This is a genomic window from Embleya scabrispora (assembly GCF_002024165.1).
GTDB classification, from domain to species: Bacteria; Actinomycetota; Actinomycetes; order Streptomycetales; family Streptomycetaceae; genus Embleya; species Embleya scabrispora_A.
This window is the reverse complement of the sequence record NZ_MWQN01000006.1, coordinates 57,672-114,450: the sequence shown is the minus strand read 5'-3', so window position 1 is coordinate 114,450 and position 56,779 is coordinate 57,672. Positions and strand designations below refer to the sequence as shown.

General features: G+C 70.3%; 55 protein-coding genes and 5 pseudogenes (2 of these 60 only partly in view). 31 read left to right on the top strand and 29 right to left on the bottom strand.

Annotated features, from left to right (window positions below; all coding sequences use genetic code 11):
- A protein-coding gene (locus B4N89_RS46800; RefSeq protein ID WP_078982799.1) for an FAD-dependent oxidoreductase crosses the window boundary here: on the bottom strand, window positions 1–976 show its 5' portion. 149 nt of this gene lie to the left of the window's left edge; the window shows 976 of its 1,125 coding nt (coding positions 1–976); the start codon lies at window positions 974–976; its stop codon lies beyond the left edge, outside the window.
- A gap of 104 nt (window positions 977–1,080) precedes the next feature.
- Between B4N89_RS46800 and B4N89_RS46795 the strand changes: the two genes are divergently transcribed.
- The 3 genes from B4N89_RS46795 (at window position 1,081) to B4N89_RS46785 (ending at window position 3,793) form a co-directional block, all read left to right on the top strand.
- Window positions 1,081–1,806, top strand: coding sequence for a TetR/AcrR family transcriptional regulator (locus B4N89_RS46795; protein WP_201261215.1), 726 nt, complete (start codon window positions 1,081–1,083; stop codon window positions 1,804–1,806).
- A gap of 501 nt (window positions 1,807–2,307) precedes the next feature.
- Entirely contained in the window at window positions 2,308–3,126 is an 819-nt protein-coding gene (locus tag B4N89_RS46790; RefSeq protein ID WP_143658479.1) for a trypsin-like serine peptidase, read from the top strand.
- Window positions 3,127–3,286: 160 nt separating this feature from the next.
- Window positions 3,287–3,793: a hypothetical protein gene (locus B4N89_RS46785; RefSeq protein ID WP_078982796.1), complete on the top strand. Its 507-nt coding sequence runs from the start codon at window positions 3,287–3,289 to the stop codon at window positions 3,791–3,793.
- Between the two features lie 1,131 nt (window positions 3,794–4,924).
- Here the strand turns inward: B4N89_RS46785 and B4N89_RS46780 are convergent.
- The gene (locus B4N89_RS46780) at window positions 4,925–5,578 is read right to left on the bottom strand and encodes a TetR/AcrR family transcriptional regulator (protein ID WP_078982795.1); all 654 of its coding nucleotides are present in this window, start codon (window positions 5,576–5,578) and stop codon (window positions 4,925–4,927) included.
- 94 nt (window positions 5,579–5,672) lie between these two features.
- Here B4N89_RS46780 and B4N89_RS46775 point away from each other — a divergent pair.
- From B4N89_RS46775 to B4N89_RS46765, 3 genes and pseudogenes are all read left to right on the top strand, one after another.
- Window positions 5,673–6,637: pseudogene (locus tag B4N89_RS46775) on the top strand (alpha/beta hydrolase).
- 42 nt (window positions 6,638–6,679) lie between these two features.
- The gene (locus B4N89_RS51080; RefSeq protein WP_201261214.1) at window positions 6,680–7,144 is read left to right on the top strand and encodes a hypothetical protein; all 465 of its coding nucleotides are present in this window, start codon (window positions 6,680–6,682) and stop codon (window positions 7,142–7,144) included.
- Window positions 7,145–7,164: 20 nt separating this feature from the next.
- Entirely contained in the window at window positions 7,165–7,944 is a 780-nt protein-coding gene (locus B4N89_RS46765) for an NAD(P)-binding domain-containing protein (protein ID WP_078982794.1), read from the top strand.
- Window positions 7,945–8,019: 75 nt separating this feature from the next.
- On the opposite strand, the gene B4N89_RS53235 is transcribed toward B4N89_RS46765, so the two are convergent.
- The 4 genes from B4N89_RS53235 to B4N89_RS46750 form a co-directional block, all read right to left on the bottom strand.
- A complete protein-coding gene (locus tag B4N89_RS53235; RefSeq protein WP_321170768.1) occupies window positions 8,020–8,178 on the bottom strand; it encodes a hypothetical protein in 159 nt (52 codons plus the stop codon).
- Window positions 8,150–8,701, bottom strand: a complete 552-nt coding sequence (locus B4N89_RS46760) for a hypothetical protein (protein WP_321170767.1) — start codon at window positions 8,699–8,701, stop codon at window positions 8,150–8,152. The genes B4N89_RS53235 and B4N89_RS46760 overlap by 29 nt, the downstream gene beginning before the upstream one ends.
- 286 nt (window positions 8,702–8,987) lie before the next feature.
- Window positions 8,988–9,239: a hypothetical protein gene (locus B4N89_RS46755; RefSeq protein WP_143658477.1), complete on the bottom strand. Its 252-nt coding sequence runs from the start codon at window positions 9,237–9,239 to the stop codon at window positions 8,988–8,990.
- Window positions 9,240–9,971: 732 nt separating this feature from the next.
- Entirely contained in the window at window positions 9,972–10,901 is a 930-nt protein-coding gene (locus B4N89_RS46750) for a hypothetical protein (RefSeq protein ID WP_143658476.1), read from the bottom strand.
- Here B4N89_RS46750 and B4N89_RS50530 point away from each other — a divergent pair.
- Entirely contained in the window at window positions 10,900–11,058 is a 159-nt protein-coding gene (locus B4N89_RS50530) for a hypothetical protein (protein WP_161501081.1), read from the top strand. The two genes, B4N89_RS46750 and B4N89_RS50530, sit on opposite strands and share 2 nt — an antisense overlap.
- Window positions 11,059–11,269: 211 nt before the next feature.
- Here B4N89_RS50530 and B4N89_RS46745 read toward each other — a convergent pair whose 3' ends face one another.
- A complete protein-coding gene (locus B4N89_RS46745; RefSeq protein WP_078982791.1) occupies window positions 11,270–12,166 on the bottom strand; it encodes a LysR family transcriptional regulator in 897 nt (298 codons plus the stop codon).
- A gap of 164 nt (window positions 12,167–12,330) precedes the next feature.
- On the opposite strand from B4N89_RS46745, the gene B4N89_RS46740 reads away from it, so the two are divergent.
- From B4N89_RS46740 to B4N89_RS46730, 3 genes are all read left to right on the top strand, one after another.
- Window positions 12,331–13,218 (top strand): oxidoreductase, encoded by an 888-nt coding sequence (locus B4N89_RS46740; RefSeq protein WP_078982790.1) that lies wholly within the window; start codon window positions 12,331–12,333, stop codon window positions 13,216–13,218.
- Between the two features lie 246 nt (window positions 13,219–13,464).
- Complete coding sequence (locus tag B4N89_RS46735) at window positions 13,465–14,898, top strand: MFS transporter (protein WP_235619400.1); 1,434 nt, start codon at window positions 13,465–13,467, stop codon at window positions 14,896–14,898.
- Between the two features lie 57 nt (window positions 14,899–14,955).
- Complete coding sequence (locus B4N89_RS46730; protein ID WP_078982789.1) at window positions 14,956–15,156, top strand: hypothetical protein; 201 nt, start codon at window positions 14,956–14,958, stop codon at window positions 15,154–15,156.
- 23 nt (window positions 15,157–15,179) lie between these two features.
- Here the strand turns inward: B4N89_RS46730 and B4N89_RS53230 are convergent, their stop codons facing one another.
- On the bottom strand, window positions 15,180–15,491 hold the full coding sequence (locus B4N89_RS53230) for a PfkB family carbohydrate kinase (RefSeq protein WP_321170769.1): 312 nt from the start codon (window positions 15,489–15,491) through the stop codon (window positions 15,180–15,182).
- Between B4N89_RS53230 and B4N89_RS53720 the strand changes: the two are divergent.
- Window positions 15,485–16,603, top strand: a pseudogene (locus tag B4N89_RS53720) (arginase family protein); the annotation flags it as partial. The gene B4N89_RS53230 and the pseudogene B4N89_RS53720 sit on opposite strands and share 7 nt — an antisense overlap.
- Window positions 16,525–16,962, top strand: coding sequence for an arginase family protein (locus B4N89_RS53715; RefSeq protein ID WP_078982788.1), 438 nt, complete (start codon window positions 16,525–16,527; stop codon window positions 16,960–16,962). The pseudogene B4N89_RS53720 and the gene B4N89_RS53715, both read left to right, overlap by 79 nt.
- A gap of 392 nt (window positions 16,963–17,354) precedes the next feature.
- Here B4N89_RS53715 and B4N89_RS53710 read toward each other — a convergent pair whose 3' ends face one another.
- Window positions 17,355–17,654, bottom strand: a complete 300-nt coding sequence (locus B4N89_RS53710; protein WP_201261212.1) for a helix-turn-helix domain-containing protein — start codon at window positions 17,652–17,654, stop codon at window positions 17,355–17,357.
- 118 nt (window positions 17,655–17,772) lie between these two features.
- Between B4N89_RS53710 and B4N89_RS46705 the strand changes: the two genes are divergently transcribed.
- The 5 genes from B4N89_RS46705 to B4N89_RS46680 all read left to right on the top strand — a co-directional run bounded on the left by B4N89_RS46705 (window position 17,773) and on the right by B4N89_RS46680 (window position 25,431).
- Window positions 17,773–18,774 carry a PhnD/SsuA/transferrin family substrate-binding protein gene (locus tag B4N89_RS46705; RefSeq protein ID WP_078982787.1) on the top strand — a complete coding sequence of 334 codons (1,002 nt, stop codon included), beginning with the start codon at window positions 17,773–17,775 and terminating at the stop codon, window positions 18,772–18,774.
- Between the two features lie 57 nt (window positions 18,775–18,831).
- Window positions 18,832–19,530, top strand: a complete 699-nt coding sequence (locus tag B4N89_RS46700) for a TetR/AcrR family transcriptional regulator (protein ID WP_078982786.1) — start codon at window positions 18,832–18,834, stop codon at window positions 19,528–19,530.
- Window positions 19,531–19,602: 72 nt separating this feature from the next.
- Window positions 19,603–21,126: an FAD-dependent monooxygenase gene (locus tag B4N89_RS46695; protein ID WP_078982785.1), complete on the top strand. Its 1,524-nt coding sequence runs from the start codon at window positions 19,603–19,605 to the stop codon at window positions 21,124–21,126.
- Window positions 21,127–21,276: 150 nt separating this feature from the next.
- Window positions 21,277–22,485 (top strand): GDSL-type esterase/lipase family protein, encoded by a 1,209-nt coding sequence (locus B4N89_RS46690; RefSeq protein WP_078982784.1) that lies wholly within the window; start codon window positions 21,277–21,279, stop codon window positions 22,483–22,485.
- Between the two features lie 1,125 nt (window positions 22,486–23,610).
- On the top strand, window positions 23,611–25,431 hold the full coding sequence (locus tag B4N89_RS46680; protein ID WP_078982782.1) for a hypothetical protein: 1,821 nt from the start codon (window positions 23,611–23,613) through the stop codon (window positions 25,429–25,431).
- A 167-nt stretch (window positions 25,432–25,598) separates the two neighbouring features.
- Here the strand turns inward: B4N89_RS46680 and B4N89_RS46675 are convergent, their stop codons facing one another.
- Window positions 25,599–26,777: an FAD-dependent oxidoreductase gene (locus B4N89_RS46675; RefSeq protein WP_078982865.1), complete on the bottom strand. Its 1,179-nt coding sequence runs from the start codon at window positions 26,775–26,777 to the stop codon at window positions 25,599–25,601.
- Between the two features lie 107 nt (window positions 26,778–26,884).
- Here B4N89_RS46675 and B4N89_RS46670 point away from each other — a divergent pair, with 107 nt between their 5' ends.
- On the top strand, window positions 26,885–27,508 hold the full coding sequence (locus B4N89_RS46670) for a TetR/AcrR family transcriptional regulator (RefSeq protein ID WP_078982781.1): 624 nt from the start codon (window positions 26,885–26,887) through the stop codon (window positions 27,506–27,508).
- A gap of 687 nt (window positions 27,509–28,195) precedes the next feature.
- Here B4N89_RS46670 and B4N89_RS52450 read toward each other — a convergent pair.
- Window positions 28,196–29,469, bottom strand: a pseudogene (locus B4N89_RS52450) (ISL3 family transposase); the annotation flags it as partial.
- Between the two features lie 97 nt (window positions 29,470–29,566).
- Here B4N89_RS52450 and B4N89_RS53705 point away from each other — a divergent pair.
- The 4 genes and pseudogenes from B4N89_RS53705 to B4N89_RS46655 form a co-directional block, all read left to right on the top strand.
- A pseudogene (locus B4N89_RS53705) lies at window positions 29,567–29,914 on the top strand (transposase); the annotation flags it as partial.
- A gap of 211 nt (window positions 29,915–30,125) precedes the next feature.
- Window positions 30,126–31,013 carry a transposase gene (locus B4N89_RS52445; protein WP_161501079.1) on the top strand — a complete coding sequence of 296 codons (888 nt, stop codon included), beginning with the start codon at window positions 30,126–30,128 and terminating at the stop codon, window positions 31,011–31,013.
- Window positions 30,941–31,333: a transposase gene (locus tag B4N89_RS53700; protein WP_161501078.1), complete on the top strand. Its 393-nt coding sequence runs from the start codon at window positions 30,941–30,943 to the stop codon at window positions 31,331–31,333. The genes B4N89_RS52445 and B4N89_RS53700 overlap by 73 nt, the downstream gene beginning before the upstream one ends.
- Window positions 31,334–31,491: 158 nt before the next feature.
- Window positions 31,492–31,695 carry a hypothetical protein gene (locus B4N89_RS46655; RefSeq protein WP_078982780.1) on the top strand — a complete coding sequence of 68 codons (204 nt, stop codon included), beginning with the start codon at window positions 31,492–31,494 and terminating at the stop codon, window positions 31,693–31,695.
- 351 nt (window positions 31,696–32,046) lie between these two features.
- Here B4N89_RS46655 and B4N89_RS53695 read toward each other — a convergent pair whose 3' ends face one another.
- Entirely contained in the window at window positions 32,047–32,304 is a 258-nt protein-coding gene (locus B4N89_RS53695) for a restriction endonuclease (RefSeq protein ID WP_235619399.1), read from the bottom strand.
- Between the two features lie 22 nt (window positions 32,305–32,326).
- The gene (locus B4N89_RS46640; protein ID WP_078982779.1) at window positions 32,327–32,761 is read right to left on the bottom strand and encodes a hypothetical protein; all 435 of its coding nucleotides are present in this window, start codon (window positions 32,759–32,761) and stop codon (window positions 32,327–32,329) included.
- Between the two features lie 168 nt (window positions 32,762–32,929).
- Here B4N89_RS46640 and B4N89_RS46635 point away from each other — a divergent pair, with 168 nt between their 5' ends.
- The gene (locus tag B4N89_RS46635) at window positions 32,930–33,862 is read left to right on the top strand and encodes a hypothetical protein (protein WP_235619398.1); all 933 of its coding nucleotides are present in this window, start codon (window positions 32,930–32,932) and stop codon (window positions 33,860–33,862) included.
- Window positions 33,863–34,728: 866 nt separating this feature from the next.
- Here B4N89_RS46635 and B4N89_RS46630 read toward each other — a convergent pair.
- Window positions 34,729–34,935 (bottom strand): hypothetical protein, encoded by a 207-nt coding sequence (locus B4N89_RS46630; protein WP_143658474.1) that lies wholly within the window; start codon window positions 34,933–34,935, stop codon window positions 34,729–34,731.
- Window positions 34,936–35,405: 470 nt separating this feature from the next.
- Between B4N89_RS46630 and B4N89_RS46625 the strand changes: the two genes are divergently transcribed.
- Window positions 35,406–36,347 (top strand): S8 family peptidase, encoded by a 942-nt coding sequence (locus B4N89_RS46625; RefSeq protein WP_143658471.1) that lies wholly within the window; start codon window positions 35,406–35,408, stop codon window positions 36,345–36,347.
- 22 nt (window positions 36,348–36,369) lie between these two features.
- Here B4N89_RS46625 and B4N89_RS53690 read toward each other — a convergent pair whose 3' ends face one another.
- A complete protein-coding gene (locus B4N89_RS53690; protein WP_414646493.1) occupies window positions 36,370–36,681 on the bottom strand; it encodes a helicase associated domain-containing protein in 312 nt (103 codons plus the stop codon).
- A gap of 171 nt (window positions 36,682–36,852) precedes the next feature.
- Window positions 36,853–37,299 (bottom strand): annotated as a pseudogene (locus B4N89_RS46620) (phosphotransferase); the annotation flags it as partial.
- Window positions 37,300–37,678: 379 nt separating this feature from the next.
- Here B4N89_RS46620 and B4N89_RS46615 point away from each other — a divergent pair.
- Both B4N89_RS46615 and B4N89_RS46610 read left to right on the top strand, forming a co-directional pair.
- Window positions 37,679–37,924, top strand: coding sequence for a hypothetical protein (locus tag B4N89_RS46615; RefSeq protein ID WP_078982776.1), 246 nt, complete (start codon window positions 37,679–37,681; stop codon window positions 37,922–37,924).
- A gap of 3 nt (window positions 37,925–37,927) precedes the next feature.
- Window positions 37,928–38,764, top strand: a complete 837-nt coding sequence (locus tag B4N89_RS46610; RefSeq protein ID WP_078982775.1) for a protein kinase domain-containing protein — start codon at window positions 37,928–37,930, stop codon at window positions 38,762–38,764.
- A 195-nt stretch (window positions 38,765–38,959) separates the two neighbouring features.
- Here B4N89_RS46610 and B4N89_RS46605 read toward each other — a convergent pair whose 3' ends face one another.
- The gene (locus B4N89_RS46605; RefSeq protein WP_078982774.1) at window positions 38,960–39,265 is read right to left on the bottom strand and encodes a hypothetical protein; all 306 of its coding nucleotides are present in this window, start codon (window positions 39,263–39,265) and stop codon (window positions 38,960–38,962) included.
- 359 nt (window positions 39,266–39,624) lie between these two features.
- On the opposite strand from B4N89_RS46605, the gene B4N89_RS46595 reads away from it, so the two are divergent.
- Window positions 39,625–40,170 carry a SigE family RNA polymerase sigma factor gene (locus tag B4N89_RS46595; RefSeq protein ID WP_078982773.1) on the top strand — a complete coding sequence of 182 codons (546 nt, stop codon included), beginning with the start codon at window positions 39,625–39,627 and terminating at the stop codon, window positions 40,168–40,170.
- Window positions 40,171–41,177: 1,007 nt separating this feature from the next.
- The gene (locus B4N89_RS49460; protein WP_143658469.1) at window positions 41,178–41,675 is read left to right on the top strand and encodes a hypothetical protein; all 498 of its coding nucleotides are present in this window, start codon (window positions 41,178–41,180) and stop codon (window positions 41,673–41,675) included.
- Between the two features lie 611 nt (window positions 41,676–42,286).
- Here B4N89_RS49460 and B4N89_RS46585 read toward each other — a convergent pair.
- The 7 genes from B4N89_RS46585 to B4N89_RS46560 all read right to left on the bottom strand — a co-directional run bounded on the left by B4N89_RS46585 (window position 42,287) and on the right by B4N89_RS46560 (window position 46,574).
- A complete protein-coding gene (locus B4N89_RS46585; protein WP_078982772.1) occupies window positions 42,287–42,973 on the bottom strand; it encodes a dTMP kinase in 687 nt (228 codons plus the stop codon).
- Window positions 42,970–43,773 carry a hypothetical protein gene (locus B4N89_RS46580; RefSeq protein ID WP_078982771.1) on the bottom strand — a complete coding sequence of 268 codons (804 nt, stop codon included), beginning with the start codon at window positions 43,771–43,773 and terminating at the stop codon, window positions 42,970–42,972. The genes B4N89_RS46585 and B4N89_RS46580 overlap by 4 nt, the downstream gene beginning before the upstream one ends.
- Window positions 43,770–44,390, bottom strand: coding sequence for a nucleotidyltransferase domain-containing protein (locus B4N89_RS46575; RefSeq protein WP_235619397.1), 621 nt, complete (start codon window positions 44,388–44,390; stop codon window positions 43,770–43,772). The genes B4N89_RS46580 and B4N89_RS46575 overlap by 4 nt, the downstream gene beginning before the upstream one ends.
- A gap of 66 nt (window positions 44,391–44,456) precedes the next feature.
- Window positions 44,457–44,579 carry a hypothetical protein gene (locus B4N89_RS52910; protein ID WP_268812621.1) on the bottom strand — a complete coding sequence of 41 codons (123 nt, stop codon included), beginning with the start codon at window positions 44,577–44,579 and terminating at the stop codon, window positions 44,457–44,459.
- Window positions 44,580–45,129: 550 nt separating this feature from the next.
- The gene (locus B4N89_RS46570) at window positions 45,130–45,447 is read right to left on the bottom strand and encodes a hypothetical protein (protein WP_101897615.1); all 318 of its coding nucleotides are present in this window, start codon (window positions 45,445–45,447) and stop codon (window positions 45,130–45,132) included.
- Between the two features lie 501 nt (window positions 45,448–45,948).
- A complete protein-coding gene (locus B4N89_RS46565) occupies window positions 45,949–46,314 on the bottom strand; it encodes a hypothetical protein (protein WP_078982770.1) in 366 nt (121 codons plus the stop codon).
- A complete protein-coding gene (locus B4N89_RS46560) occupies window positions 46,311–46,574 on the bottom strand; it encodes a hypothetical protein (protein ID WP_201261211.1) in 264 nt (87 codons plus the stop codon). The genes B4N89_RS46565 and B4N89_RS46560 overlap by 4 nt, the downstream gene beginning before the upstream one ends.
- Window positions 46,575–47,358: 784 nt before the next feature.
- Between B4N89_RS46560 and B4N89_RS46555 the strand changes: the two genes are divergently transcribed.
- The 3 genes from B4N89_RS46555 to B4N89_RS46540 all read left to right on the top strand — a co-directional run bounded on the left by B4N89_RS46555 (window position 47,359) and on the right by B4N89_RS46540 (window position 48,763).
- Window positions 47,359–47,610: a hypothetical protein gene (locus tag B4N89_RS46555; protein WP_235619396.1), complete on the top strand. Its 252-nt coding sequence runs from the start codon at window positions 47,359–47,361 to the stop codon at window positions 47,608–47,610.
- Between the two features lie 335 nt (window positions 47,611–47,945).
- Entirely contained in the window at window positions 47,946–48,377 is a 432-nt protein-coding gene (locus B4N89_RS46545) for a hypothetical protein (RefSeq protein ID WP_078982768.1), read from the top strand.
- Between the two features lie 101 nt (window positions 48,378–48,478).
- Window positions 48,479–48,763 carry a hypothetical protein gene (locus tag B4N89_RS46540; RefSeq protein ID WP_235619395.1) on the top strand — a complete coding sequence of 95 codons (285 nt, stop codon included), beginning with the start codon at window positions 48,479–48,481 and terminating at the stop codon, window positions 48,761–48,763.
- Between the two features lie 424 nt (window positions 48,764–49,187).
- Here B4N89_RS46540 and B4N89_RS46530 read toward each other — a convergent pair whose 3' ends face one another.
- From B4N89_RS46530 to B4N89_RS46510, 5 genes are all read right to left on the bottom strand, one after another.
- Window positions 49,188–50,255 (bottom strand): DUF4238 domain-containing protein, encoded by a 1,068-nt coding sequence (locus B4N89_RS46530; RefSeq protein WP_143658467.1) that lies wholly within the window; start codon window positions 50,253–50,255, stop codon window positions 49,188–49,190.
- A complete protein-coding gene (locus B4N89_RS46525) occupies window positions 50,242–50,625 on the bottom strand; it encodes a hypothetical protein (protein ID WP_078982764.1) in 384 nt (127 codons plus the stop codon). Before B4N89_RS46525 ends, B4N89_RS46530 begins: the two co-directional genes overlap by 14 nt.
- A gap of 749 nt (window positions 50,626–51,374) precedes the next feature.
- The gene (locus B4N89_RS46520) at window positions 51,375–51,617 is read right to left on the bottom strand and encodes a hypothetical protein (protein WP_143658466.1); all 243 of its coding nucleotides are present in this window, start codon (window positions 51,615–51,617) and stop codon (window positions 51,375–51,377) included.
- 776 nt (window positions 51,618–52,393) lie between these two features.
- Window positions 52,394–56,038 carry an FG-GAP-like repeat-containing protein gene (locus tag B4N89_RS46515; protein WP_078982762.1) on the bottom strand — a complete coding sequence of 1,215 codons (3,645 nt, stop codon included), beginning with the start codon at window positions 56,036–56,038 and terminating at the stop codon, window positions 52,394–52,396.
- Between the two features lie 267 nt (window positions 56,039–56,305).
- A protein-coding gene (locus B4N89_RS46510; RefSeq protein WP_143658463.1) for a hypothetical protein crosses the window boundary here: on the bottom strand, window positions 56,306–56,779 show its end. The gene runs 675 nt beyond the window's last position; 474 of the gene's 1,149 nt are visible here — the last part of the coding sequence; its start codon lies off the right edge, out of view; it ends in the stop codon at window positions 56,306–56,308.

The following is a 56,779-nucleotide window of genomic DNA, read 5'->3' as shown; positions in this document are numbered from 1 at the left end:
GGCGCAGCAGGTCGGCATCGCGCAGCGCGGTGTTCGCGCCGTTGCCGCCGGTCGGGGAGGTGGCGTGGATCGCGTCGCCGAGCAGTGTGACCGGGCCGGACGCCCAGCGCTCACCGGGCTTGACCACCCGGATGGACAGCAGCGTGCTGTTGTCCGGGTCGGCTTGCTCGATCAGCGCGCGGAGTTGTGGGTGCCAACCTTCCATCCTGGACAGCACGGCGTCCTGCGCGGTCGAGTCCTCCAGCGAGCCGTTCTGCGGCAGGATCATGGCCCAGCGCACGTAGTCGCCGATGTCGGGCAGCGTGACTTCGGGGGCCAGTTGCTCGGCGGCCTGCTTCGGCGGGGTACGGAAGCGCATCGCGCCGAGCAGCAGGCTGACTCCGTCGCCCGTGATCTTCGAGCCGTAGGCCTTGGACAGGCCGGCGAACTCGTCGGTCAGCGGGGTGCGGCCGATGACGAACCGGACGCCGGTGTCGGTCGGGGTGGTCTGCGGTGAGAGCACCGCGCGGACCGCGGAGGTGATGCCGTCCGCTCCGACGAGCAGGTCGGCGGTGGCCGGGTCGCGGCGGGCGAACCGGGCTCGGACCTTGCCGTCGGCCGGCACGTCGTAGCCGGTCAGCGCGGCATCGGTGTGCACGGTCAGGCCCGTCAGCAACAGGTGTCGCAGCACCTGCCGGTCGACCACGATGCCGGTCCGGCCCGCGCCGAGCCTGCCGATTTCGTTCAGCCGCGGGTCCAGGATCAGCTGTTCGGCGGAGGCGTCCATGACGATCTCGCCCAGCAGCGGGTGCCAGCGCGTCGGCAGGCAGTCGCGCACCGCCTGGAAACCGGTCTGGTTCAGCACGAGCCGGTAGCCCTGGAATCGTGCGACGATCCCCGGGTCGCGCTCGAACACGTCGGCCTCGATCCCGGCACCACGCAGACCCTGCGCGAGAGCCAGACCTCCCAGACCGGCTCCGACAACGGAAACTCGCATCACTTCCACACACCTCTGGGGCATCGCTACGAACTTAGTTCGTGGTTCTGACGAACTAAGTTCTACTCAACGAACTTAGATCGTGTCAAGGTATAGTGGTCGGCATGTCCGCCGATCCCCGCCAACGCCGCGCAGCTCGCCACGCCCAACCCGCAGCGGAGACCGCCGCGTCGGCGCCACGCAGGAAGCCGATCACCGTCGAACGGATCACCGACGCCGCCCTGGAAGTCGTCGCCACTGAGGGGTATGACGCGCTGACCATCCGTCGGGTCGCCGCCGTGCTCGGCACCGGCCCGTCGTCGCTGTACGCGCACATCGTCAACAAGGACGACATCGACGATCTGCTGATCGGCAGGCTCTACGCCGAGGTCGTGCTCCCCGAACCGGACCCGGCTGCCTGGCGCGAGCAGCTGCTCGCTGTGTACACGCAGATCCGCGACCTGTACCTGAAATACCCCGGAGTCTCGCGCGCCGCGCTGGCCGTGGTGTCGACCAACCTGGCAACGCTGCGGGTCGGCGAAGGAATCCTGGCGATCCTGCTCGCGGGCGGCATCGAACCGAGGACGGCCGGATGGGCCCGCGACGCGCTGTCCCTCTACGTCAGCGCCTATGCACTGGAGCAGTCGCTGGTCCGGCAACGGCGCCGGCACCAGGATCAGGAATGGGTGCTCAGCCACACGGAGTTGTTGGACCGCTTCACCGCACTGCCCGCCGAGAAATTCCCTTTGACTCGACGCCATGCCGCCGAGCTGATCTCCGGCACCGGACACGACCGCTTCGAGTTCGCCCTCGGCCTGCTCATGAACAATCTGCGGCCCGCATCCGGTTGACCTGCGGAATGCGGTGGCCACGGTGAGCCGCGACAGTCCCAATGCCGCCGATCCCGGCTCCGCGCCCGGGAGTTGGACCACGGATCCTGCGCAAGACTGTCCGGAAGAACTACGTAGTCATGGCATTCGAGTGAATCCACACTCATCTTCTATCCGTTCGGTTGGCGTAGTGCTGCTCTGGATGGTGTAAGCCACCTCGACATTCGAGGGGCGGAGCGATCGCTTCGTGATCCGCACGCACCGCCCTCGGCCTGTGTGCGATCTTTCACCCGCCGAACCGGCGCAGACGCGGTGACCCGGGCCGGACGTTGCACCGACGGGCCCCCGGACGCGGATCCGTCGGTCCCGGTCGATCCCGGCGTCGACCGCCGTGCCGATGGCGCGAGTTCCGCCCTCGCCCGACACTTCGCCGGCACGTGTTCGTGCCCGATCACCTTGGACTCCTTCGGGAAGGTGCCCGCATGTCCCTCCTCGCCATCTCCGCAGGTACCGCCTCGTCCCGTGCCCGTGCCCGTCGACGCGCCGGACGAGAACGGCTACCAACTCACCGCCGACCCCTACGGCGGGGCGACGTGGAGCAGGGTCACCGGCAAGATGTTCGTGATCGACGACGCGTCGGCACAGGCGTGTTCGGGCGCGGTGATCCGCTCGACGCATCGCAACCTGGTGCTGACCGCCGCGCACTGTGTCTACGACCAGAAGACGAGGAAGTGGAAGGGCGCGGACGAGTTGTCGTTCGTGCCCGCCCGCGGCGAGGATTCCACCGGCCGCAACAAGCCGGTCGACCAGGAGAAGTACGGCGTCTGGACCCGCAAGAAGGCGTACATCCCGCCCGAGTACGAGGACGGATCGTCCGCGAAGGCCACGCATCCCGACCACTACGACATCGCCGTGTTCACCGTCGAGGACCACGCCAAGTCCCAGGGCGGGAGCATCGACAAGCCGATCGAGGACGTCGTCGGCGGCCTCGACCCGCAGGTCGTGCCGGCGGGAGGGTCGGTCCAGGGTCGCCTGGTCGGCTACCCCGGCCCGCCCCGCTACGCGGACGAGGACGAGGCCACCCAGCGCTACTGCGCCCTGGGGGTGTGGAAGGCCGGTACCGACGCGTCGTCCGATCTGAGGAACGAGCAGGCCTGTCTGGGCTACGACGGCAACAGCGGCGGCCCGGTCGTGGTCCGCGACGCCAAGGACGCCGGCGTGTGGAGGGTCGTCGGTGTCCTCAACGTCGTCTGGATCAAGGGAAGTTGGCACGCCACCGGCGCGGCGCCCGTCTCGGACGCCCTGACCGCCCTGATCGCCCGCGCGACCAAGGACGGCTGACCGACCGCGCCCGACCCGGCCGGGACGGTCGCCCGTCGCCACACGACGAGACCCTCGCCGTCCGCCGCCGCATTTCACGACATCACGCCTCCCCGAGGCGGGACGGCGGGTACGGCCCGGCGTCGCAGGGCGCCCGGAGAACATAGCGAGGAGCATTCCCATGAACATCACCAAGACGGCGATCGCCGTGGTCACCTCCGCGGCCGCGTTCGCCGGCACGGCGTGGGGCGGTGCGGGTGTCGCGACCGCCGACATCTTGAGCTTCGAGTTCACCGTGAAGGTCCAAAATCAGGGCAACGGCGAGTTTCTCGACCACACCCACAGTCCGCACGTGCAGACCGCCCCGTCCAACGTTCACCAGGACTGGACGTTCAAGGAGGTGGGGGAGACCCGTGAGGGTGTCGGCATCTATACGATCCGTTGGGGCGACGTGAGTTGCCTGACCGATCTGGGCTCGCCCAAGGGGACGGTGCTGCTGACGCACTGCGACCGCGACGTCTCCTCCCAGCGTTGGATCGTCGACGTCTCCCAGGAATACACCACGATCGTGCCCCAGGACGACGAGAGCAGGGCCCTGCAGACGAACGACCACGACGCCTACGTCACCCTCACCCCCCTCGGCTCCGCACCCACGCCCCGACAGTCGTGGACCCTCCTGCAGGAATAGCACCGCCACTTCCCGCGCTTCTTCCCCCCGCACCGTGTCTGGGATCCGGGACCGCCCGGTGCCCGCCTCGACGTCGTGATTCGCGACCGTCCAGCGCGAACGGCGAGCCCGCGTGCTGCCGTTGCCGGCTGCGTCGACGTCCGTTCCCCGCCCGGCACCGCAGGTGGCGAACGGGGGGATGGGAGCGGACCGCCGCCGCCCGGCCTCGCAGTGCGCGGGCGGTAACCCGACCGGGTTCCCGCCCGCCACCCCGTGATCGAAGGCCGGGTCGGCGCGCGGCGCCGGTCCGGGCGAGCGTGCGAAGTCCCAAGCCCCGGACCGAAACCTGTTCCCGGACCGTCCCGGCGGGCGGGAGTTCCCCGCACGCGACCGGGCGCGTGCCGGCCCCGCGGGCCCGATCCCGGGGACGCGCGCATGTCGGGCACGCGTGTCGGATGCGCTCGCCGGGCGTCGAGGCCCGTCCAACCCCGCATGTGAAAGGCGATGTGTCATGACCGTTCTCAAGCCCGGCCGCATCATCACCTTCGCCGGTACCGGCGAACAGGGCGACGACGGCGACAACCTGCCCGTGATCCGGGCCCGCATCGCGGACATGACGCAACTCGCCGTCGCCCCGGACGGGTCGGTGTACATCGCCGGCTACGACCCGAGCCGCCCGGAGGAGATCCAGTGTCGGGTGCGCGTGATCGACCCGCAGGGGACCATCACCACCCTGTTCGGCGTCCCGAGCCTGTCCGCGATGGCGGTCGACGCGCAGAGGACCCTGTACTTCGTCGGCCGGATCGGCGATCAGGTGGGGGTGGCCGCGGCCCGCCCGGGGAGCGGTCCCGCGCTCCTGAACCTCGAGTACCACGGTCCGCCCGGCCTTCTGGCATGGCCCTACGGTGTGACCCTCGACGGCGACGGCCGCCTGTACCACTCCCTCTCCGGCGAACGCGGGGTGGTGTTGCGGTCCGATCCGGCCCGGACACGGTTCGACACGTACGTCGAACTCCCGTGGCCCACGGACCTCGCCCTGGACGGGCAGGGCATGATCGCCATACTTGTCGCCGACGCGTGCGAGGCTGTGCGTGTGCCCGGAAACGCCGTACAGGCGACGGCGCGACCAGAGGACATCCGTAGGTTGGCCGGCTATGGCGTCTCCGACGAGCGGCGTGCTGCCTGGTGCCGGATTCCGCACAGGACGGTGTCGAGGAGTCGCTCGAACTCCGCTGCGGATCCGAAGTCGGCCTGGAAATGCGCGACGGCGGCCAGGGTCGGATATGCGGAGGAGTCGAGCGCGGGCATCTGAGAAGGGCCGTCGGGGCCCCCGCTGAGGACTGCCGTCAGATAACCGTTGAGGAAGCCGAACAGCGTGACCGGCGCATCGGCAGTGACCTGATCCGGCAGGCCCGCCCGGCGCATTGCGGCCACCAGGCGCTCCAGGACGGCCAGGGCCACAGGCGAGCTCTGGGGGCGGGTGACCAGCAGCGGGAACACCCGTGGGTGCCGGTACGCCATCTGCCGGTAGCTGTGCGCGGTTCGGCGGGCCGCCTGTTCCCAGTCCTGCGTCGTCTGGTCGTCGCCGAGTTCCACCTCGGCGATCACGGCCTCGCAGATCGCGTCCAGCAGCGCCGCTTTGCCCTTGATGTGGTGGTAGATCGACATCGGGTCGACTCCGAGGTCGTCGGCGAGTCGCCGTACCCCGAATCGGTCAAGGCCGTGGCGGTCGACCAGGGCGACGGCGGCGACGGCGATCTGTCCGCGATCCAGTCCTGCGGACGTACCGCGCCTGCGTCCGGTCATGTCCGCTCCTCCTCCTTGGCAAACCTACAACGTAGAATCTACAGTGTGGTGCAAATCTACATCGTAGGTTTGCAGCACACCGGAGGAGAGAGACGTGAACGAGGCCTCTACTGCGCAGTGGCCGCCAGAGCCGGACTTCTCCGCGATCACCACCGACGAACTGTTCGCCTACCGCGACGCGGAGAACGCCTGGCGGGCCTCCACCGCGGCGCGGGCGATCCTCGGAGAGCCGGACCCCGCCGCGGCCGTGGGCTGGACCGAGTTGGTGCTGCCGGGGCGCCGCCTGCCCGTCCGGGTGTACCGGCCGCTGCCGACGGGCGACGGGGAGGCCCATACCCGGCCCGATCTGCCAGCCGCGGTCCACGTGCACGGGGGCAGCTTCGTGGGCACGGCGGCGCAGTGCGACTGGATCAACAGCCACCACGCCGTCCACCTGCCCGCGGTCGTCGTCTCGGTCGAGCACCGCCTCGTCGGCCCGGACAGCCCGCCGGCGAACGCCGCCGACGACGGCTGGGACGTACTCCGGCACGTGGTGCGGCACGCCAGGCAGTGGGGCGTCGACCCGTCGCGCACGGCTGTCTTCGGCGAAAGCTGCGGCGCGCTCATCAGCGCCCTGACGGCCATCCGGGCCCGGGAGGCCGGCCTGCGGCTCAAGGCACAGGTGCTGGTCAACCCTGCCGTCGATGTGACCGGAACGATGTACGACCACCTCTCGATCGACCAGTACGGATACAGCCCGAGCCTTGCCGTACCACAACTGCAGTTCTTCCAGCGGCTCGCCGTCCCGCCGGGATCCGACGCCAGCGCGGTCTCACCGCTGTACGCGGACGACCTGGGCGGTCTCGCCCCCGCACTGGTCGTGGGGTGCCGACCCGAGACGCGGTCGCCGACCACGGCCGCCGCTACGCCGAGCGGCTGCGCGCGGCCGGGACGCCCGTGCGGCTCACCGAACACCCGGGGGCACGGCACGCGTTCCTCACCCTGCCGGGCGTCGAATCACAGGCCGGGGCGGCTCGGGCGGAGATCCTCGAATTCCTCCGCGCGGCCCTCATCACGTAACGGAGGAACGATGCCCATGACAGGCGGACGAAAGGCAGACGGATGACCTCCACACCCCATGAGCGGCGGGCAATCGGCGCGATGTACATCGGACTGGCGCTCACCGTCCTGGCGACGGCGGCCCCGTACGCGGACCGCGCCACCAGCCACCTACTGGCCGACCACATCCGCGCCGGCTATCCCATGTACACCGACGCCCGGGTCGAGTCGGCCGTCACCGCCTACCTGGTCCTGCTGTCCGTCGTCGGAGCACTCGGCGTCCTCGCCTGGCTCTGGACGATCCGAGCCGTCAAGGCGAGGCGGTGGGCGCGGACCGGCTCGATTGTGATGTTCGCGCTCGGCATCGGCGCCGGATTGACCGGCCTGCTCACGAGGGACACCTCCGGCGCAACCGGACTGCCGTCGGCACTGGGTTGGGCCGGAATGGCTCCGTGCCTCGCCGGCCTGGCGGCAGTCGCACTGTTGTGGAGACGACCGCGATCGGTATCACGCACACGCAAATCCTGATCATCACCTAGGAGGAAACCGTGCAGCGCATCGGCATCATCGGGGTAGGCGAGATCGGGCGGGCCATCGTGACGGGATTGCATCACGAGGGCCGAGCCGCATCGGAGGTCTTCCTCTCGCCGCGTGGCGCCCGCCCGGCCGCGGAGTTGTCCGCGCAATACGAAGACGTCGAGGTGTGCGCCGACAACCAGGAGGTGGCGGACCGCTCCGAGATCGTGATCCTCGCGATGCGCCGCGAGCACCGGCACGAGGCCCTGGCCCGGGTCCATGTCGGCAGCGACAAGGTCGTGGTCAACCTCAGGGCCGGCGTCGGCAACGACGACCTGCGGCAGGTGCTCGGCACCGACGCCCCACTGGTTCGCGCCATCCCCCTGCCGACCATCCGTGAACGTCGCTCCGTCACAGTGGTGTACCCGTCACACCCGGACGTGGACGCCTTCTTCGAGCGGCTGGGCGGCGCACTCCCCGTCGCGGACGAGGATTCCTTCAACGTCCTGTCCGCACTGACCGGAACGCTGACCACCCATTACGCGTATCTCGACACGCTGACCGCGTGGGCCGCCGACCACGGTATCGCCCCCAACGACGCGGACCGTTACGTTCGCGGCCTCTTCCAAGGCGTCGGCCGCTCCTTGGGCGACAAGAACCGATCCTTGGACCAACTCGCTGCCGACCACGAAACACCGAACGGCAACAACGAACGCGTCCGTGGCACCTGGTTCGACGCGGCCAACGCGAAAGCCCTCACGAACGTCCTCGACGGCCTCCTCGCCGACCTGTCACCACCGAAGTCGAGGTAGCCGCGACCTCCATGCCAAGGGTGAGTCCGGCGTCGACCACGACGCGGTCGAGATAGAGGCCCTTGGCGACGGCGGTCACCGCGCACGGCTTCCGGTGAGCTCCACGTCCGGCCAGGCAGCCACCCTCACGGCCGGCGTATCGCGCTCCGCCGCGTCGACCGACAGGCCCCACCGCAGCTTCATCGCGATCCAATTCGCGGTGTACTCACACACGTAGGCTTCGTACTGCGGCATCCACTGCGCCGGATCCTTGTCCGCCTTCGACCGGTTCGACGCCGCCGACACCGCGATCGACAACCGCTCGTGGTCGAGGTCGTTCGCATACGCCTGTCGCTCGACGGCGGTCCATCGCGCTGCTGGAGTCCCACGCTTCGCCGAGCGGGACCATGTGGTCGATGTCGACGTCGAACTGGTCGCCCTGGGTGGTCTCGTCGTACCACGACCACCACTGCCCGGTCCCGGCGGTGATGGTGCACCGTCCGGTGACCTCGGGCCGGACGACGGCCTCGGCGAGCAGGACCTCGTTGCGGGTGCTGCAGCCGTTTCTGTCCGCGTCGACCCAGTGTTTGAACTGCTCGCGGCCGTAGCCGTCGCGGCTGCCCTCGGGACGCACGGGCAGTGCGGCGATCAGCGACGACAGGGGAGCGGTCACGCTCTCGCCGGGTACCGCCGCCGCGGCCGCGGGGGAGGAGGGTGCGAGGGCCAGGAGCGGCAGGGCCGCGGCGATGGCCGACGCCAATGCACGAGAGCGTGTCATGCCCCCACACATAGCGGTTCCGGATCGCGGGACACCGCCAACTCACCCGCTAACGAGGCGGGTTCACCCGAACGCGCCCATCGTGACACGGGCTGCGCACGTGTGATGGCGGCATGCGTCGGGGGATCGCCGACTCCTACCACCCGCGGTAGCCGGCACCCGCCGGCCGGCGAAGGATACGTCCGGGATGCAGGACCGCGCCGGCGCGCCGGGGAAACGACGCGCCGGTTCTCCGGTCTGCGGCGGCCACCTGCGTCCACTGCCGACGCGACGTGCCGGCGGTGGGTCAGCTCCGGTCCCAGGCGTCGATCAGAATGCTGTCCCACACGCTGAGGGCCCGCGTATCGGGTCTGCCGAACAGCGCGCAGGAGACGAGGGTGTCACCGCCTCGTTGGGCGTCCGTGAAGAATCCGAGGTCCGTCGAGCCGATGTCCCCGCTCGGTATGAACTGGACGTGCATGCCTCGCTGTTCGAGGTACGCGACGAGCTCGCTTGTCACGTCGGAGGGCGGGCGGCCGATGAGCCGGATGTCGTCCATTACCACCTGGGGACCACTGCGGGCACCGACGACGACACAGGCCAGGCCGATCGTGTCCACGAAGTACGCGAGGACGTCGTCGCCCGTTCGAGGGCGTGTATTGCGCGTCGGCGGCCGGTACCGGTCCGAGTGCCGGGCGGTCCCGGAAAGTCTGTCACCCGATGCGCACACCGCTTCACTGGAGGGCGACCGTGAGGCGGAGCCCGACTGCCGGCACGGCACCGCCCGGGTGTCCGCCGGTCGGGCGGACGCCACGACTCGGGAAGTGAGGCACGTCATGAACCAGCCGTTGATCCTCGGTCGCAGGGCCGCCGGCCGCTTCGGCAGCGGCAGGGACCGGGGTGGTGGTCCGTTCCGGCACCCTGGTATCGGAACTCCCGACGGGCGCCCTCGTTGTGTCCGGGGACGGCCACCGTTGTTTCGAAGGGAAGTCGCCTGATGGGCGAGAAATCTCGAACGAAGGCGTCACGGCGGGCGGCGGGGGCGAGGTGCGGTATCCCCTGTACGTGGCGTGCGCCCCCGGGGAGGCGGAGGCGGCCGTGGGCGCCGGACGAGCCGCCGAACTGCCACGGTGGCCTGGTAGCGGCACCGGAGAGCACCGCCTCGGGCCCGATTTCCCGCGAATCCGCAGGTCGGGCCGAGACCACTGTTTGTGGAGGGTTCGGGAGCCCGGGCGGAGGGGGTCTCAGGGTGTGAGGACGGCTGGCGGAGTGCACGTAATCGAAGTGTGCGCTATTCCTTGATTCCGGCGTCCTCCGGTCGCGCTTTGATGTAGTCCGTCCAGTCGCTTCCGACGAACCGGGACCATCGAACGGCGGTGTTGGGGTGCATCCCGAGGAAGCCCGCGATGATGGCGGCGGGGGGTTCGTTGGCGAGTCCGGCGAGGGCTGCGTTGCGTGCGGGGCGCGCGCCGATTCCGTGGTGGGCGAGTTTGGCCGTGAGGGTGTCACGGCGGATCGGTTGATCCGACAGCCGCCCGGGGAACGGCAGACGCGGGCCGGTGCGGCTGTGCGGGATCATGGTCTTGGCCATGGGCCGTTCGGCGAGGCCGTGGAGGAGAACTGCCGGCTGCGGTGGCAGCGGGAGCGGGTGTCGGCCGAGTCGTAGGTAGGTGTCGGAGCCGCGTTCTTCGAGGTCTTCGTCGGTGAGGTGCCGGCTGCGGGCGGTGGTGAGGCCGAACAGCAGGAGTAGTCCTCCGGCCGCGCGGACGTCCCGAGGCAGGGTCTCGTCGGTGAGACACCGCTTGAGGAGCCTCCAGCGTTCGTCCTCCGGGAGGAGGTCGTCCGGTTCCTGCTGGACGTGGCGAGGAGCGTTGAGCCTGGGCGTGAGCTTTCGAGCTGCCGTCCAGATGAGGAACGATCGGATCAGGGCCCCGCGTCCCGGTCGTTCGTCGAGCCGGCGGTCGATGAGGTCTTGGTCCAAGTCCTCGACTCGGCAGGCCTGTTCGTCGAGCCAGGTCATCAATGCGAGGGCGCTGCGGACCTCATGGCGGATGCGGGTCTCGGACGAGACCGTGTGCCGCCGCGAGGACGCCCGTCGACGCGCGCGATGCAGGAGGAACCAGTGGACGAAGGGCCGAGCCAAGGCCGCGTGTGACGCGGGCCGCCCGTCGAGTGTGTGTTCCAGCCATGAGCCGGACAGCGCCATAGCCGAGTGGGACATGTACTTCTCGGAGCCCTCCGCGGACCTCCCGGCGCCCGAACTCCTCCACGCGTGGTGGCCGGAGTGGGTCTGCGGTCCGTTCAACGACGGTGTCGAGGTGTTCGCTCTGCCGCAACGGTTGATCCGGGCGTTGGTCGACACCTGGCGACGTGGCTGAGCCCGCGCGACGGCGTCGTGTTCGTCCGGGCCGCGTTCGCCGCACCGCCCGGTGCCGCGTTCATCGTCCTGTACGCCGTGTCGGCCAACACCCGCCGGGACCCGATGGCGTTCGTGACGGCATCCGACGGTGACGGTCGACCCGAATTCGTCGGCCGCCGGGTTTCCCGGCGGTGTCCCATCGGTGGCGACACCGCCCCAGCGGGACGGCGCTACGCCGAATCGCGCACGGTGATGGCGAGTTCGCGTACCACTTCGGCGAAATCCTGGATCAGCGGAGCGTTCGTGCCCTCGGGCCAGGCCAGGGCGACCCTGAGCGGTTCGACGTCGGTGAGCGGGGTCCAGGACAGGTCGGGGCGGGCGTAGTACCGGGCCATGCTCGCCGGGGCGAAGCAGATCGCGGTGCCTTGGGCGACCTGTTCCAGCATTTCCTCGACGTTGTCGTTCGTCGGGCCCCAGCGGGGGGTGGAGCCGTCCGGTCTGGGGTTCACCGCCCACCAGTCGACCCAGTCGCGCGGCGCGCGCTCGGTCCACAGCAGCGGCTCGTCCTTGACCTCCAGGATGCCGATGCCCGTACGCCCTGTCAGCGGGTGCCCGAGGGGCAGGCCGACGACCCGGGGTTCGGTGTGGACCACCTCGGCGTGCAGGTCGGTGAGGTCGGCGGGCAGCCAGACGAAGGCGACGTCCACCCGCCCGTCGCGCAGGGCGTCGGCCTCCTGGCCCCAGTCGAAGCGCTTGGGCTCCACCCGGACCTCCGGATTGCGGCGGGCGAACTCGGCCCGGGCTCGGGTGGTCAACTCGCCCGCGCCGCTGGCCTCGAAGCCGACCCGAAGCACGGCCGCCTCCCGGCTCCGGTGTCGTTTCGCCACGGCGAGGACACGCTCCGCCTGGTGTATGGCGCGCCGCGCCTCGGCCACCACATCGTGCCCGGCGGGCGTTGCCGTGACGCCGCCGGAGTGTCGCTGGAAGAGGGGAAGACCGAGCTCCGTCTCCAGCTTCCGCAGCGCGTAGGACAGGGCCGGCTGGCTCACATACAGGCGTGCCGCTGCCCGGCCGAGGTTTCCCTCCTCGGCGATCGCCACCAGGTATCGCAACTGCCGTAGCTCCATGGCCAGAGCATAACCGTGGGCGATACATGTTCTTTATCGACCGTGTCGATCTTTGTCTTGGACGGCGGGGCCGGTCGGGGGCCGTAATGGAGACGCACGCCGGAACACCACCTCGGCCGTGTTCGCCGGCCCGGCCGGCCACCGAACGACCTACGGAGAACCCCATGAGCGAGAACACCCACACCGCGGCGGCCCCGTCCGGCACCCGTTCCGCGACCGGCAGGGTCTGGCTGATCACCGGCGCCAACTCCGGCTTCGGGCAGGCGATCACCCGAGCGGCGCTCGCCGCCGGCGACACCGTGGTGGCGGCCGTCCGCCGCCCCGAATCCCTCGACGAACTCGCCGCCGCGCACCCGGGACGTGTGGTCCCCGTCGCCCTGGACGTCACCGACTCGGCCCGGATCACCGCCGTCGTCGCCGAAGTGATGCTCTGGTACGGGCGGATCGACGTACTGGTCAACAACGCCGGCCGCGGACTGATCGGTGCCGTCGAGGAGACCACCGACCGCGAACTCCGCGACCTGATGGACCTGCACTTCTTCGGCCCGGCAGCGCTCACCCGCGCCGTACTCCCGCACATGCGCCGCCAGGGTTCGGGCGCCATCGTGCAGATGAGCAGCATGGGCGGCCGGTTCTCCTTCCCCGGCGTGGGCGCCTACTCGGCCACCAAGTTCGCCTTGGAGGGACTGTCGGAGGCGCTGGCCGAGGAGGTATCCCCGCACGGCATCCGGGTGTTGGTCGTGGAGCCGGGGGCGTTCCGGACCGGCTTCGCCGGCGAGGGCGCGCTGGGGCAGTCCGCGCCGCTGGACGCGTACGAGGAGACGGTCGGCCCGGTCCGCGCCGGGCTTCCGGGCAGCGATGGCAAGCAGCCGGGAGACCCCGACAAGGCCGCCGCGGCGATCCTGACCGTGCTGGCCGCCGAACAGCCCCCGCTGCGACTGGCCCTCGGCAACGACGCCGCCGACGCCATCGCCACACGGCTGAAGTCCGCAGTCGAGGAGGCGGCCGCCTGGGAGGCGATCAGCCGGGCCACCGATCTCGACGGGGAGTGAGGAAAGCGGGCGTGCCATCCGCCGTGGGGCGTTCCCATGGCGAGCGATACGCGGCAGACGAAACACGTACAGGAACCGGGAAGGAAGACCGATGGACCGCATCCGCGACATACGCGACGAGGGGGTGGCGAGCCCCGCTGAGAGGAACGAGCCGATCCGCGACCCCCGCCTACTCGCCTCTCCGTCGGCGCACTCGGGACGGACACCGTGAAGGAGCGGACCGCGGCCGGCAGCGGAGGTGGCGCCTTGCCCGACACCGGCGCGGCCGGCGGCCGGTCGCGCCGCATCCCGCCGACGGTGCCGGCCGCTTGCCTGGCCTTCTTCGTCATCACGCTGGACACCACCGTGGTCAACGTCGCCCTGCCGAGCATCGGCCGGCAGTGGGACGGCCAGGTTTCCGCCCTGCAGTGGGTGGTCACGGCGTACACCTTGTTCTTCGCGGCCCTGCTGCTGTCGGCCGGCGCCGTCTCCGACCGCATCGGCGCGAGCCGCGCCTTCATGATCGGGCTGTCGGTCTTCACCGTGACGTCCGCGCTGTGCGGGCTCGCGCCCAACCTCACCGTGCTCATCGTCGCGCGAGCACTTCAGGGCGCCGGAGCCGCCGTGATGATGCCCGCCTCGCTCGCCCTCGTGCGCCAGGCGTACGACTCCCCGGCTCGGCGCGCCCGCGGAATCGCGTTGTGGACCGCCGGTGGCGGTGCGGCGGTCGCGGCCGGCCCCGTGGTCGGCGGCGCGCTCACCACCGGGCTCGGCTGGCGCTGGATCTTCTTCGTGAACCTGCCGGTCGGCGTCGTCGCCCTCGTCGCCATGCGCCGGGCACCCCGCTCCGCACGCGGGACGTCCCCGATGGACCCGGCCGGCCAGGTCACCGCCGTACTGGCTCTGGTGGCCCTGGTGTTCGCGGTCATCACCGGCGGGTCGGACGGATGGACCGGCCCGATGACGATCGGCGGCTTCCTGGTCGCCGTACTCGCCGGCAGCGCGTTCCTTGTGATCGAGGCCCGCAGCAGTGATCCGGCCGTACCACTCGCTTTGTTCCGCAACCGCGCGGTGGCCGTCTGCACCAGCGTGGGACTCGCCCTGAACTTCGGCTACTACGGCCTGGTCTTCGTCTTCACGATCTTCTTCCAGGAGCATCGCGGAGCCTCGGCGCTCACCGCGGGGCTGATGTTCCTTCCGATGACGGCCTTCACCATCCTGGTCAACCTGCTCGCCGGCAGGCTGACCAACCGATACGGGCCGCGCCTGCCGCTGATCCTGGGCCAGGTCGTCCAGGCGGTCGGCATCCTGGGCCTGCTCCTCGTCCACGAGGACACTCCCACACCCTTGCTGCTGAGCCTGCTGGTGCCGCTCGGCATCGGCGGCGGACTCGCGGTCCCGCCGTTGACGGCGGCCATGCTGGAGTCCGTGCCGCCCGAACGGGCGGGCCTGGCGTCCGGAGTGCTCAGCGCCGCCCGGCAGTTCGGCGGCGCGGTCGGGGTCGCCCTGCTCGGGGCGCTGATCGCCGATTCCGCCCACTTCATGACCGGGATGCGGATCAGCCTGATCATCGCGGCGGCCGTACTGGTGGCCACCACACTGGGTGTGGCCCTGTTCCTGCCCGGCAACGACAAGGCCGCGACGCCGGATCGACGGTCACCGCGACGGGGACGGGCCGTCGATCCCGTGCGGCCCGGGTGAGCGCCCGCGGCGCCCAGGGGCCGGTGTGGCCCACGCCCGTCCGCGGGGCGGACGGGCGTGGGCCACCGAGCCGGACCGGGCTCGTCGCATCGTGCGTCGGGGCACGCGTGGGGCGCGCTGACCGCGCTGACCGCGCTGGGCACGCTGACGGTGCGCGCGTTCCGCCGGTGCCTCGGCACACGCGCCGGCGGGACCGTCCGGGCGCCGGCGCCCGACGCGCACCCCTCGGGCGCAGGCCGCCGCGCACTCGTGCGGTGACGCGTGCGGCCGGGCGAGTCGACCTACGCCCGCATCCAGTCGCGCGTACCGAACGCCCCGCACGAGCGGCCGGCGATTCCCGCGGCGAAGGACAGTGCGGCGACGAACGGCTCATGATCCCCGTTGCGTTCGCCGGGCCACCCGGCGACCGCGTACGCCAACGCCCCGTGCAGCACATCACCCGCACCCGAGGTGTCGACGACCCGCACGCCCGTCGGGATCGCGACCTCGCCACGAATCACCGGCCCGGACACCCCGCGAGCGCCCCAGGGAATCGGCAGCCCACCGCGACTGACCGCCGCGAACCGGACCCCGCGATCCAGCAGGTATGCCACGACGTCGCCATCGCCCCCCCGCCGGTCGGAACGCCGCGGAACACACCGCGATGTCGACGTCGCGCAACAACGCGTCCGTTCCGTCCTTCCAACTCCCACCGTCCAGCACCACCCTCCGCCCCGACTTCCGCGCTTGTCGGGCCGCACATCGCGCGACCTCCATGTGGTGGCCGTCCACAAGCACGACACCGGTCTCGCGCACCAGGTCGGCGAGATCGGGCGGCGGCGTCACCGCACTCCCGACCGCATTCGTCGACACCACGGCCCGCGCTCCGGTCGACGCCGTCACCCAAACGGACGACACCGACGGGGGAGAGGTACGTCCCGCCTCGGCATCCACGAGTCGCAGCGACCCCGCCCCGCCGCCGACTCCCGCCAGATCCCCGCGAATCCCGTCCGCCAGCGGGTGCCGACCGACCCCGGTCACCAACACCGCGTCCCCGCCCAGCGCCGCGAACGTCGCCGCGGCATTCGTCGCGGGTCCACCCGCGGCAACCGTCTGGCGCAGCGCGGTCACCTTCTCGTCGGCCCCGGGCACCCGCTCGACCGCCTGGATCACGTCCAGCACGCACAGCCCCACGAACAGCCCACGCTGCCCCGCCACAGCCCCATCCACCCTCCGCCGGTGTGTCCGGTACACCCCCCACTCCGACATGCGTCCGGGGGCCGTGGCACCGCGACGATCGGCGGCAACGGCTCCAACCTCGCATAACGACGAGGAACCGACGCGCCAAGGCGCGCGACGGAACGCGTGCGGTTGCGCATTGGGACTCCTTCTTCGGATGTCGATCCGCGAGCGGCCCGGGGGATCCGGGCGGCCCACCCACCATGCTCGGCCTGTGACGGATTGTCCGACAGGGTCGACGGGGAACCGCGGACAATCGAACAACTGCGGGCGAGGCCGTTGCCCTCACCGCAGGGCCGTGGCCGTAATCGACCGGCCCGTACTGACCCTTGGCGGCGACTACGGCGTCCACCTCGCCTCGGTCGAGGCCGCCCTGCGCCGGTACGGCGACCGGCTCGCGGTTGTCGTGTGGTTCGATGCGCACGACGACCTCAACACCCCGGCATCGTCACAGTCCGGGGCCTTCCACGGAATGATCCTGCGCGCGCTGCTCGGCGAGGGCCCGGCCGCGCTCGTGCCCGAACCGCCCTGCAACCAAGCCGGCTCGTCCGCGCCGCAGTGCGCGCCGTCGACCCGGGCGAGCGTGCGTACGTCGACCGGCACGCCGTCGCCGAGCTGCCCGCAGCTCGACTCGCCGACCCGACGGACCTGGTCGACGCAACCGCCGCGACCGGCGCCGACCACGTACACATCCACATCGACCGCGACGTGCTCGACCCCACCGTGTTCTCCCCGGTCGGCACGCCCGAACCGGGCGGCCTGACCCCGCAGACCCTGCTCGCCGCCGTCACCGCGCTCGTCGAGCGTTACACCGTCGCGAGCCTGACGATCACCGAATACGAGTGAGACCGCCTCCGTCCACGCCCGCGACCAAGGCATGCCGGCCGACATCGTGCCGACGCTGCTTCGGGCCGCCGCCGGCTGAACCCGCCCCGACGCGGCCCGGCAGGGCAGGGCAGGGCCCAACTCCCGGCCCACCGACACCCTCGAAGACGACGCCCACCCCCGCGTCATCACAAGCCACGGAGTGGCCTTCCGTCACCGCGACTACATCGCCGACTGGATGACCGGACAGGCCGGCCGCGAGATCAGCGTGCGGTTCCCCCCACCACACCCACGAGATCGAGGTCTGCACACCTCACGGCCGCCACCTACGTAAGCAGTTCGCCCCACGTCTGGATCGCACAGCGCCAAAGCTCGCCGGCCGGGGCCGCCTGGTCCGTCCCGTCGACGATCGGTCACCGATCGGGCGGCCGATCGCCGCCGCCACCAGATCGGCGACGGTGACGTCGCCGCTCGCTTCGACAAGGCGCTCGACGGGATCGAACATCATGCGAGAGGCGTCGCCGGCGATTTCGAGGACGATCTCCTCCTCGCCGGCGAAATAGCGGTAGGGGGACGCTTACCGAAACACCCGCTTCCGCCGCGATGTCGGGCGTCGACGTCTGTCGGAAGCCGTCGCGCGAGAAGCAGCGACGGGCTGCCGCCGCGATCTGCAACCGGTTCGCCGCCCGACGTTCGGCGGTGCTACGTGGCACGGGTCATACGCCGCTTCGGAAACGAACGACGTTCGCCTTGACGATGGCGAACGCCGGCGCTCACCGTAAGGCGTGAAAGAACATTCACGGGAGCGACCTGCGGGAAGGGAGCACGGTTGTGACCGATGTGAGGCTCAAGGTGGGCGTCTACCGTTACGAGCACACCGAGGCGCTGTTCGACGGGCGGGTCGCGATCGAGGGCGTCGACACCGTCCTGGAAACCTCGCCGCTGGTCTCCGACGTCTTCCGCCGCATGGCCGAGGGCGAACTGGACATCGCCGAGTTCGGGCTGACCTACTTCCTGCGCACCTTCGACCGGGACGACTCGCCCTTCCTGGCCCTGCCGATCTTCCCGAACCGTAACTTCCGCCACTCGGCGCTGTTCGTGAACACCGACAGCGGCATCGAGAAGCCCCGGGATCTCGCCGGCAAGACGGTCGGCGAGTTCGCGCTGTACGGCTCCGACCCGGGTGTCTGGATGAAGGGCATCCTGGCCGAGGAGTACGGCGTCACACCCGATCGGATGCGCTGGGTGATCGGCGGCACCAATCACCCGATCCCCGCCTTCGAGTGGATTCCGCAGCCTGTCCCGGACGGCGTCGAGATCCGTCACACCGAGGGCGAGCAGACCCTGGGTGCCATGCTCGAGGCGGGCGAGATCGATGCCCTGCTGTCGGTCGACGTCCCGCAGGCCCTCATCGACGCCTCGACGACGAAGATCCGGCGACTGTTCGTCGACTACGAGTCGGCCGAGCGCGACTACTACCGCCGTACCGGCATCTTCCCGATGATGCACGTCGTCGCCATCCGCCGTGACCTGGCCCGAGTGCCCGGTCTGACACAGTCGGTGTACCGCGCCTTCAACCAGGCCAAGGAGATCGTGCAGGAACGCTACCGAGCCGGCGCTGCCAAGCAGCACATGGCGGTGATCACCCCCTGGTTCAGCGAACTGTTCGCGGCGAACCGTGCCCTGCTCGGCGAGGACTGGTGGCCCTACGGCCTCGATGCCAACCGCAAGGCCGTCGAGACCTTCCTGCGCTACCACCACGAGCAGGGCCTGTCCAGGCAACCACTCACCTCCGACGACGTCTTCGTCTCCGACCTGCCCGGCGAGGTCTAAGTAGTTGGATCAACGCACCAATTTGGTTCATTGCTCCAAGTGTGGCAGTATCGAGGCATGGCAACACGAGCACGCCCGACTGGGCGGCGTAACCAGGTGCTCTCGCGAGAGCAGATCATCGGCACCGCCGTGGAACTGCTCGACGCAGGCGGCGAGGGCGCACTGACGGTGCGGGCACTGACCGAGCGCCTGACCACCGGCGCCGGAGCGATCTACTACCACGTGGGCAACCGGGACGAGTTGCTGGACACGGCGACGGAAACGGTCGTCACCGCGGCCCTGACAACCCGGCCCGCCCAGACGGCGGCCACGCCGGAGGATGAGATCCGCGTTGTCGCCTTGGCCCTGTTCGACACGATCGCCGAGCACCCGTGGCTCGCGACGCGGCTGATCCTCCAGATCGTCCGCAACCCGGCCGGCCCGGTCACGGTGGGGATCTTCGAGCGGATCGGCCGGCAGGTGAGCGCGCTGGGCGTGCCGCAGGCCCACTGGTTCGACGCGGCCTCGACCCTTGTGCACTACATCCTCGGAGCAGTCGGCCAGAACGCCCGCATCGAGGGCGACACCTCCGGCGTCGAGCCCCATGCGGACCGCGACGAGTTCTTGGGCGCGACAGCCGAGGCGTGGCAGGCCCTCGACCCCGAGGACTACCCGTTCATGCACGCCATCGCCGGCCGGATCAGCGAGCACGACGACCGCGAGCAGTTCCTCACCGGCATCGCCGTCGTCCTCGGCGGCCTCGCCCGTCTGCGCTGACCCGCAGCATCCGTCCGCGCCGACCCGCCGCACCCGGCCGGGTTCACCAACGATCGCTCGGGGAGAACTCCCATGTACGACGTGATAATCGCGGGCGGCGGCCCGGTCGGCCTGTTCCTGGCCGGCGAGGTGGCCCTGTCCGGTGCTTCGGTTCTGGTCCTCGAGCGGGAACAGGAAGCGACTCCACCGTGGAAGACACTCCCGCTCGGGATGCGGGGCCTGAACGCCGCGTCGGCCGAGACGCTCTACCGCCGCGGACTGCTGGAGGCGACGGCGAGGGCCTCGGGCGCCGATGTGGACACGCTCGGCGCCGCCCCCGAAGCGAGCGAGGCGCCCGCACCCCAGGACCTGAGCCACTTCGCGGGAATGACACTCGACGCGGCCGATATCGAGTCGACCGCCCTCCGCTACCGGCTACCCGGTCCGGCGATGGAGGGCTTCATGACCAGCCTGGCGGCGATCGAGCACGTGCTGTCCGAGCGGGCCGCCACGCTCGGCGTGGAGATCGTCCGGCGCGCCGACGTCACCGCCGTGACGCAAGACGACCATGTCGTGACCGTCACCGCCGCCGGACGGCGGTACCAGGGGCGCTGGCTGGTGGGCTGCGACGGCGGGCGCAGCACGGTTCGCACGCTCGCGGGCTTCGATTTCGTCGGCACCGAGCCCCTGTTCACCGGCTACGTCGCCCAGGTCACCTTCGCCGACCCCGACCGGCTGCCCCTCGGGTTCAACCCGACGGCGAACGGCATGTTCCTGCGAACGCCGTTCGAAGGACACCTGGGGATGATGGACTTCGACGGGGGCGCCTTCGACCGCTCCCGGCCGCTCACCCCCAAGCACCTCCAGACGGTGCTGCGCCGCATCTCCGGCACCGACGTGACGCTGACCGAGGTCCACCTCGCGTCCAGCTTCACCGATCGCGCGATGCAGGCGACCACCTACCGCCGGGGCCGCGTTCTGCTCGCAGGCGATGCCGCCCACATCCACTCACCGCTCGGCGGACAGGGACTCAATCTCGGCATCGGCGACGCCGTCAACCTCGGATGGAAACTCGCCGCCGCGGTGCGAGGCACGGCGCCGGACGGCCTGCTCGACACGTACACCGGTGAGCGGCACCCCGTCGGCGCCGCCGTGCTCGACTGGTCCCGCGCCCAGGTGGCGACGATGAAGCCGGGCCCCAACGCCCCGGCGCTGCGCCGACTGGTCCACGACCTGATGAGCACCTCCGACGGCACCACGCACGTCTACCGCACGACGTCGGGTCTGTTCAACCGTTACGACCTGGCCGACGAGCAACCGCTCGTCGGCCGCACCGCGCCCGACTTCCGCTTCGCGGACGGCATTCGCCTGGGCGAACTGCTGCACCGGGGTCGGGGCGTCGTACTCGAATTCGGCGCCCAACGCGTGCTCCGGGACGCGGCCGGGAGATGGAAGGGCCGGATCCGCTACGCGGCGGGACGGGCTCGCAACGACCTCGGTTTCACCGCCCTGCTCGTCCGTCCCGACGGCGTCGTGGCGTGGGCGAGTGAGCACACACCCGATCGTGAGGCGTTCGCGCAGGCCGCCACCCGGTGGTTCGGCGCACCCGACACCTGAAGGCATTTTCGCGGCGCCCGGCGCGACGAGGCGGTGGTCGCCCTCGGCCTCGGCCGGGCCGGTCCCGGCAGCGATGCCGGCCGTCGGCGGTGCCTCGGTCGCCGTGCGTCCCGGATCAGCCCCGAAACCCAAGGCCCAAGGAGCCCGATCGTGAACACTACCCGCAACTCCGCTTCGGCCCCGGAAGCTTCGCACGTCTCCCGCTGGGTGCGGACCTGGGGTGCCGCGCCGCAGGCGCCGGACAACTCCGTCTCCGGCGTCGAACCCTTCGAGAACGCGACGCTGCGCCAGATCGTGCGCGTCAGCGGCGGGGGAGGCCGCATCCGGATCCGGCTCAGCAACGAGTACGGAAGCGCGCCCCTGACCGTCGGTGCCGCTCACGTCGGCCTCGCGGACTCCGACGGCGAGATCCGGCCCGGCAGCGGTCGTGCGGTGACGTTCGGCGGCAGGCCGACCGCCATCGTCCCGGCCGGCGCGCCGCTCTTCAGCGACCCCATCGACCTGGACGTCGCCGCGCTGTCGCGGCTGACGATCAGCCTCCACCTGCCCGGCCGCGTCGACACCGTCACCTGCCATGGGACCTTCCACGCGCTCGGCTGGATCATCCCCGGCGACGTCACCACCTCGACTTCGCTGCCCACGGACGCGATCCCCCTGCCGGCGCAAGGCCTGATCACCGCCGTCGAAATACAGGCCGACAGCCGCATCCGGGCCATCGCCGTCCTGGGAGACTCCCGCGTCGACGGCATCGGCTCCAGCCCCGGCGCGGATCGGCGCTGGACCGATCTGCTCGCCGAGCGGCTGGACAGCCGCGGCGGCCCGACGCGCTGCGTGGTCAGCCAGAGCATCAGCGGAAACCGAATGCTCACCGACGGGATCGGCACCGCCGCCCTTGCCCGTTTCGACCGGGACATCCTCGCCACCCCGGGCCTGGGCCACGTCGTGCTCGCCGTCGGCAACGACCTCGTTTTCTCCTTCGCCCCCGACACCGAGGAGAACTCCGGGTTCCTCGCGATGTTCCCCGGTGACCGGGTCGGCGTGGACGACGTCATCGCCGCCCACGTGCAGCTCGCGGCCCGAGCTCGCGCGCACGGCGCAAAGGTGCACGCCGCGACCATCGCTCCCTACGGCGCCTCCGAAATGTACTCACCCGAGGGCGACCAGGCACGCGAGCAGGTCAACGCCTGGATCCGTACGAGCGGTGCCTTTGACTCCGTCCTCGACTTCGATGCCGTGTGGCGCGACCCCTCCGATTCCACCCGTATCCGCAGCGACCTGCACATGGGTGACAACCTCCACGGCAACGATGCCGGTTACCGAGCCCTCGCGGAAGCCGTCGATCTCTCCTTCTTCGACTGAGCGAGTCCTTGATGGTCCCTGTGAACGCGACGCGGTCGGATGCGGCGGCGTTCGGCGGCGACGATCGCCCGCGTAGGTGGCCCGTTCCAAGCCCGCGCGCTTCCGCGTGGTGTGTGCGTGCGGCCCCGCCCGCCCCACCCGAGAAATGAGCTCCCTCCCGGCATCAACACACCTGACACCGCAGCCGCCCCCGCGGCCGCCGCCCACGCTGCCGCGTGGGCGGTCGAACTCGCCGCCGCGGGCCGGCTCACCCCTGACCGGACCGACGCCTGGAACCGGGTGGACCGCACCGCGTTCGTGCCCGACCGCGTCCGGGTCCCGGCCCCCGAGGGCTACCACCGCCTGGATCGCGGCGACGACCCCGCACGCCGGCACACCCTCGTCCACACCGACACCGCCCTGATCACCCAGGTTCGGCCACGACCGCGACTCGGGCAAGGACGTGGACCGTGCCCTGCCGGCTTGGGCCTGCTCGCGGCCGGGACCGCCCCTGTGACGCCCGCCGGAATGCGAGATTCCGGTGACGGTAATGCGAGATTCCGGTGACGGTGTGGATGTCCTGAATTGTTCTGGTGGGGGTGTTGCGGATCCGTCTAGGGTGCAGGGGCCGTCAACGGACCGGTGGGTGGGAGCCCCGCGACGAGGGTGCCACCGGTCGGGGAGGGGAACGCCGCGTGAGCGGCCACGTCCGGTGCCGCATGGGAGGGACCGGCGCCGTGTGTCGCAAGAGTCCGGTCGAGGCCCTGTCGGCCCGGGCCGGTCCCGCTCTCGCACCCGTCGACACCGCCGGGAGGCCCGGAGCGGACCCGGAGCTCGTGAAGTATCTGCACGACGACCGGCGCAGCCGGGAACGGCTCGGTCTCCCGCGCCCCGCCGAGTCGGAGGAGGCGTGCTACGTCGGGCGGACGACGGCCGTCTGGGTGAACGCGACACCCCGGAGCCCCTCGCGACGCCGGTCGTGATCGAGGGGGTCGGTGATGTGTGCGGACCCTCCGCGCCCGTCCGGGAACTCGGACTCGTCGTCCCCGTCGGCCGACCCGGGCCTCGTACGTACACGCGTCGTGGGGAAATCGGGAGACGGTCCGGACGGGTGTCCCATTCAAACGCTCTGCCGGGAGGAATCGAATGTCCGCGAGCAAGAAGAAAGAACACAGGCCGGCGAAGGCGGTGACCAACGGCGCCATAGCTGCGGTTCTCTCTCTCGGAGTCGGCTTCGTGCCCACCTTCATCGTGGGCGCCCCCGCCGGTGCCGCTACATACAACTCCAGCGAATACAGCACATGGGTCCCCGGGCAGACCAACATTCCGGTCCTGAAATCCCTCATCAAGAGGACCACGATGCTGGACTGGGCGCGCCCCGGCGTCACGCAGACCCTGAGTATGACGAACAACCTCGATCAGAACGTGTATGTGCTCCAGAGGACACACGCCATGTTCGTGCTGGCGGACATGGCGAGCGCGCTCGCCAGCTTGACCTCGGCGAGCGTGGGGGGAGTGGTGACGGAAGCCACGATGCGCGGGGCGGTGAAGGCGGCCGGGGAATGGCAGGATTGGTTCAAAACCGAGATCGAGGCCGAGAACCTGAAGGTGAAGAGAGGTCAGATCGGCGTCCCTCGAGCGCTGGCCAACATCGTGGTCGCCACGGTGAAGAAGGGCAGGGACTTGAACGGGGACTTGAAGACCGTCCTCGATGCCGTCTTCTTCGGCGACAACAGCCTCTTTGACCGGGTGACCAACGCCCAGAGTGCCCTCGCCGACAACGATCCCTTCACCCAGAAACTGGTCGGCCAGATCAAAAGGGAAGCCCAGGTGATCCGGCCGGGGCAAACGGAAAAGCTCTCGGAGGCCAACTACATCGAGAACGCCATCGTCTTCAGTGGGACGAACAAGCCCACCAGTGGCTTCCTGGAGAAGCTGGGCAACCTGCTGCAGGCCGTCAACGTTCCGGGCGCCAGTGGCCTGGCGGGCATGGCTGGGTTCCCCACCCTCGACATGTACGTCATGACGGAGGACGCGAAGAAGATCGCGCACATGACGTCCGCCCCGAACATCACGTGGACCGTCACCGAGGCGAAAATCTTCCCCGACCCCGACGGAACCGTCGGCGACCTGGCCCATCCGGAGGGCCTCGGGTATTACCTGTGGACCGTCACCCCTCCCGTCGGTGAGGATCTCAGTCTGCAAACCTATAATCGGCAGGCCTACAACGCACTGGAATCGTCCGGATTCGACCGGGGCGCCGCGACCCAAATCCTGATCAGGCTACGGGAACAATTCCAGAGCCAGGGCAGCGGGGCGGACGACACCACGGTCGCGAAGGCGACCGCCAAAGTCCTCACCGGGCCAAATTTCCGCAAGCTTCTGTGGCTGGACCTCAAGAACGGCGAAAATGACTCCCCGGAGGCGGTCAAGAATGCGACGTACTGGGCATATAAAGACACTGTCTGGGGCGTTACCCACCCGGCCGGAGGCGCGACGGGCCATGAATCGAACTACATCCGACCCGCATATATCGTGGCGGGTGGCATGGAGTTCGAACAAGGTGCGAGCCACCGCCTCACGGACGACCATCCGAGAAACGTGAACGATAACGACATCGCTCAATACGACGCGTGCCTGAGCGCCACCCGCTACGGGCTCACTTTCCAGGACGCGCAGCGGGCCATTCAGAAATTCGGAGACAAGATCCCTCTCGGCAGTGGCAATATCTGGAACATCGCGGCGCCCTCCACCGATGGAATATGGGCATCCGATATCGTGCAAATTGTCGCCGCCCTCAACGGCAAGATAAAGAACCGCGCGAGAGGCAGCTCCGTGGGCGATAAATTGGTCGCGGCCATCGATAAATTGACCGCCGAGAATTCCAACGACCTGCCACGACTTCGTGCGTGGTGGGACTCGAACGCGAATCTTTCGAAGGACATCCTGGCCGTCCTCGAAGCATAGACATCCGCCACCTCGACCGTCGTGACGGGCCGTCGGATTCTCCGGCGGCCCGTCACGGTTCGACTGCTTCGTCCGGGTCCTGCGGACTCGTTTCGGTGGTCCGGTGTCGGATTCCGTAGCCGTCCGCACCGATGCCTGAACTCCTGCGCACGCGGCCTGGGAGCTCGTCAGACGTGGGATTCTCCATCCGGTTGACTGGTCGGTAGTTCGCCGCAATCGTGGGTGTAGAGCCAGGCCGTGGCCTTCTCGTAGAAGAGGCGGACCGCCACTGGCATCACAAGGTCGCGCATCCGCCGCGTGAGCGGGCCGGCAGTCTTGGCGTCGCGGTTGTCCGAGGCCGCTTTGGCCAGCTTGGCCATGCGGGCCGAGCGGATGGTCTCGTATGTCGAGAGAGCGGCCGCCGCCGAAGGCTCTGTAGCCAGTGACTGCGCCAGGACCAGTGCGTCCTCCAAGGCCATTGACGCGCCCTGCCCCGCGCCGACGGAGTGGCCGGCGTCGCCGAGCAGCGCGATGCGGTCGTTGTGGCGGACCGGGACTGCGTCGAGTCTGTGCATCAGGGTGGGTCGGTGCAGTTCGGTGGTGGCCCCAAGGATCGCGGACGGCGCCCGTTCGTGCCGGTAGAGCGCGGCGAGGCGGCGCAGCCATTCCTCGTCGGTGAGGCCGAGTTCGGGCTGTGCGGGGCGGGAGACCTGGGCCGACCACCAGACCTTGCCGCCGGGGGCGGCGAGGTGGATGAAGGCGCCGTTGCGGGCGAAAGTCAGGTTGAAGACGCCGGGTTCGGTCGCGATGCCATCGGCGACGCCCGAGATGCTGTAGAGGCCTGCGTACTTGGGGGTGGGTGCGTTCGGGTCGAGCAGTGACCGGGTGGCCGACCGGATGCCGTCCGCGCCGATGAGCAGTGACGCCTCCGCGGTCAGGCCGCTCGCGAAGACCGCCTGTACGCCCTCTTCGATGGTGATCGCATCCACCAGGCGCTCACCGGTGACGATGACCGCGCCGGCCGCGAGTGCCTCCGCGCGCAGTGCCTCGACCAGCGCGTCCCGCATCAGGGTCACGCTGTGCAGCTCGTCACTGCTCATCCGGCCCCGCGGGACATCCCCCAGCAGTTTGCCCGAGCTCGACCACATGCGCTGGCTCGGCATGTCAATCCCGGCCCGCTGGACCTGCTCCAGCACGCCGAGGGAGCGCAGCACCCGCATTCCGTTGGATGCCAGGCTCAGGAACGAGCCCACCGGGCCTGCCGGTTCGGTGTACGCCTCGTACACCGTGACCTTCACGCCGAGCCGCCGCAACGCGATGGCGCTTGCCGCTCCGGCTACTCCGCAGCCGATGACGATGACGTTCACGTATGCCCCCTGAATCACAATTCACTGAATCTCAATTCATCGAATGATGGTTCACTATGATGACGGGGGAGGCCACACGTCAAGCCCGAGAAGGAGCCCCACCGCCCATGGGCGTACGCAAGGAGAAGGCCGCCGAGACCGAGGCGGCGCTGAAGGACGCGGCGCGACGACTGTTCGCCGAGCGCGGCTATCTCGACACGAAGATCACAGACATCACCCGCGAGGCCGGTCGCGCCACCGGCTCCTTCTACGCCCATTTCGCGGACAAGGACGCCCTGCTCCAGGCCCTGTTGCAGGACCTGAACGCACAGGCCGACGCGGAGATCGACACGGACGGCCACCCGGGCGATCACGATCTGACCGACCGCGAACAACTGCGCGAGCATCTGGCCGTCACCTGGCGGGTGATCCGCGACCACCTACCGGTGGTCGTGGCCCTGATGCAGACCAACTTCGCCGGCCCGCCCGGCGAGGGCCGCGCATGGGCGAGCCTGGCCGAGGAGACGAGCATCCTCCGCGAGCACCTGGACTGGCTCCGCGATCGCGGTCACCGACTCCCGGGCGACCCCGGGGTGGTCGCCGCGGCCATGGGGGCGATGGTCTCGACGCTCGGGTTCGCGGTGATCACCGCCGGGAAGGGTGGTCCCCGGGTCGCCGACGAGGAGATCGTCGACACCCTCACCGCCCTGTTGCTGCACGGCCTGGCCGGACCCGGGGCGGGCACGGGCTGACCGGTCGGCCTGGTGCGGCCATGCCCTGTAGGCAGCGGTGCAGGGAGGTCCTCGGGATGCCGGTTCGGGGGTGGGTCCTGGTGTGACTGAGCTTGAAACCGGTGCCTCGGGGCGGGGGTTCGTACGCCCTTTCACCCGTCGAGTTTTCTGTCCGTTCTTCCTCACGACTTTCGGATCGGGTCGTTGATGGGGCATCGGGCCTGTCGATGGCGGTGTGTGACGTTGTGGCCGTTGACGGGCGGGGCGCCCACCTGCATCTCGGCGACCCGTTCGAAGACCCCGACGTACTCGCGGCGGCGTTCTTCCCGGACGGATCGCTCCTGGTCGTGGGGAACAACCGAGCGAGCGCCGACAGACCCACGCGCCCAACGATGGCCATGCACGGCCAACGAACCCTGACCACCGCACAACAGTCGGGTTGGCAATGCGGCACCACTCGAACCAAAGCCCGAGATGGAAGGGCGATTTTCTGGCAAAAGGGGTGGCCGAACGACGGGGGTGCGCGAGAGCCGGCTTCACGTACCTGCACACCGCTTCGGGCTCGCCCGCTACGGCGCCTCGCATCCGGAAGAGTCAGTGGCGCGAGCCGCAGAGCGGGGCATGAGGGCTTTCGTGCCGACGGGCCGGTGACACCGTCGCCGGAGCCGTCCGGTCTCGCCAGGGCGTTCGCGTAGCTCTGTGTGGGCGTCACGGGGGGAGGATGCGGTGGCGGAGGAGGTCGAATCCGGCTCGTCCGTGCATTTGTCTCATGATGCGTTTGGTTCGGGTGTTGACGCCTTCGGTGTGTCCGTTGTGGTGGGGTGTGGTGAGCGCGGCGTCGACTGCTGCGCGGTCGGGTTCGAGGCCGTTGGCGAAGGCGTGCAGGTGGGGCAGTTCGGAGGCGCGGGCGGCTCCGATCCATGTCGTGAGCCTGGCGTCGTTCCCTGGGTCGGGGGCCAGTAGTGAGACGAACTCCTCGGTAAGGACATCCAGTTGCGTCGTCTCGGGGCTTGCGGCGGTGGGGTTTCGGATGAGGCGGTGTCCTTCTCGCGGCGGTTGTCCGGCCGGGTGAGGAGAAGACGGATGAAGCGCCTGAGGGTGGTCACGGGCCGGTCGCCCTCGGCTCGGCCCTGGGTGCTGTAGCGGTGGAGGAGGTTGAAGCTGCCGGTGTAGCCGAGTTCCTTGATCTCGCGGAAGAACTGGGGCACGGGCACGGCCGGGTCGACCGCGCGGCGTGCGCGCAGATGGTCCCGGTAGGGGTCCACCAGCGTCGGCCGATAGCGCGGCGCGCGTCGCAGCGTGCCGGGTTCGCGTGTGCGCGCGTAGCGTTTGACGGTGTTCAGGGACACATCCAGCCGGCGGGCGCATTCGAGGAGGCTGACGCCTTTGCCGAGCGGGTCGTGGACCTGGTGCCGGCGCTCGCGGGTGGTCTGCTCGGCGGCCCCGCCGGGCCGGGGCGGGTTGACGGTGGCCCGGCACGAACTGTGCGAGCGGACTTCGGCGAGGGTTTTGTCACATGGATTCCGCCATAAGTGCTACCTGTCGGTCACCTGCATTGCGTCGGGCAGGGCGCGGCGTATTGCTTCGGCGTAGGCGCTCGAGCCGTCCCGGCACACGACCTCGACGCCTGGGTGATGACGCAGCCATGCTTCGAGCGCGTCGGCGCCGCGGCCGGGCAGCACGTCGATGCGTTCGCCGGTCTCGGCGTTGGTCCGCACGGTTGCGTAGCGGTGGCGGCGCTTGAGCGCGAAGTCGTCGACGCCCGGGACACGCGGCACAGGGCGGGCCGGCAGCGGGATGTCGGTCGGGATGCGTGGGGCGGTGCACCGCGACAGCCCGGTCCCGAGCGCCTGCAGCGTCCGTGCGCCCGCGCGGCCCGCGAGTTCCCGCGCCACGGCGCGGACTTGGGCCGGCAGCCGCACCGTCCGCCGCTGACAGCGCTCCAGCACATTGGCGACCTGCTCACGAAACGGATGCTGTTGGTGATCTTGCCGAGTATTCGCTTTCGTTCGCCAGGCTGACTGTTCGCGCATGGGCTGCTTGGCTGGGAAGGAGTGAGCCGCAGCGAGGGGAGTGGCCATGTCGATGGGCTCCAATTCGGGGGCCGGGATCCCGGTGCGGACGTTGGAGGTTGCGCGGGCTGACAACCCGCATGGCACCACGGCGATGTGGGTGCGGGACCGGCTCTCCGAGTTGTTCACGGACGAGGACTTCGCGGACTGGTATCCGTCGGACGGACGACGCGGGATCTCGCCCGCGCGCCTGGCGCTGGTCTCGGTGTTGCAGTTCGCCGAGAACCTGACGGACCGGCAGGCGGCCGAGTCGGTTCGCTGCAGGATCGACTGGAAGTACGCGCTGGGTTCGGAGTTGGATGATCCCGGGTTCGACCGCTCGGTGCTGTCCGAGTTCCGGAACCGTGTTGCGGAAGGCGATCGTGCCGACCGGCTGCCGGCCGTATTCGTGGAGCGCCTGGTGGCCGCCGGGCTGGTCAGAGGGGGTGGGCGGCAGCGGACCGACTCCACGCACGTGTTGGCCGCGGTGCGCCGGCTCGACCGGGCCGAGTTGGTCGGTGAGACGCTGCGGTGCGCGTTGGAGGCGCCGGCGGCGGCCGACGAGAGATGGCTCGCACCCGCTGATCGTGCCGGGGTGGGCGGAGCGTTACGGACGGTCGGTCCGCTACGACCGGCTGCCGAAGAGCAGGGCCGAGTTGGACGCCTTCGTCGAACAGGTCGGCGCGGACGGCAGGTTGCTTCTGCGCGCGGCACACGCGCCGGATGCTTCGCCGAGGCTGCGGGCCCTGCCATCGATGCAGGTCCTGCGGCAGGTCTGGATGCAGCAGTATTGGTACGACGCGGCCGGCCGGCCGCGTTGGCGGGGCCCGAAGGACACCAAGGACCGGGCCAGTCGCCGGGACCGGCCTCGCAGGGCCGCCTCCGCCCCGGCCGCCGACGGCTCACCCGACCCCGAATCGGCGCGGGTGCCCTGGTCGACGATGGAGGTCGTCACGCCGCACGATCCCGACGCCCGGTTCTGCCACAAGGCCGGCAAGGCCGCCTGGGTCGGCTACCGCGTCCACCCGACCGAGACCTGCGACACCGGCGGGCCGAACCTGATCGTGCACGTCGCCACGGCGCCCGCTCCGGAACAGGACATCGAAGCACTCGACGGTACCCACGCGGCGCTCGTCGCCCGTCGATCGGCCCCGCACGAGCACCTGGTCGACGCCGGCTACGTCAGCGCGGAGACGATCCGGCACGCAGCCGCCGCGCACGGCATCGACCTGACCGGGCCGGTCCGGGTCGATCCGCGCGCTTCCGACCGACCCGGCTTCGCCAAAGAGGATTTCACCTTCGACTGGGACAGTCGCACCGCGACCTGCCCACGTGGGGTCACCAGCCCACCGTGGAAGCCCACCCTCGGGAGCAACAGCCCCGATTCTCCGTCCTGTTCCCCATGGCCGCCTGCAGAGCCTGCGAGGACCGGCTCCGGTGCACCGGCCACACCGGCGGCCGTGGTCGACATCTGACCCTGATGCCCCGGCCTCTGCACGAGATCCAGAGTCGGGTCCGCCGGGATCAGCAGACCCCGGAATGGCGGCGGCGGTACGCGATGCGGGCCGGCTGCGAGGCGACCGTCTCCGAGACCGTCCGGGCCCACGGGATGCGCCACTGCCGCTACCGCGGCATCGCCAAGACCCATGTCCAACACGTTCTCCCCGCCGCCGGCACCAACATCGCCCGGCTCAGCGGATGCCTGCCACCAGGCACGATGCCCACCCGGACACCCAGAGCCCCCAGCCGTTTCCAACGACTTTGCGACGAGCTCGCGATCCCCCGGAATCACTGACCCACAGAAGATCGCCAACAGCATCCAGAACTTGAGCCGGAACCGAAACTTCGTGAACATTCGCGACCGGGAGCACCCGCAACTGCCGCCCAAAGTCGTCGACAAACGCTGTCATCAGAAGTGAACGAAACCACGCCTGCCGGGAGCATGTACGCGACTTGGGTCTGGTCTACGCCGCGCTGGACTTCGTCGTCACTGCCGACGGCTGGACCTATCTGGAGACCAACTGCGCGGGCGAGTCCGGCTGGATCGAAGCGCTCACCGGCCTGTCGATCTCCACCGCGATCGCCCGCCTGCTCACCCACCACGCCCACGAAACCACGGACACCCGGCATCCCGCGGCCACACGCGCCAGGATGTGACGATGGACCCGCTGCTCGCCGCCGCATTGACCGCCCTCGACGTCATGGACGAGCCGCATTCCCTGACCGCGCACCACACCCACGCCTGGCGAGCGGGCCGCTGGAAGATCAAGACGACCACCGAACCGGACGGCGCAGCCCTGCTGCTGCACGAGGCCCGTGCCGTGCGGCTGCTGCACGCCGAGGGCCTGCATCCCGCCGACGCCGAACACGGACGCGTCGGCGACGGCGCCTGGACCGCGGTGGAGTTCCTGCCCGGCGTCGACCTGTGGCAGTGGTGCGCCCCGGGCCGAGTCCCCGACCCCCCGCCTGACTTCGCGCCCCGCCTGCTGGCTGTCGCCCACCGCGCGTTCACGGCGCTGGCTCGCCTGAACGCGGCCGGGTGGCGACACGGCGACCTTCAACCGTGGAACATCCTGATCGGCCGCGGAGTCGACTCGCCGCGACAAGTTGCTGGAGCACTGCGAGATCGACGTGTCTTTGCGAGCAGAGGTACCTCTTGCACTGAAAGCCGATGGTCCGTCCGTCCGGCGTAGTGACGGACACGTCGATACCCAGGTCGTCCCGCCCTCCTACGACGTGCGCCGTCCCAAACCCGTCGCGGACCACCAGAGCCGCCGTTCGACCGGGTTCAGCGGGCGTCCTGTCGGTTGTCGGTGGCCGGTGTGGGGAGGACGTGATCGAGCGGCCGGGCGTCGTCGTGGGCCTTGCTGTAGGGAGTCGAGTTGGTGATGCCGATGTGGACCGGCCCGCGGGTGGTGCGTGTCTCGAGCGCGGTCCACTGGTCGAGTTCGTGTTCGGCCCAGGCGTGGAGCAGGACGGCGAGTCGGATCTCGTGGGCGGGGGTGAACCGGTTCTCCCGCGCGCCGAGCGGCGGCAGCAGAGGGTCGATCGAGTGGAAGATGCCGTCGGTGGTGCCCGGGGGGAACGTACGGAACATCTCGAGGTACACGTCCCCATACCTCGTCCGCACCCGCAGTATGGCCACCTCGTCCAGGACGTGTTCGGCGTACTCGTGCAACAAGAGGGCGAGTTGCCGCCGGTCGGTGTCGTCGAACCCGGTCATCGCGCCGGCGTATCGGTGCCCCCCGGGGGCCTCACCCGGGCGGGTTCCGGTTCCCGGCCCGCGTGAGGCGCGGATCGGAGACCACCGCGCCGTACACCCGTCCCGCGGGTCGGGTCGACGTCGTCCGCGAACGGCCGTGTGATCCGCAGCGGGCGGTCGGTGCGTTGCGTGTCGGCGTCGACCGCGGGCCGCCTTCCGGGCGTGTGCGTGCAGATGTTCATCGGCGGCGATGATCCGGGTGCTCACGCCCCACCGCACCACGCGCAGGTCGCGTTCGGCCAGCGCGGTGAGCCTGGCGATTCGGTCGGCGGTCACGTCCACGGCATCGCCCACTGGCTGCTCACCGAATCCGCCCCGCGGCCCGGCGGTGACCTCCCGCCGTTCGACGCCCTGGTCGTGTCCGTCCACCCGGACGACACCGTCGAACTCACCGAACTGAGCGCCGTGCGAGCGCGTTGGCCGCACCTGGACCGGCTGCCCGACGGCCGGTTCGTCGTCGCCGCGTCCCGCGCCCGCCGCGACGAGGACGCCCACCAGGTCCAAATCTTCGACGCACTCGGCCGCGAGAGCACATCGTTCTTCGTCGGGGACGCCATCGAACACCTGCTCGCGGACGAGAGCGGCCACCTCTGGGTCGCACCCTTCGACGAGAACCCGGACGGAATCCGCCGCTGGAGCGCAACGGGCCGGCTCGCCTGGACGTCGGACGGCGCCCGCATCCCCGGCCTGCTCGACTGCTACGCCCTGAACGTGTCGGGCACCACGGCCTGGGCGTGCCCGTACACGGACTTCCCGCTGGTCGAGATATGCCCCGACCGCCCCGACCGGCCCGTGAGGGTGTGGTCGAACGGCGTACGGGGCGCCAAGGCGTTGGCCGTCCACGGCGACCGGGTTGCCTTCTACGGCGGCTACCGCGAGGAGGGGGACCGACTCGCCCACGGAAGGCTCACCGAGACGTCCGTCGAGCCGACGGACGTCGGCCTGCTCACCCTGCCCGACGGCTCCGCCCCCGGCCCCCGACGCGTTGTCGGCCGGGGAAGCAGGATCCACGTCCAAGCCGAGCCGTTCACCGCGTGGGGAGTGTTCGACCTCGGCGGCTGATACCCGCCGGGCGGAAGACCGTCTCGACTCGCCGGCCGACCGTTCGGAGGCCGGTTTCGCACCGCACTCGCCACGGCGCGCCGGCGCCCGGATTCCTCCTTCCGACGTCCCGCGCCCGTACCGCGGTGGCCGAGGCTCGGGCCGATGGTTTCCCGGGCGCGGTCGGGGCGTTCATGTGCCCGGGAGCTTGGGCCTGCCGTCGGACGCGACACGTTCTCGAACGCCGGGCGATCGTGAACGCGCCCCCGCACGGCGGGCATTGCGCCGTCCCGAACAGGTAAGGCAGGCCGCGGGCGAGCGAGACCCGCCCGTCGCGGACTGCGATCGCGCCGCGCAGCCGCGCACGGAGGAGGCATCTCCTCGTGCGGGCCCGGACGCAGGGGACGGCGGTCGATGTCGCCTCGATGCCGGTCTACGGGCGAGTGCGTGCGGGGTGCAGGCGGTGCGGTTCGACCGGACCGGGTGGGCAATTCGGGTGAACCCGTCTTCGCTGCGTGCGAGTTCCCGGCGCCTGTCGCTGTCGGGCCACTGCCTGTGGGGGCATGACACACGCTTCCGCGCGCCGGCGCCGGCCGCCGTTCTCGCCCTGTACGTCCGCGTGGAGAATCGGGCGGCGCGCCGGCCGCGGTGGCGTGCTGTTCCGGAACCGCCGCAGCCGCGGCCCGACGAGGCGCCTCCCGTCCGGGGCCGATGTTCGAAGGCCGGCCGCCGAATCGGCCCCGGCGTCGCGTGGTCGGGCCCGGGCATGCCCGGGGCATCGACCGGTCGCCGATCGACGCCTCGAACCCCAACACACCCGACCTCACATCCGGTTCACGTCCAGCGCATCCGAGCGCGTCGAGCGCGGCGACTCGTTCGGCCGGGATTTATGGCTGGCCTCGACTCCGGGCGGTGGTGATCCACACCCCGAGCCGCACCTCCTCCGGCCACCCGTCGAACGCGGTCACCGTCTCCACATGCCCGCACGGCACCTCGAGGTGTCCGACCCGGGCCCGGTACGCCGCCGCAGCCGACGCGATCGAGAACGCCTCCTCCCGCGTCCTCTCCGGCTTGAGCCCGTCCGGCACCGACACCACCGCACCGACACCACCGCCCCGGCCCCGGCCGCCGCGGTGTCGACGACCGCGGGCGGGGTGAGCCCGAGCGCCGGCAACCGCTCGTGCTGCGCCGCGTCGAGCCCGTCCCACCCGGGCCGCTGCCGCGCCACCCCCGGTCGATCGGCGTCCCGCGATGCACCACGTCTGGGCCCACGTCGTATCGGGAACGAGGCCCCCACCCGAAAGTGGCCGAGCCGTGCTGCGACGTCGCGCGAGATGGCCCCGGTTGCGTACCGGCCCCGACACCGGCGGCCCGATCTCCCGACCCCCCTGCCCGCGCGGAACCGCCGAGTGCCGCCTCCCTCCCGGCCGGTTCCCGACTCCCCTCGTCGATCCGGGTGTGACGGTGTCCGCGCGTGTCGCGGGTCTTGTGCCGGGTCGTCGGGCTCCGTAGCGTCGATGGGTCGGCGACTGGCGTGGTGGCGTGGTGGGGCGGGAGGCGTGGGATGACGCGACGTGGCGGGTGGTGTCACGGGGTCGGGGTGGTCGTGGCGGCGGTGGTGTTGACGCTGAACGCTCCTGCGGGCGCGTGGGCGGTGGAACGGCCGGATTCGACGTGGGGCCTGGACCGCATCTCCCACGAGACGCTCGACAAGCCGTACACCTACGCCTACGACGAGAGCGCGGGCGAGGGCGTGACCGTCTACGTCGTCGCCACCGGGATCCGGACCACGCACGCGGAGTTCCAGACGGAGTCGGGCTCCCGGGCCACCTGGGGATTCAACGCCGTCGACGCACAAGACAGCGACTGCAACGGCGCGGGAACCCACCTGGCCGCCACCGTCGCCGGAAAGACCCACGGGGTGGCGAACAAGGCCAGGGTGGTGGCCGTGAAGGCCGCGGGCTGCGGCGGAACGGCCGCCCCGGCCACCCTCGTCAAGGCCATGAACTGGGTCGCCAGGACCGCGGTGCGCAACCACAGTGTCGTGCTCCTGGGCCTCGGCGGCCGCAGGAACCCGGCCGTGGACGCCGCCGTCGACACCCTCCACGACGCGGGTATCACCGTCGTCGCACCCGCCGGCGACGAAAGCCAGGACACCAAGAACGTGTCTCCGGGCCGAGCGCCGAACGCGATCACCGTCGGCGCCGTGGACGTGAACAACACCATCGCCGGATTCTCCAACTGGGGACCGGGCGTGGACGTCTTCGCTCCCGGGGTACAGGTCGCGTCCGCCTGGACCGGCGACGACGGCAAGACGAAGTCGATCGACGGCACCGGCAGCGCCGCCGCCCACGTCGCGGGTCTCGCCGCCTACTTCATCGCCCGGAGCGGCGGGTCGACACCCGCGGACGCCGCCGACAAGATCACCAACTACGCCCTGAAGGACAAGGTGGGGGGCAAGATCCGCACCTCGCCCAACAGGATCGCCTACAACGCCTACAAGTGACGGCCGGAGCCCGTCCCTTCGGTCATCGGCCGGCCCGGCCCGGCCCGGCCGCTGCCCGCCGAGGACGTCCGCCGCCCCCCGGGAGAGAGGACGGCCCGGCCGAACAGGCCCACCCGGCCCGGGCCCGCCGGGGGCCCGGGAACAAACGAGACACGAGCGCCCGCCCGAACGAGGTCGCCCACCCGCCCCGCCCCCGGCCCCACTCAGGTCCAGCGATGCCCAACGCGTCCAACGCCGCGACCCGCTCCGCCGGGAGTTTCGCCCGGCCGCGCGACCGGGTGGTGGTGATCCACACTCCGAGCCGCACGTCCTCCGGCCACCCGTCGAACGCCACCACCGTCTCCACGGCGACGCGGTCGCGACCGATCCCTGTGAACGGCACGTCGACCGGCGTCGTGTTTCCCGCGCGGCCGTACGCCGAAGACGGCGGACGCGGCGTGCCCGGGGCGCGTGTGGGGTGTCGGCCGGCGGTCTTCCCGCCCGCGTCTTCCCATGGTTTCCAGCTCTACGGACCATCCAGTCGCTTGGCCATCGTGTCGAGTGTCGGCCAGGGAGGACCCTCGCGCAGCGAGCGCAGGAGTTCCTCTCCGAATCGCCTCCTGTTCGGAAACTGGTCGCCGAGCTCCCAACGCCAGGCGGCGACCATGGCGATGACGCGTTGCCGGCACTCGTCCAGCAGCCCTTGGTCGACGTTCGGGTAGTGCTCGCAGACCGTCTCGGGGACATGGGCGAGGTCGAACTCGACGGGTCCGCGGCAGCACGTCACCAGGTCGATGAACAAGGGGCCGTTCCTCGTGCCGAGTACGTTGCCCGGATGCGGTTCGCCGTGGAGCAGTTGCTCCGCGGCGCAAACCCACCCGACCCGACACCATCGACCGCGGTGCCGACGGCGGTGTCGACCGGTGGCGCGCCCACGAGAACACCACCGCGCTGCTTGGGCTCCTGAAGGCGAACCCGTTGAAGGTGTGGTGCAACGACCCGCTTGCCGCCGCTGCGGCCGCGCTCAAGCCGACGCAACTCGCCTCGGCGCACCGCAGGGGCCTGGCCGTGCCGGACACCCTGTTCACCAGCACCCCCGCCGGCGCCCGCGCGTTCATCCGCGAACACCACGACCGCACCGTGATCAAGGCGCTGACCCAGCGCGACATCCCCCTTGTGCCGACCACCCGCGTGGGACTCGACGACGACTTGGACCGCGTCGCCTGCACCGTCCACTACCTCCAAGCCGAGGTCGAGGATCGCCTGTTCGACGCCCGGGCCACACCACCGACGACCAAGCCCTCGACTGGCGCGCGACCCCTCGCGGGCACTGCCGGCACGCCCCGCTCGCCGTGCCCTGCGACATCGCCCGCGCCTGCGTGGCGCACGCCCGCGACCTGGGACTCGTCTACGCCGCCCTCGACTTCGTCGTCACCCCGCAGGGCTGGACATACCTGGAGACCAACCCCAACGGCGAATTCGGATTCGTCCAAGCCCTCACCGACCAGCCCATCGCCCAGGCGATCGCCGACCTGCTCATCCACGGTCGCGCCGGGCGAAACGACACCGGCATCCCCTCCCCGCACGCCAGGATGTGAGTCATGAACCCGCTGCTCGCCGCCGCGATCGAAACCGTCGACCTCGCCGACACCCCCGAACCGCTGACCGAACACCACACCCTCGCCTGGCGCGTCGGCGACTGGAAGATCAAAGCCGCCACCGACCCCATCCCCGCCGCCAACCTCCTGCACGAGGCCCGCGTCGTCGACCTCCTGCACGCCCAGGGCCTCCACCCCGCGCCCGGCGTCCACGGGCAGGTCGGGGACGGCGTGTGGACCGCGCTCCCGTGGCGCTCGGGGACCACCCTGTGGTTGTGGTGTCTGCCCACGCGCGAGGGCCGCGCCGACCCGGACACCGGACCGCGCCTGCGCGCGATCACCCACCGCGCGTTCGACGCCCTCCACGCGCTGCACGCCGCCGGATGGCACCACGGCGACATCCAACCCACCAACATCCTCGTCTCCGACGACGAGAAGACGATCGCGTTCATCGACCACGACCTCGCCCAACACGCCGACCTGCCCCCGACCGTGCCGTACCGCGGCGGCATGGACCAGCCCACCGCGCCCGAGATCGCCCGTCAGATCCTCGACACCCCACCCACCACCCACATCGAACTCACCGACGCCGCCGAGCAGTACAGCCTCGCCGCCGCGATCCGCTGGGCCTGGACCGGCAACCCACCCGCCACCACCCGCGCGATCGGCACCGACGTCACCGTCACCGAGCTGTACGAGGACATCGCCACCGGCCGACACCGACCCACCTGGACCGACACCCGCCCCTGGCCCGACCCCGAACTCGAAAGCCTCCTGGACGGCTACATGGCGCTCGACCCCGCCCAACGCCCCACCTGCGCCGAAGCCGGCCGCGCCTGATCGACGTACACGAAGGCCCCGTCCGTGCGTGTACCTCGATCAAACGCCGTGCCACACGGACACCGCCCGCCTTCCCGGCCGGATCGTGACGCGGTCACCTGCGGGCGCTGTCGACCTCGAATCGAGCCGTGCACCGTGGATACGCGCCGACCGGCGACTGAAGACGGGAACGACGATCCGGTCAGCGTTTGCCGATCACCGCGTCCACGGCTGCATGGGCCAGGCGGTTGCCGAGTGCCGTTCCAGCGCCGAAGACGACCGGGCGAAGAGCACCCGTACGCCGCGGGTGCGCAAGGCGTCGGTGACCGCGGGCCGGATGCGCGAGCCGACGCAGGCGGCGACCAAGTCCCCGGGGCGTTCGACGTGCCGGGGCAGTGCGTCGAGTTTGGCCAGGGCGGTGCCGGTCTGGGCGTTCGCGCCGATGATGTTCTCGAGGTCGATCAGGACCAGTGTTCGGTTCCCGGAGTCGGCGAGATGACCGAGCTGTGGGAGGACTGACACCCAGAGCCGGCCAGGGCGGAGACCACTTCGCCGCGGCCCCACCGCCCCCACCGGCCAGGCCGGGCATCCCGGAGGACTGAACCCCCGGACGGCCAGACTCGCCGGCTCGCCTCCCGGGAGAGGGCCGGCCCGCGTTCCGTGACGACGGGCGGCCGGTCGGAGCCCGAGCCCGCTTCCGCTCCGCCCGCGCGGGACGCCGGGCCCCGCCCCCACCCGGGCGGCAGTGGCGCGAGGTCCTGGGACACCCTTCCGTTCCAGCTGTGATTGACGTCACTGCCGGCGGCTCGGTGCAGCACCCGGCCGCGTTCCGCCGTCATAGGGGCAGTGATCGGGACGGGACGAGGAGAGGAGGTCGGCGGGTGAGGTTTCGCAGGAGCGGTCCGGGCTACGGATTCACGGAGTTCGTCGCACAGCGGTCGGGAGCGTTGTTCCGCACCGCGTATGCGCTGACCGGTGACGTGCACGTGGCCGAGGATCTGGTGCAGGAGGCGCTGGAGCGGGCGTGCCGACGGTGGCGGAAGGTCGCGGTGGCGGATTCGCCGGAGGCGTACGTGCGCAAGGTGCTGGTCAACCTGGCCAACGACCGCTGGCGGCGGCTGTCGCGTCTGGGCGAGCGCCCCGGGCTGTCGGGGGTGCCCGAGACGGCCGACCCCCGGGACCGGTTCGGGCAGGTGGATCTGCGCGCGGAACTGATCGAGGCACTGCTCGGGCTGCCGATGGGCATGCGCAGCGTGGTGGTCCTGTACTACCTGCACGATCTGGACGCCCGGCAGGTCGCCGACGTCCTGGAGATCTCTTCGAGTGCGGTGAGGTCCCAACTCGCCCGCGGCCTGGCCAAGCTGCGCGATTCCGTATCGGGCGAGGCGCCGCACACCCCGTCGGCCGCTTTCGGAGGTACGAAGTGAGGAACACGTCGTCCGGACCCGCCCCGTTCGAGCCGGGCCTCGAAGCCGAGCTGCGTGCCGCGGTGGCCTCCTTCGCCGACGGGCCGACGGCGCCGGTCGTCGACGCGGCCGCGATCGAGCGAGTCGTCAGCCGCAGCCGCACCCGCCGGGCGTTCCTCGGCACCGCTGCGGCGTGCTGCGTGCTGGCGTGCGCCACGGTGGGGTTCTTCGCGCTGAAGCCCGTGCCGCCGGCGCCCGGCGCCTCCCCGTCCCTGTCCCCACCGGCGAACGGGGCGTGCACCCCGCTCGCCACCGGCACCCCCAAGAGCGGAAGCGCCGATGCGACTCCGACACAGGAGCAGGAGCAGACCGCGGGAGCGGGCATCGCGCTGCCGGACCTGGCCGGCATGCCGGTCGAACAGGCCGGAAGCCTGCTGCGCGGACTCGGACTGAGCTGCACGATCATGCGGCACACGGACTGGAACGCTCCCGCCGGGCAGGTGATCGGCAGTGCCCCCGGGGCGGCGCAGAACCGGTGGCACCGGGCTCGTCCGTCCTCCTGCTGGTCTCGACGGGCAAACCCGGCAGAACCTGAGCGACCGGGCCCTTCGGCCCGCGCACCGGCGGACAGCGCCCCGTCCTGCCGGGCAGGGGAGCCACCCGGAGCGGGGGAACGGCTGCGGGTGGCGGGCTCGGATGCCGTCAGCCGCGCAGCTCGCTCGGCATCGTCTTCGGGTTGCGGAGGTCCTGCCCGAGGCGGCGGCCCCGACCGGCGCGGACGCGGGCCCGGCGCGCCGCGTCCGCGCAGGTCGTACCGGACGCCGGTCGACCGGCGTCCGGTGGTGCCGACGCCCTATAGAAAGAACCGGGTAAAAGAACCCGCCCTCCCCCCGGAGCGGGAAGGGAGGGCGGGTGGGGGCGTTGCCCCGAGGACGGCGTCGGGGATCAGCGCAACCGTGGTTGGCGCTGAGATTGATCATGACGGCGACCCGTACACGAGGGCCGGACACCCGTTCGACCACGACCTGGTGCCCAGGCCCCGCCCCGCAGGCAAAACCCACTGCCAGACGAAGGTGGTCCCCCACTTCCCGCAGGGCAGAAACGACCCGCGCATCACCCAAGGGCTCCAGCCCAACGACGCCTGGGACGGCAGCCACCTCATCCGCGCCACCCTGGGCGGCAACAACTTCGTCCCCCAACTGCGCAGGGTCAACCAGAAGACGGGCGGTGGCGCCTTCTACTACTTCGAGGACGTGGCCGCACAGTGTCTCCTGCCGAACTGGCACGTCGCGGTTCGCGAATACCGGGTGCGCGTCGACTACCCGCCCAACGATCCGATCACCGTCTACCCCGACAACTTCCACGCCACGATGGGTTCTGGAGGACACCACGAACCACTACCTGCGGCGCATCGACGTGGACATCCCGTGGAACCCGACCCCGCAAAACGTCAGCGACCTCAGGGACGTGTACGACGAGGTGGAGAAGGACCTGGGCTGCTGACCACTCCGGTGACACTTCGGTAGACCAGCGGGTCATCGACCCGATCGGGCATTCGATTGCGCTCGTTGCCGATTCCTCGCAGGGATCGATCGCGCATGTCGGGCCGTCGTGGCCGACGTGGTCGGCGCCACGCAAGTGTCCTCGTGGCACCTCCGGCACGACCACTCACAGCGGAGTCGGAGTCGGGGTCGATTCGAGATGGTCGAAAACGTGCGGACGCCGGGACCGGTGGCGCCCGGCCGGGGTCGGGGGAGGGAGCCACCTACGCCATGTGGTGCCGGACCTCTGTTCGATGGCAGCGCTGTCGAGCACGGGACGCGGCGATTCGTCGCCGTCGCGATCGCCGATGCCGACGGCGGGGCGTCGAGCGTCGGGTCCGGCACACCGGGCGGATCCGCCGTCGGGTCGCCCGGCACCACAGGCCGTCCGGCCTTCCGGAGCACCCTGGCTGCTGTTCGACACGTGTGCGCCATGTGCGGTCGCTGATCACGGAGACGACGGCAGGCTGTTCCCCGACAGCCGGCCCGGACGTTCCCGAAACGCCGTCCACCGCACTCGAGTCGGTCGTCATCGCCGCATCGGTCATCGGATTCTCCCTCCGCCCAGGTGTAACGCCGAGTCCTTGACAGTCCCTTCACGCGCGGGCGTATCGGTGCGGGAGGAGGCCGTGGAGTCGCAGGGTGTCCCAGGCGGTGTGGAGGAGTTCGGCGGGTTCGCGGCGGGCGTCGATGCGCACGACGGTGCCCAGGAGAGGGAAGCGTTCGGGGGTGCTCGCGATGGTGTCGTATGCGGCGTGGACGCGGGCCTGGACCTCGGGGGTGTCCCAGTCGCGGCGCAGGGTGTCGGTGCCGCGTCGGCGGGCGCGGGTGTGGGCGTGGTGGGCGGGCAGGTCCAGGACGAGCGTCAGGTCGGGGGCGGTGTCCAGGGTTCGGGCCAGGGTGCGGTGGGTGTCGGCGGGGTCGAGGTCGTGGACGACGGCGAAGAAGGCGAGTTCGCTGAGCAGCCAGCGGTCGGCCAGGATCGGGCGGATTCGGCGGTGGGGGTGGACGAGGCGGTGCAGGCAGGTGTGTTTGTCCTCGGCGACGGCGGTCAGGTAGGCGTCGCGGTTGGCGGGGGTGGGGTGGAACTTGCCGTCGACGAGGGTGGGCACGAGGGCGGGTTCGAGGTGGTTGGTGGTGAGCAGGGACAGCGGGGTGGTGCCGTACAGGTCCTCGAACAGCCGGAACAGGGCTTTGCGCAGGGTGGTCTTGCCGGCGCCGTCGAGTCCTTCGACGACCAGGAACGGATGGACCGGAGCGGGGTGCGGGCGGGTGGGGGTCATTCGCGTCGTCCGGAGGCGGAGCCCTGGGCGTAGGCGGCGAATTGTCCGTGCCAGGCGAGGGAGGTGCCGACCAGGTCCACGAGTCGGGTCTCGGCCAACGCGTCCAGGAGGGCGGGCAGGGTGCGTTCGGCGTCGAGCCCGGCGATCACGGCCCGGCAGTAGGCGCGGCGTACCGGTGGGGTGTCGGCGATGCGCAGGCGGGTGCGCAGCACGCGGGCGCACACCCCGGCCGCGACGACTTGGGCGGCGGTGGTGAGGGTGTCGTCGTCGAGGGCCGGCAGGTCGGCGTCGGGGTCGCGGTGGTGTGTCCCGCCCGGTCTGATCGCGGCGAAGAACCCCACCCACCAGGCGCCCGCGACGGCGGCCTCGATCGCCGCGTGGTGCCAGGACACCCCACGGGGTTCGCCGAGGAGGGTTCGCGCGGTGTGCGCGGCGTTCGCGGTCGACGACGTGTGCGGTGGGCCGGCGGGGTGTCCGTGCAGGCGGGGAGGGCGCCACCAGTGCGCCAGCCCGGCCCGGTCCAGCAACCGGGCCGCCTCGCGGGGCGGATCCACCGCGCGGTCCACGATCGCGTTCGCGACCTCGGTCGGTTCCTTGCGCGTGGGAGCGGACGGGCGGCCGGCCGCGTCGTCGCGGTCGCGCGGGTGCGCGGTCGCGGCGGACGGGGTGGTGCCTACGGCGGTGCGCCATTCGTCCAGGTGCAGGTGCAGGCGTTGGGTCAGCAGGGCGTCGGCTTGGAGTTGCCACGCCGCCCGCAGCGACGGGCCCGGGCGCGACCGCCGGCGTGGGGGTGTGCTCATCGAGGGGCCTGCCGGTGTGTCGCCCCGTCGCCCAGGCGCGGGCGCCAGGGATGGTCGGGGAAGGCCGTGTCGAGGGCGTGGATCAGCCAGGCCCGGTCGCCGTCCTCCAGCACGGGAAGCACCGCCTCGAAGTCGATGATGTCCTGGGGGCGGATGCGCCCGGCCTTGTGGAACAGACACACACCCGGCTTCAGGTAGGGCACGCCGGTCGCCGACACGCGCCCCAGCTCGGTGATCGGGCGCCGTACGTCCGGATGACGCCCGGACACCCACGACGCGCCCACCGTCTCGCCCACCATCACCTCCACCGCCGGCACCCCGGGAACGCGACACACCAACGTGCGCACACCGGGCGGCAGCCCCCGCGACGAACATCCCGGCGGAGTCCCGTCGGTCGAAGTCCGGTCCGGCGGCGACTCGCTCGCGCGGGGATCCCAGGCGGCGATCCACCGAGCCACCCGAAATCCGTCACGACGCAGCACCAGCACGTCGACGTCCTCGTGATCGCGCACCCGCCGTCCCGCCGCCGCCTCGACGGCGAACCCGCCCGCCACCCACCAGGGAAAATCCGCCCCCGCGAACGCATCCGCCACCGCCTCGAGTTCCACCGCAACCACCCGCACCCTCCGTGTCCCTCGCATCGCCCGACCCCGCCGCGAGGCCACGCGTTGCGGCGACGGCGTCTACTCGGCCACGTCGATCGTGTCGCGCACCGCGTTGCCCGCGCCGACCACCGTCGTCGCCGACACCACCACCACACCGACCGCGACCGCCACCACCACATGCGCCCGCCCGAACACCCTCACCCCGACATCCCTCGTCCCCGCACACCGTCACCGTCGCCCGATCACGCGACAACCGGGACAACGACACAACGCCCGCACGGTCATCGTCGGTCGCGGGTACCCGCCCGGACGGCCCGGCACCGACTCGAGGAACCGCCTCGAACCCGCCGCGCATCCCAGGCGCCTCCAGCCCGTGACGTGCAACAAGACCAACGACGCCCCCGACCTGATCATGCGCAGGACCGAGGCCCACTCCAGCACCGAGGTGGCGCTGCAACTGGAACTGTCCGCCAGCTACCTCAACTTCGCCGGGTCCCTGAACGTCGAGGCCAAACGCTCCGAGATGCGCAACACCGTCGCGGTCTACCTGCGCGAGCGCGCCTTCACCGCCTCCGTCGGGGTGCAGAACGCCAACGATCTCGTCAAGGACTCCTTCACCCGGGAGAAGATGGCCGGCCTCATCGGGAAGGGCATCGGTCCGGACAATCCGCCGCTGTTGATCACCGACGTGTACTACGGACGCGTCCTGGTCTTGGATCCTGGTGCGGGCCCCGGTCCGGGGCTCGCTCGGTCACCGGACCGCCTGGAGTGTGCTGACGGCGGCGAGGATGTCGAGGGTGTCCTCGGCCTTGTTCTCCTCGGGTACCCCGAGGTTGCCGCACTGGTTGGCCGGGCCGCTGAGGGGTACGGCGGTGCCCAGGCCCGAGACGGTGCCGGGATGGGCGGAGGTGGCGCCGCGGGCGCGGCTGCCGAGGTCGTTGGCGCACGCGTTGCCCACGGCGCCGTTGCCGACGCCGATCACACTGGTGGCGGCGGCGGGAGTTGCGGCCAGGGCGACCGAACCCAGCCCGGCCAGGAGCACCGTCGCGGACATGCTCAGACGATTCATGCCCTGACAACGTCGAACGAGTGCGCCGGACACGGCCGCGCCACGCCTCGGCGCCGGACGTCGATCCGGGGGGCCGCGGACGAAGCCCCCGTCGCCTGCGTGCGGGCGACGCTCCGGCCCGACCGACCACGACGGCACCCCTCCACACCGGAAGACGGTTACGATCCGGCGGGCACTCCTGTTCGACCTGTGCCCGCCGACCTGTGCCCGCCCGGTGACCGCGACCACCCGGTGTCGTGGGTCTTCCCGGTGATTCTGGCCGGGATGGCCCGCCAACACGTTCGGGCCGCGCTCGCCGCAGCCCGTGACGGGTGTGGCACCGCCCAGCTGGACCTGCGCGATGCCGTCCCGGTGCACGCGATCGACGGGATTCTGCGGATGTACGAGTACGAGGGATCCCGCGCCTCCGCGACCGAACGCGCCGCACCCGACCGCGCCCGCGTCGCATCCCCGCCTCGCCGGAGACGTGGCGGACGGTGTTGGCAAGGCCGAGGTCGTTGGTCAGCTCGTCCAGGTTTTGAGTTGGGTGGCGACCTCGCGTACCGGGAGGCCTTCGCGTGCGGCGTGGGCCAGGGGGAGGACGGTGTCGAGGTCGGGGCCGACCGGGAGGCCGCAGGCGGCGAGGTAGGCCGCGGTGACGGTGGCCGAGAACAGCAGGTTCCTCGCCTCCAGGCTCGGGTTCCGGGCGAGTTCGCACAGGAGCGCGGCGGCTTTGTGGTGGGGTTCGGGGTAGACCTCGTGGTCGAGGATCTCCGCGCGGTGGCGTGCGTCGGCCGCGATCGGTACGCCGTAGTCGACGACCTGGGGGTCTCCGGGGATCTGCTGGGCGACGGCCAGGATCCAGGCGAGGTCGATCCGCAGGTTCACGCGGCGTCCCGCGGCGCGGTCCGCGCCGACTCCGCCGAACCGCCCGGGTAGCGGTCCTCGCCGAACTCCGCCTCGAACCGGTCGGCGTACGCCGCCAGGAACGTCGCGGCGCCGGCCATGAACGCGGCGCGCGACTCGTTGACGTCCTGCTCGATCAGATCGGCCACGTATCCCTGCAGGCTCAGGCCGCGGCGCTTGGCCCGTTCCTCGGCGGCGGCCTTGACGGCCTCGTCCAGCCGGATGTTCGTCTGCTTACTCATGCCCACCACCATAGCTACCTTTTGATACCGGTGACTAGCAGAGGGCTATCAAACGAAGATGCCACGTGGGCCGTCAGCGCCCGCCCGTTCAGAGGAAACCCTGGAAGGTTCATCGGGTGGATGCCGTAACACCCCGAGTCGGGGTGCCCAAACACACGCAGGCGGTTCCGGCCGTGTCGGCACTGTGTGCACACGATCCCGATACTGCTTCGCGCGGGGCCGCCCGCCGGGCCGGTGGTGGGTGGCCAGGTGGGGGCCACGACCGCATGAGCGCCGCGACGGAGCGAGCACCACAGTCTTCGCGGCGTAATTCTTCGACGGGGGCTCGGCACGGAGCACCTGGCGTCGCCGTCGCGGTAGTGAACCAGCGGGTGTAGCTGTCGACGATCGCGCAACCGTGTCTTTTTCTTCATCCGGGATGAATGGCGTGACGACGTGAACGACGGCGACGAGGTGCCCGTGTATTGCGTCGAGCCTGCCCCTCGGTCCGCCATCAGGCGTTGTTCTCCCGGCACGGTCACGACACCACCGCACAGGTGAGCCTTACGGTCGCCACCTGGAACTGCACGTGGCTATCGCCGTCGTCCCCGGGCCGGACTCGACCGGTTCGCCGTCCGAGGCGAAGACGAAGCTGGAGCGTTCGGGGGTCGGTGGCGGAGCCGGCGACTCGGACCCGCAAGGCCGTGAACGGGTTGCCGCGCGTGTCTTGCTCGCTTCTCTTGTGATGGCGGTGCGTGGGTGAGCATGCTCGTGGGCGTCATCACTGTGCGGGGAGGGGAAGGTCGTGGACGGTACCAAGGCACGTGAACAACGCACCGTGGGCTTGGCGTTGGACGCGCCGGAGCTGGGCTTGCCGGTGAACCCCTCGGGGGCGGAGCCGTTGCCGGACCTGTCCGACCACGAAGGTCCGGTGCCGTTCGCGTTTCGGTTCCTGGCCCCGGTCACCGGCACCGGCGGCATCCTCCTCACCGATGTCGGCTACGAGAGGACGCGCAGACGGGCGTGTACGAAGGCCTCCCGCCCGGGGTGTACATGACGAAGAACCCCCCAAGACCTACGGCCCCACCCAACCGTCGGGCCAGATGGACGCCCCCGACGACCCCGGCACCAGTGACGACTGAACCCGCCACCCCGTTCACATCCACACCGCCACCCACGGCGCCGACCCCGCCTTCGCCGCTGCGCCGTGAGAGCACTGTCCTGGTCCTGTCGGGTCGTTTCGATCCGACGGCGGATCTGGTGGTGGAGGAGTTGAACCGGCGCGCGGTGCCGCTCTTCCGTGCTGATATGGCGGAATTTCCGCTGGAGTTGTCCCTGGCCGCGTCGTTCGACTCGTGTATCGGAAGCGGATCATGCACCTAGGGTGTCGGCATGTCGCTGAGCCACATAGCCCTCTCGTCCGGTCGTTCGATCGAGCTCACCGAGTTGCGGATGTCTACGACCTATAGGGGGACGCTGGAGGGCTATCCGTGCCGGCGCATCAACGACATGAAGGTCAGCGGCCTCCTGCGACAGGCCGAGCACGCGTTCTCCTTCGCGCCGGTGCATCTCGTTCCGCCCTCCCGCGAGTACCCGGACCAGACCGCCGGCGCCTTCGGCCCCGTTGAGGTGCTGCCTTCCGTGGCTTGCATCGGTGTTTTCCGCTCTACAGCGGTCGATCCTGAACTCGACGCAGTGCTGCACCGCTCCGCTCTCATCGTGGCCTGGTTCCAGGCCACCCCGGAGGTCCCGTCGGGCGAGAATGCCGATCTCGCTCTTCGCGGCATTCGCTGGGACGAACTGGCCCAGGACTACGAGCTTTAGACGGCGTTTGAAGACCGGCCCGCCCCGGTCCTGATCGGCTTCCGAACCCGACGGGTCCGATGCGATCCTGGGCTTCCCGGTACGGCGTACGAGGAGGACTCGTGGAAGAGCGGCGGTTCACGGTGGTACGGGGGGAGGTCGTGCACCTGCCGACCACCCTCGGCGAGATCCGCGCGCAACTGCCACCGGAGCGCCGGGCGGAGTTCGACGCGGAGATGTACACCACTCCGCTCGATCAGCTGGAGCGCCGCGCGCTCCTGGGGTGGGCCCTGCCGCCCGAGGCGTACGAGGACGAGGAATCCCTCGTCGCACGCCTGCGAGCGGGCGACCACTCCGACACGAGCGACCGCGACGGCAACCCCCTCGACACCGGAGAGCGGCCATGAGCCGGCGGGTGCAGTACTCCCACGGCGCCTCGTCGACCCTGTCGAAACGGAGCAACGCCCGGCGATGAACGAACCGGCCGCCACGACGGGCTGCGGGTACAAGAACCGCGTGGACTACGACTCGTCCCAGGACGGCGTCCCGTACCAAGCCTGGTGGAATCGCATCCCGCAGTCCGAGGCGGCACCGACGGCATCCCGCATGTCCTCGAGCCGCTGCGCCGCCACCTGGCCACCCCGCGTGCGCGCGATTGCCGTGGCGGGAGAGGGGGCGGGGGAAGCCGGGATCATGTCCGGCCCCCGGATGCGCCGCCACGACAACGGGAATCGACGATGCCGGCGGGCGGAACGTGACCGGCACGTCCGGCTGTTCCTTGCCGAGTTCGTTCAGGCGTCGCGCCCACGAAACCCGTCCGGAAGACGCCCCTTATTGCTCGCGGATGGCGGCCGGCGGCGCGCTGCGTACTCTTGCGTCCAAGGCCGACGACAGACGACCGACGAGTTCCCTCGGATCGATCGGAGCGTCTGCGTTCTCCGGCGGTCCTTCCCTCGGTGGTGGGTGCTCCTGAGCCCAGCGTCGCTCGACGATCAGATCCGAGGCGAGAACGTCGTAATTCAGGAGATATCGCGGTCCCTCGTGCCTGGTGTTGCTCTCGGGAGCGGGCAGCCGTGGTCCGCTCGGCCTGAAATGAGGGAAGGGCGTGTGGTCGGGGTGTTGGAAGACCTGGCTCTCGGCGGCGTCGTGGACGATCTGGGACAGCAGCAGGCCGATTCCACCGGGCAGGACCAAACGATGGTCGAGGTGCTTGGCCGGCTCGTCGATCGTGGCGACCCCCGGAAGGATGAGGAACCGATGCGGGTCCAGAGGCAGGACGATGTCCCAGTACGCGGCCGCGAGCACTTGGTCGGGAGCGTCGTGGCCATTGAGGATGACCGCCGGAACGTCGCCGGTGATCAGGCACGCCGTGCTGAATCCGACACCCCACGGCCGACGATGGACGACGCCCGCCAGCGCGCCCAGATGTCGCGCGATGAAGTCCAGGTGGGGGTTGTTCGCGGCGAACGAGCGCACACCGGCCGGAGCGGGCACGACCCCTTCCGAGGCATCGATCATGTGGTTCACCCGCCGACGCTGACGTTTGGTGCGCAGCAGCTGCGCGGCGATCCACCACGACATGCGTGCGCGTTCGTTCTCGCGCAGCGGCCAGCGCCGAGGCAAGGCGTAGTCTGAGTCGTCGAGAATGGTGCTGAAGACGGGAGTTGCGGCGGTTTCGATGCGGGTCATCAGTCGTTCGGCGAGATGATGCTCGGTCCCGTCGGGGGCCACCGCCCAGTGAAAGCCCTTCACGGACGCCACGTTGCGGACATTGACTTCGAAAGGGCTGTCCATCGCGTCGACGTTTCGCGCGAGTGTGAACTGCCCCTTCCTGCCGGGCCGGCGTTCGGCGAACCTGCGCAGGTACATCTGCGGCACGGTGTGATCATTGGTCGTCACGCGCCACCCCCGCTGCGAAGGTTGCAGCGGCCGGGCGCGCGTCCCGGGGAAGCCTCATGTTCTCGACGGTAGTCCCGGCGCCTCGGGCGCGCCGCCGTATTTTCCCGAGTGAGGGACTGTATCGACGGATCTGCCTCACATCCGGTCGTAGCCGGGCCCGGGCCCGGTAGGCCGCCGCGGCGCCCACCGCGATCGCCCACGCCTGCTCGCGCCTGCGCTTGGGCCGAGGCCCTTCCGGCACCGCCACCGCCGTCGCCCCGGCCTCGGCCGTCGCGGTGTCGGCCAGCGCGGGCGGGGTCAGCCCCAGCGCGAGCAGCTGCTCGCGGTGCGCCGCGTTCAGCCCGTCCCACCCGGACCGCTGCCCAGCCACCCACCGACCGATCGACGTCCCGCGGTTGCTCCGTCCCGGCTGTTTTGAAAGATCTTGTCGGTTGATCACGTGTTGACCGTTGGCTTTGCAGGATCAGGGACTTTGGATCTCGGCTGCGTGGCCTGGACTTGCCGCCGTGCTTGGCTTGGTCTGGCCTGTGGCCTTGTGGATTTGCAGGATCTGGGAGGGATGGTCGGTTCTGTTGGGAAAACCCGTGGACGATGGAAGAGGTCGCCTCTCGATGGCCGTTCGTGTCGTTCCTGATCGATGTTCTTTTCGAGGGCTGCCCTCGGCGGGTGAAGCATGGAACGCCCGGGTCGACGGGTCCTGGAGCGGTTGAGCCGAATCGGTATCGCCGGCGCGGCGATTGTGGCTGTGCCTCTCGGTTTCCTGTCGAGTTCCTGTCCGGAAGCGGGACGTCATCTCGATGCGGTGCCCGCCGGGGTAGGGCCGTGGCCGGAGGAGTGGAACATCACGGAGTCGGGCACGACGCGGGTGGCCTACGGAGGGAAGCGGAGTGACCCGACACCCGACACGCTTGGGCCTGGTCGCACCAGGCGTTCCGATACCGCGTCGAATGCCGAACACCTCGAACATCCATTCGCGCCGGCAGATTTGCTCACCGGGTCAAGTCCGACAACGCCCGGTTCGGGCCTGTCACCACCCTCGCCGTTCCGGCATCGGCACCGGGCTCGACCGTCCGAAAATCCTGCCGATCTACGCCCGTGCTCGACTTCGATCGAGGCGTCTCAGGTCGACAAGCCGACCACGCCCAGTACCACCGCGCCTGCGCCGGAGATGATCATGAGCCATCCCACGAGGCGAAAGAAGTGGTCCATACCCTCGATGGTCGGACCGGTCCCGCGCAGGTCGAGGGTGATCGAGTCCGTCCGGCGCAACCTCTCGACGGTTCGGGTCCGCCAACCCCGCAGGTCGAATGCGCCGTGCATGCCCCACACCGCACCCGCCACCCCGAGGATCAGTATCCCCACGGCCAGGGCAGGGTCGGGAACTCCGGACGCCGTCGCGGCGCTGTCAATCCTGCCCTGCATCATGCCACTTCGGCGCCATCGATATGACGCCTCGTCAAATACGTTGCACGCGAGCAGGGTTCGGGAGACCGCCACTCGCGCACGGCGTGTCCGTCCCGGGTTCAGCATGGTTCGGGAATGTTGTTTTGTCCCGGGTTGTAGTGCGTCTTTGTTTGGCGAGGGGCGGGTTGACCTGTGGTGCCACGGGTTCGAGAGGACCGGGGGACACCGTCGAGAATACGCCTCGGGCGAGAGCGGTGTGAGCCGGCGCGTCCTGCATGCGGCTTGGTGCGGGGGCGTGGAGTGGCTCGGGTGGTCGGTGACTTGGCGTGCCCTGGGACGGGGTTCGTGCGGGTGTGTCGTGTGTGGTGGTGCGCGCCGGACCCCTGTTCGCTCGTTGGTGTCGCTGTCCGGTGGGTCGTGGCCGGTCTACCAGGTGCCGGGTGCGGCTCTCCATCCCTGGGCGGGGGTTTGACGATGCCGTCCGCACCGGTGACGAGCGTGCGGGTGGTGGTGGAGTCGTCGTTCCATTCGTACATCGCGGCGACGTCGGCGCGTCCGTTGCCGTCGAAGTCTCCGGCGAGGAGTTGTACGCGGTTCATTCCCAGTTCCCGGCGGCCACGTTCGAGATTCGACGGTCCGTCGAATCCGCAGTCGGGGCGGGGCTCGCGGGTGAACAGGGCGTGTCTGGGCCCGGCACGCCGATGCGTGCCGGGCCCCGTTCGGTGTGTTTCCTGTTACCAGGTTCCGGGTGCGGCTCTCCATGCTTGTACGGGTGGGTTGAGGGTGCCGTCGGTTTTGGCCGACAGTGTGTTGAGTGTGGTGGAGCCGTCGTTCCATTCGTACATGGCGCTGATGTCGGTGCGGCCGTCGCCGTTGACGTCTCCGGCCAACGGGTAGGCGGAGCCGGTGTCCCAGGTCCCGGGCGCGGAGTGCCAGGCGACGACAGGGTTGGTGAATCCTCCGGTGGCTGTGGTGGGGAAGACGCGGTATTCGGCGGTGCCTGCGCCGAGGTCGTACATCGCCCCGATCTCCACGCGGTGGTCACCGTTGTAGTCGCCGGTGGTCAGTTGCGTCTTGTTCCAGTCCCACGTCCCGGGTGCGGCGCGCCAGGATTGTACGGGTGCGGCGAGTGCCCCGTCGGGTCCTGCGAGGAGGGTGTGGAGGGTGACGCTGCCGTCGGACCAGCCGTACAGGGCGGCGATGTCGGCGCGTCCGTCGCCGTTGTAGTCGCCGACCGTGTATTTCGCGGAGGCGGCGTTCCACCCGCCGGGCGCGGACTGCCAGCCGGGCAGGGGGGTGTCGAAGGTGCCGTCGCTGCGGACGACCCAGGTGTGGACGGAGGTGGTGCCGTTCGCGGGGTCGGCGACCTTGGCGTAGAGCATGGCGACGTCGTCCTTGCCGTCGCCGTTGAAGTCCCCGGCCATGACCATGGCCCGGTTCCAGTCCCAGTTCCCCGCCGGTGTCACGTACCCGGGGATCGGTTCGGAGAACACCCCGCCGGGGTGGGCGATGAACTTGAACAGCGAGGTGCTGCCGTCGTTCCACACGTGCAGTGCGGCGATGTCGTCGCGGCCGTCGCCGTCGAAGTCCCCGATCGTGTATTTGACGCGGGTGGTGTCCCAGTGTCCGGCCAAGCTCGCCCACACCTGCCGCGGCGCGCCGAACGTGCCGTCGGCGTTGCCGGCGGAGACGAAGAACGCGCTGGTGGACTGCCCGTAGTCGTAGACGGTCAGCACGTCGGCGCGCCCGTCGCCGTCGAAGTCCCCCGAGTATTCGTTGCGCCGGTCCCGGGTGGTGTCGCCCGGAAGATGATCGACAGTAGCCCCGGTGATGTTGTTCCAACGGACGTAACCGCCCTGGAAGTCGGATCGGCGCCCGCCGGTGACGTCGTATTCGTCGCTGGTGGGGAAGCCGAGGTATCCCTGTTCCCAGCCGAGTTCGGCCCACCGGTTGCGGATGTTGCCCCAGACGGCGTGGGCTCCCGCGCCGGGGGTGGTGTAGACGGATCCGTTGTCGGCGCTCGTGCCGGGGGTGCGGAAGTGGGTGTAGGCGCCGGGTTTGGTGGGTGTGTCGGTGATGTCGGTGGTGGGGAATCCGAGGGGTCCGCGGGGTCCGCCGGTGGCTTGCCAGCGGTTGTAGGTTTCGCCGGTGATGGGGTGGGCGGGTCCGGTGTAGGGGGTCCAGGTGACGGCGCCGGCGCCGGTGGTGGCGGTTCCGGCGAAGCGGGAGATCCAGCCGATGGTGGTGCCGGCGCCGTCGCGGACGGTGTCCTCGTCGCCGACGGGGTAGCCGAGGGGTCCGTGGGTGCCGCCGCCGGTGAGCCATGTGTTGCGGATGTTGCCCTGGACGGACCAGGCGCCGGTGGTGGGTGACCAGTGGATGGAGGCGTTGGTGGCGCCGCCGCCGACGGCCTGGAAGTCGGCGTAGCGGCCGATGCCGTCGGAATCGGCGGCGGTGCCGACGGTGGGCAGCCTCAGCGGCCCGGTGGGCCCCCCGGTGGCCTTGTACTTGGCCAGGATCGGCCCGCACAGGTCGAGCTTGACGTTCGTGTCGCCCGCCGAGGAGAACTTCTCGCAGGTGGTCCATGGCGTGTTGCTGTTGGCCAGTGGCTGAGCGGGGGCGAATCGAGGCTCGGTGCCCTGTGGATTGCCCTTGATGACGTAGAGGCTGCCGCCGGGGCCTTCGGCCCACAGGTCGGCATTCTTGTCGCCGTCGAGGTCGCCGTCGGTGTGCAGGAGGGGGTAGGCGGCGGTGGTGAGGTCCGTGGCGATGGGAACTCGGCGCCCGTCGTCGGCGACGGCTGCCGGGTCGGTGATTTTGATGCCGCCCGTGGTGGTGACGCTGGAGGGGTATTGGTAGAGGTTGCCGGTGGTGCGGTCGCGGACCCACAGGTCGGGTCGTTCGTCGCCGGTGACGTCGCCGGGGGCGATGATGTCGCGGTCGGCCCAGTCGGTGTTTCCGAGGAGTTTGGCGGTGAGGTCGAATCCTCCGGGGGTTCCGTTGCCGGAGTGGAGGAAGAGCCGGTTGGTGTCGCCTTCGACGGTGATGAGGTCGAGTGCGCCGTCGCCGTCGACGTCGCCGGGGGCGACGATCTGCTTGACCCTGCCCCAGTCGTCGGCGTAGATGCCCGGAGCGCAGTCCTGGCCGGTGCGGGCGTCGACGCACAGGAACGGCCGGCCGGCGAGTACGCGGTTCTGGGAGACGTAGTACTGGCCGCCGTTGTTGGGGGCGCCGGGTTTGGGCAGGGCGGTGTAGCCGTCGCTGTTGCGGTAGACGTACAGGTTGGTGCCGTCGTGCACGAAGAGGTCGTCGTGGGTGATTCCGGCGCCGCCGCGGTGGGCGAGGAGGGCCCCGGTCCAGGTGGGTTGGCCGGAAGCGGAGGTCTTGGGCCCCTGGGCGGCGAGGGAGACAAGTCGTCCGCCGGTGGCGGGGTCGGTTCCCGCGTCGTACATCTTCAGGTCGCCGCCGTCGGTGGTGGCAAGCATGTCGACGCGGGTGTCGCCGGTGATGTCGCCGAGCGTGGTGGTTGCGTTGGGGTTGCCGGGGGCGTAGAACTCGTACACCAGCGGCTGTGAGCGGTTCCCGGCCCGGTCCACAGCGCGCACGAGGAGTGTGTTCGCTCCCCATCTTGTGATCGGCAGGTCCGGGATCCGCCACTTGCTGGTGACCTCGTCCCAGACGGCGGGGGAGGCTTCGCCGACCGGCAGGGTCGAGTTGAGGGCGAATTCCACGCGGCCGACGCCGGAGTCGGGGTCGGTGGCGGTGACGTGGAACGTGCCGGTGTTGTCGGCTGTCTTGCCGCCGCCGTTCCTGGGGAAGTCGGTGCTGCTCACCTCACCCACGGCGGGGACGGTGCCGTCGACGGAGAAGGTGCAGCCGTGTGTCCATTCGGAGTCGCGTCGCCCGTCGCGGGCCCGGATGCTCCATCGATAGGTGCTGCCGGGAGTGAGCCGGTCGAGGGGGACGTCGGCCATGCCCGTGGCGCCGTTGGGACCCCAGGAGGTCCATCCGCTGTTCCAGATCTCGACGCCCCCGGCGCTCATCTCGTTGAGCGCGAACCACAGTTCGCCGTCGTCGCCGTCGGGGTCGTTGCGGTCGGCCATCAGGCGTAGTCGGCCGACGTCGGGGTTGAGGCGGCCGATGTAGCCGCAGTTGCCGGAGGCGGCGCCGTTGATCGGCGCGGGATCGCTGCGCAGGTTCGTGGGCGGGTCGGGTGGGGTGTTGTAGTTGATGGAGATCACGGTGTCGGCGGGTTCGCGCGAGATGCGCTTGAAGCCGTTGTTGCTGTCGACCTTGGTCTCGTTGCCCTGGACGGCGAGGATGACCGACGGCGTGCCCACGCGGGCGGCGACCTGGTCGGTGACGGTGAAGTCGAGCATGCGGGGCGCGCAGGCGCCGTCCTTGGAGCCGGGGAAGGATCCGCTGGCCCACGGGGTGGGGTTGCCGCTGGGTTGGTTGTCCCAGTTGGTGTAGTTGTCGAGGGTTCCGGTGACCTGGTTGACGTAGACGGGCTGCGGGGAGTCGGTGCAGCTGAACAGGGCCGAGTCGACCTGTTTGACGCTGAAGGTCGCGCCGATGATGTCCTTGCCTGCGAGGCCGATGGGGATGCGGAAGAAGGAGCGTTCCAGGCCTATCGGGTTCTCCGGCTATCGCTGGTAGCCCACGCCCGGCTGGTACTTGGTGTTTTCGCGTCCGGGCTTGGTGGGGTAGGCGGATTGGGCCCAGCCCCAGGTCTCGGCCCAGCGACCCCAGGTGGGGTCGATGTAGACGGGGAAGACCGTGTCGGGAGCGGTGAGCATACCCGTGTCGGCCTCGAGCGTGAGGGACTTGGCGTCAACCGTGGTGGCGAGGTCGGCGGTACGGGCATGGACGCCGGGATGGTGGGCGTCCGAGGCCGGTTCGCCCTGCGGCACGCCGGCGGGTGCCGCGCCGCCTTGCGGTGCGGTCTGCGTAGTCGCCGACCGCGTGGCGGTCTGCTCGGTCGATTCGGGAGAAGGCGGTGTGGTGCGCGAGTCCCACATCTGTGGGGAGGGGGCGACGAACACCGGTGCGCCGTCGGTGGACTTGGCGACGAGTGAGCCGTTGCCGTTCTTGGCGAGAGCGACCCCGGTGGTGGTGAC

Coding starts and splice junctions, on each gene's coding strand:
- B4N89_RS46795 (WP_201261215.1), top strand. CDS start 1,081: ATGTCCGCCGATCCCCGCCAACGCCGCGCAGCTCGCCACGCCCAACCC.
- B4N89_RS46785 (WP_078982796.1), top strand. CDS start 3,287: ATGAACATCACCAAGACGGCGATCGCCGTGGTCACCTCCGCGGCCGCG.
- B4N89_RS46780 (WP_078982795.1), bottom strand. CDS start 5,578: ATGACCGGACGCAGGCGCGGTACGTCCGCAGGACTGGATCGCGGACAG.
- B4N89_RS51080 (WP_201261214.1), top strand. CDS start 6,680: ATGACCTCCACACCCCATGAGCGGCGGGCAATCGGCGCGATGTACATC.
- B4N89_RS53235 (WP_321170768.1), bottom strand. CDS start 8,178: ATGCCGCAGTACGAAGCCTACGTGTGTGAGTACACCGCGAATTGGATC.
- B4N89_RS46760 (WP_321170767.1), bottom strand. CDS start 8,701: ATGACACGCTCTCGTGCATTGGCGTCGGCCATCGCCGCGGCCCTGCCG.
- B4N89_RS46755 (WP_143658477.1), bottom strand. CDS start 9,239: ATGGACGACATCCGGCTCATCGGCCGCCCGCCCTCCGACGTGACAAGC.
- B4N89_RS50530 (WP_161501081.1), top strand. CDS start 10,900: ATGTACTTCTCGGAGCCCTCCGCGGACCTCCCGGCGCCCGAACTCCTC.
- B4N89_RS46750 (WP_143658476.1), bottom strand. CDS start 10,901: ATGTCCCACTCGGCTATGGCGCTGTCCGGCTCATGGCTGGAACACACA.
- B4N89_RS46745 (WP_078982791.1), bottom strand. CDS start 12,166: ATGGAGCTACGGCAGTTGCGATACCTGGTGGCGATCGCCGAGGAGGGA.
- B4N89_RS46740 (WP_078982790.1), top strand. CDS start 12,331: ATGAGCGAGAACACCCACACCGCGGCGGCCCCGTCCGGCACCCGTTCC.
- B4N89_RS46700 (WP_078982786.1), top strand. CDS start 18,832: ATGGCAACACGAGCACGCCCGACTGGGCGGCGTAACCAGGTGCTCTCG.
- B4N89_RS46695 (WP_078982785.1), top strand. CDS start 19,603: ATGTACGACGTGATAATCGCGGGCGGCGGCCCGGTCGGCCTGTTCCTG.
- B4N89_RS46680 (WP_078982782.1), top strand. CDS start 23,611: ATGTCCGCGAGCAAGAAGAAAGAACACAGGCCGGCGAAGGCGGTGACC.
- B4N89_RS46670 (WP_078982781.1), top strand. CDS start 26,885: ATGGGCGTACGCAAGGAGAAGGCCGCCGAGACCGAGGCGGCGCTGAAG.
- B4N89_RS53700 (WP_161501078.1), top strand. CDS start 30,941: ATGGCCGCCTGCAGAGCCTGCGAGGACCGGCTCCGGTGCACCGGCCAC.
- B4N89_RS46640 (WP_078982779.1), bottom strand. CDS start 32,761: ATGACCGGGTTCGACGACACCGACCGGCGGCAACTCGCCCTCTTGTTG.
- B4N89_RS46625 (WP_143658471.1), top strand. CDS start 35,406: ATGACGCGACGTGGCGGGTGGTGTCACGGGGTCGGGGTGGTCGTGGCG.
- B4N89_RS46610 (WP_078982775.1), top strand. CDS start 37,928: ATGAACCCGCTGCTCGCCGCCGCGATCGAAACCGTCGACCTCGCCGAC.
- B4N89_RS46585 (WP_078982772.1), bottom strand. CDS start 42,973: ATGACCCCCACCCGCCCGCACCCCGCTCCGGTCCATCCGTTCCTGGTC.
- B4N89_RS46580 (WP_078982771.1), bottom strand. CDS start 43,773: ATGAGCACACCCCCACGCCGGCGGTCGCGCCCGGGCCCGTCGCTGCGG.
- B4N89_RS46570 (WP_101897615.1), bottom strand. CDS start 45,447: ATGAATCGTCTGAGCATGTCCGCGACGGTGCTCCTGGCCGGGCTGGGT.
- B4N89_RS46560 (WP_201261211.1), bottom strand. CDS start 46,574: ATGAGTAAGCAGACGAACATCCGGCTGGACGAGGCCGTCAAGGCCGCC.
- B4N89_RS46545 (WP_078982768.1), top strand. CDS start 47,946: ATGTCGCTGAGCCACATAGCCCTCTCGTCCGGTCGTTCGATCGAGCTC.
- B4N89_RS46515 (WP_078982762.1), bottom strand. CDS start 56,038: ATGCTCGACTTCACCGTCACCGACCAGGTCGCCGCCCGCGTGGGCACG.